Origin of the sequence: Carboxydothermus islandicus, assembly GCF_001950325.1 — a bacterium.
Lineage (GTDB): Bacteria > Bacillota > Z-2901 > Carboxydothermales > Carboxydothermaceae > Carboxydothermus > Carboxydothermus islandicus.
Map to the genome: position 1 here is coordinate 1 of NZ_BDJL01000038.1, position 57,671 is coordinate 57,671.

Below are 57,671 nucleotides of genomic sequence, written 5' to 3' on the forward strand. Positions count from 1 at the left end.
GACCAAAACCGATGCTAAACTCTTTAACTACAATACCCACTTTTTTGGCCGCTAAAAAGTGACCAAGTTCGTGAATCCAAATTAAAAGAAAAAAGATAACTATCGAGGCAACCGCCGTTATCACCGCTGTTCACCACCTATAAATTTTCTTGCCAGTTCCCTTGCCCGAAAATCCACCTCTAAAATCGTTTCCAAATCCATTTTTACCGGTGAAAAACAGTTTAATACTTTTTCTACAATTTGGGCAATTTCCAGAAACTTAATTTTTCCTGACAAAAATGCTTCAACGGCTATTTCATTGGCAGCATTTAAAACCGCCGGATAAATGTTTCCGGCTTTGCCGGCCTGAAGAGCAAGTTTTAGAGCCGGAAAACGTTCATAGTCCGGTTTTTCAAAAGAAAGAACGCCGATTTCCGTTAAGTTTAAGCCCGGCAGGTTGTTGGAAAATCTCTCGGGATAAGTCAGGGCATATTGAATAGGATGCCGCATATCCGGAAGTCCCAGCTGAGCTAAAACTGAGCCATCATAAAACTCCACCAGCGAATGGATTACCGACTGCGGGTGAATTACCGGTTCAATTTTTTCATAAGGAATTTGGAATAAAAAGTGAGCTTCGATTATCTCCAATCCCTTATTCATTAAAGTCGCCGAATCAATGGTAATCTTATTGCCCATTTTCCAGCGGGGGTGCTTCAAAGCATCTGCCACGGTAACATTTTTTAACTGTTCCATGGTGTATTCCCTAAAAGGCCCCCCGGAGGCGGTAATGAGGAGTTTCTTCACCCACGCTAATTTTTCTCCTCTAAGAGCCTGAAAAATGGCCGAATGCTCACTATCCACCGGCAAAAGATTTTCCCCTAACTTCATCAGGGGGGTAATTATTTCTCCAGCAGCAACCATTGTTTCTTTATTGGCTAAATAAATTATTTTTCCTGCTTTTAAAGCTTCAATGGTAGGAAGCAAACAGACAGTACCGGGAATCGCCGTTATGATGCCATCAACCCCGGGTAATAAAGCCAAATTCAGCAGTTCTTTGTTACCAGTAGTAAGATGTATTCCGTGGTTTTTAAACTCCCGGTAATAAGTTTTATAACTTTCTTCATCGGCTAAAAAAGCGTACTTTACCTTAAAGCGCAGGCACTGCTCTAACAAAAGCTTACCGTTTTTTGCCGCAGCCAGGGCTACCACAGAAAATTTATCGGGAAAAAACTCGATAACTTCTAAAGACTGCCTGCCAATGGAGCCGGTGCTTCCTAAAATAACGATCCTTTTCATATTTCCTCCAGCACTTTATTTTTTGTGTAAGTTAATTATTTCCGCATCAATTAAGGCTTTAATTATTAAAAGAATAATCGGACCTGCTGCAATACCCAGGACCCCCATAAGCTTTAAACCTACGTACATAGAAATTAAAGTTGCTAATGGATCCAAACCAAGGTTCTCTGCCACAACCTTAGCTTCAACCACTTTTCTAAAGGCAGAAATAGCCAAATAGAGAATGAGAATTTCGACCGCCATCAAATATTTTCCCTGAATCAGCAGTATTCCCGCCCAGGGAAAAATTATCAGGCTCGGACCCACAATCGGAACCAAATCCAAAAATCCAATTATTAAACCCAGGGTAAGGGGGTAATCTGCGCCGATTAAATAAAGACCAAAAATGGTAAGAATGGTTGATATTCCTACTAAAATTGCCTGAGCTTTTAAAAATCTTAAAGCTGCAGCTATCGCTTCCTGAAAAACATATTCACTTTTTTGCCGGTAGTTTTCCGGTAGCATATTAAAAATTAACCGCTGGTACTGTGGTAAATCTTTGCTGAAAAAATAAGCAGCTATTAAAGCAATGAGTAAAATAATAATAAATTCAGGTACCTGAGCCAGGCCAACAAAAATGCCGGTAAAAAAGTTCTTTCCTACTTCCACCATCTGGTCTAATAACTTTTCGGCATTTTGTTTAATCGAGTCCGCCAGAGAAGGGGGAAGTTTACCCAGAAAACGGTTTCCCCCGGCAATCATAAAAGTAACCTGGTCTTTGATATTGGTTAGCATATCCGGTACGTAATTGGCTAACCGGTACAACTCGGTAACAAGTTTTACCAAAAAAGAAGAGATAACCGTTAAAAAAAGTATTAATAATATTGTCAGAGAAAGGCCCGTACCAATAGCCCGCTTGAGATTAAATCTTCTCTCAAGATAACTTACCATTGGCTCCAAAATTATTGCAATAAATATGCCAATAATAAACGGCAACAAGTAGAGCACCGATATTTTATAGATAAGCCACAGGCCTAAAATCCCGGCCAGAAGCCCCAAAAAATAAATGCCGTACCTTTTCCAATTTTCCATAATCCACCCCTAATTAAATAATAAATAAAGATAGTAAAAAACCGGCGCGGAAAGCAGTACCCCATCAAATCTATCCAGTATCCCCCCATGTCCGGGTAAAATTTCTCCCGAGTCTTTCACTCCAGAAAAACGCTTGATAGCCGATTCAAAAAAATCCCCCGCCTGAGCTACCAGAGCAGTAACAAAGGCAAGCGGCAGCAGGGTAAAGCTTCCTAAAACAAAGTTACCGTAAAAGAGCGCGATTAATAAAGCTCCTATTAACCCTCCCAAAGCCCCCTCCACACTTTTTTTTGGACTTAAAGCCGGTGCAATTTTCCTCCTGCCAAATTTTTTTCCAATAAAGTAGGCAAAAGTATCGTTAGCCCAGATTAGCAGAAAGTAAAACAAAAACAGTCGAAACCCCGGAGGGGTGTTTCTAATTTCATAAAGAAAAATAAATAAAAAAACATACATTAAACCGGTATAGGTATAAAAAAATTCCATGATATTGTGCTTTTGGTGCTTGACCAAATAATAAATGCCCGTAGCAATGAAAAAGAAATAGGGAAGAATTTCTCTGGAAACCAAATCAAAAAAGCCAAGCAACAGCAAGAAATAGGCAAGGGGGGCATAAAGTTTAAGCTCTTTCGTTAAAAACATCCGGTATAGTTCATAAAAACCTATTAACGCCATTAAAGCGGTTAAAACCTTAAGGTAAACTCCGCCTAAGTAGCCAACCATTAAAAATCCGGGCAGAGCAACAAGGGCAGTAATAATCCGATAACTTAACATCTATCACTTCTCCTTACGGGTAACTTACGCCGCCAAAGCGCCGTTCGCGTTTTTGGTAGTCTTTAATTGCCTGCAGCAAATGTTCTTCGGAAAAATCCGGCCATAAAACATCTGTAAGCCAGATTTCACTGTAGGCAATTTGCCAGAGCAGAAAATTACTGATGCGAATTTCCCCCGACGGTCGAATTAAAAGATCGGGATCGGGGATTTCCCGGGTATAGAGGTAGTTGGCAAAAACTTCTTCATTGATCTGTTCCGGCAATAATTTTCCATCCTTTATCTCGTGAGCAATCTTCTTAGCCGCTTCCACAATTTCCCTTCGGCCTCCGTAATTTAAAGCCAAGATTAGATTTAAACGGTTGTTATTCCGAGTTTTTTCTATACCTTGGGTTAAGGCTATCCGGGCCTTTTCCGGAAGTTCGGAAATTTCTCCTATTACCGTGAGCCTCACCCCTTCCCGGTTTAGCTCATCGGTCTCCTTTTCAATATACTCCACTAAAAGGTTCATCAAAACATTAACTTCTTCCTGCGGACGCCTCCAGTTTTCCGTAGAAAAAGCATAGAGGGTGAGGTAGGGAACGTTTAGTTTGGCGCAGAGCTTTACCACCCGCCGAACCGTTTCTACCCCGGCCCGGTGGCCAAAGTAGCGCGGCATTCCTCGTTTTTTAGCCCACCGTCCGTTACCATCCATAATAATGGCAATATGCCGGGGCATTTTTCTGAAATCGAGGTCGCTTAAATCTATTTGATTGTTTTTCTTGCGAAATATGTTAAAATCCATCGTTCGCCTCCAGAAAAGCTTAAACTCCATGTCCAATATCTTTTGTACTTTTATATTATATCGTATAAACTTCTTTCATAAAAGACAATTTCCAATTACTTCCCTAAAAATGACTAAACCCCCTCTTTTAAGAGGGGGTCTTATGTTTAAATTACTCTTCCACAATGGCACCTACCGGACAAGCTTCAACGCAAGTCCCGCAGTTCTGGCAAGCATCGGTGATTTTGTAAATATCACCTTCCACGATGGCATTATGGGGGCAGCTATCCATGCAGGTCCCACAAGCCAGGCACTCCTCGGTAATTCTATAAGCCATCGATTGCACCTCCTTTCTCGTAATCGGTAAAACCGATTACGATTCTTCCCTCGGTTTCTCCCCTTTTTATTTGTAAAATTCGAGGGTCACCCTTTGGAAAATACTTACCGGGCGGAGAAGTGATAACTATCTCCCATTTTAAATTTTCCTTTAAAATTTTCCTTAGCCCGGTTTCGCAATCAACACCTAACAGTTCCCGTTCCATAGCTAAATACTCAATATTTCATCTTCTTTAGCTTTTAAGAGCTCATCTACCGACTTAATAAACTTATCGGTTAGTTTCTGAACTTCCTCCTGACCGCGTTTTCCTTCATCCTCGGAAATAACTTTCTCTTTTTCCAGGTCCTTAATCTGGTCGTTAGCATCCCGCCGAATATTGCGAATTGCCACCCGCGCTTCTTCAGCTTTTTTCCGGACCACCTTCACCAGTTCCTGGCGGCGCTCCTGCGTAAGGGGAGGAATAGCAAGCCGGATTACACTTCCATCATTGGTGGGGGTTATACCGAGATCCGATTTCAGAATAGCTTTTTCAATTGCCCCCAGAGCTCCTTTATCCCAGGGCTGGATTACCAGTAAGCGGGGTTCGGGAGCGGAAATGGTAGCCAATTGATTGACCGGCATCTGGGTCCCATAGTAATCCACAACTACTTTTTCTAATAATGCCGGAGTAGCCCTGCCTACCCGCATGGTAGCAAATTCTTTTTTTAAAACTTCAATTGCCTTTTGCATGTGATCCTGGGCTTCCTTTAAAATATCCTGAATCACTTGCGCTCACCCCCAACTATGGTGCCAATATTCTCCCCTAAAATCACCCGCTTGATATTCCCAGGGACTTCGAGATTAAAAACAATGAGCGGAATATTATTATCCATACAAAGGGAGGTAGCGGTGGAATCCATTACTCCCAGGCCGCGATTTAGAACTTCAATATATTCCAATTCATCAAATTTTTGTGCATTGGGATTTTTCAAGGGGTCAGAATCATACACGCCATCTACTCTTTTCGCCATTAAAATAACATCCGCCTCAATTTCGGCCGCACGCAAGGCTGCGGTGGTATCGGTGGAAAAATAAGGATTACCGGTACCAGCTGCAAAAATAACTACCCGGCCCTTCTCCAGATGACGTATGGCCCGCCGCCGAATATAAGGCTCGGCAATCTGCCGCATTTCAATTGCCGTTTGGACCCGGGTATCAATGCCGAGCTTTTCCAACGCGTCCTGCAGGGCTAAAGAATTTATTACCGTAGCTAACATTCCCATATAATCGGCGGTAGCCCTGTCCATGCCTTTAGCACTTCCGGAAAGACCCCGCCAGATATTCCCCCCACCAACAACCACAGCAACCTGTATCCCAAATTCCTTTATTATCTCCGCAATTTGGCCGGCTATCGAATTTACAACCTCCGGATCAATTCCGTATCCTTTTTCACCGGCCAATGCTTCACCGCTCAACTTTAAAACTACCCTTTTATATTTAGGTGAAGGCACGTTTTTACCTCCAGTTCCTGACAATGATAATTCTACAAATGTAGAAAAAATCCTGTAAAAGTTCACCCTTGTGAAAATAATTATTTATTAACCTTCATTGCCGCCGCTACTTCGGCAACGAAATCCTCTTCTTTCTTGGCTAAACCTTCGCCCAATTCAAAGCGAACAAAACGGCGAATGTTGATATTTTCACCAATCTTCGCAATTTTCTCGGTCAGAAGGTCTTTTACGGTAATATCGGGATTTTTAATGAAGGGCTGTTCCAAAAGACAGACTTCTTTAAAGAACTTTTCCAGACGACCTTCCACCATTTTTTCTACCACGTTTGCCGGTTTACCTTCATTTAAGGCCTGAGCCTTTAAGATTTCCCGTTCTTTTTCAATGACTTCCTGCGGCACATCTTCCCGTCGTACATACTCGGGTTTGGCTGCAGCAATTTGCATAGCAATATCCCGGGCAAAAGCTTTAAACTCATCGGTTTTCGCCACAAAGTCGGTTTCGCAGTTGATTTCTACTAAAACACCAATCCGCCCGCCACCGTGGATATATGCTTCAACAACCCCTTCGGTAGCAACCCGACCAGCTTTTTTCGCCGCCGCGGCTAATCCTTTTTGCCGTAAAATTTCAATTGCTTTTTCCATATCACCGTTGGCTTCCTCTAACGCTTTCTTGCAGTCCATCATGCCCGCACCGGTTCTTTCCCGGAGCTCCTTAACCATTTGTGAAGTTATCATTTATGTACCTCCTTTAAATTTTTAATAGTACCCATAAAAATTATGCCCGATAGGGCAAAATCTTACAACCTATTTTTTGTTCATAAAAAAGGTAGGGTTTAATCCCTACCTTTTATTCCGCATATTGCTCGCCTTGACGGCCTTCAATTACCGCATCAGCAATTTTGGAAGTAATTAACTTTACCGCCCGGATAGCATCGTCGTTCCCGGGAATTACGTAATCCACTTCGTCGGGATCACAGTTAGTATCCACAATAGCCACAATTGGAATATCAAGTTTCCGGGCTTCCGCAACGGCAATTTTTTCTTTCCGTGGATCAACCACAAACAATGCATCGGGTAATTTTTTCATTTCTTTTATACCCGATAAAAATCGGGTGAGCTTTTCCTTTTCTTTTAAAATTTTTGCTACCTCTTTTTTGGGAAGTACAGAAAAAGCTCCTTCTTCTTCCATTTTTTCAATTTCAATAAGCCTTTCTACCCGTTTTCTAATGGTTTTAAAGTTGGTAAGGGTACCTCCAAGCCACCGTTGATTTACGTAAAACATTCCGCAACGTTCAGCTTCTTCCTTGATGGCATCCTGCGCTTGCTTCTTTGTTCCTACGAATAAAATCGTACCACCCTGCGCCGACAATTCTTTAACAAAGCTATAAGCTTCCTCTAACTTCTTGGCGGTTTTCTGCAGGTCAATGATGTAAATCCCGTTCCGGTCGGTAAAGATATACTCCGCCATTTTGGGGTTCCAGCGCCGGGTCTGATGACCAAAATGAACCCCCGCTTCTAAAAGTTGCTTCATGGAAATTACAGCCATTTAAGAATCCTCCTTCTGGTTTTTTCCTCCGCCCGGTTCATCCAGGCTAAAGACCATCGCTGGCACCCTTTAGCCGGTCGCCGGGAGTGCGTTTTCGACACCGTTAAAGATTGTATCACAATTTATTTTTCCCTGCAAGGAGCAAGTTATAATTCTTAACTATTTAGTTTTTCTAATTCTTCAAAAAGGTGATCATTTAAAACCTTAATGTAAGTACCTTTCATCCCCAGGGATTTTGATTCAATTACCCCGGCACTTTCAAATTTACGCAGGGCATTGACAATTACCGAACGGGTTATTCCCACCCTGTCGGCAATCTTGCTGGCAACTAACAGGCCTTCGTCCCCATCCAACTCTTCAAAAATATGCTTAATGGCATCCAATTCGGAGTAAGAAAGGGTAGCCAGGGCAATTTGGACCGCTGCTTTTTTCCGGGCTTCTTCTTCCACTTTCTCCGCCTGGGCCCGCAGAATTTCCATACCGATAACCGTAGCCCCGTATTCAGCCAGGACCAAATCGCCATCGGTAAAGGATTCATCAAATTTGGCTAATACCAGGGTACCTAAACGTACCCCACCTCCAACAATGGGAACAACGGTCATTACCTTGTTTTGGGAAATGCATTGCACATCCTGAAAGAAAACGCAGGCATTAGCTTTCTGGCAGAAGTTAGCATGGGTTTCGGTAATTTTCAAAAGAAAATTTTCATTGTAATCTTCGGGAAACCGTTCGGTTTCTTCCACTACCTGCCGCATAATATCACAGGTGAAATTTTTAAAAAAGGCGTGTCCTAAAATTTTCCCTTTCCGGCTTACGATATATACGTTACAGTTGATATTTTCGGAAAGAACCTGAGCAATTTCCTCAAAATCCACCGGATTTCCTGCTGCTTTCTGCAATATACGGTTGATGCTCCGAGTTTTTTCCAAAAGTGTTCTCATCCCATTTCCTCCTTACTAAAATTAAAATATTTGCGTTTATAAAATATACCTTGATAAATCGGCATCGTGAACTATTTCACTTAACTTTTCCTGGACAAACTTCCGGTCAATTACCACCGTTTGCCCCCACATCTCCGGAGCGTTAAACGACAAATCTTCGAGAACTTTTTCTAAAATCGTAATAAGCCGCCTTGCACCAATATTTTCATTCCGTTCGTTTACAGTATAAGCCATTTTTGCAATTTCTTCAAGGGAATCTTCAGTAAATTTCAAGTTAACCCCTTCGGTAGCCAGTAACTCAATATACTGTTTGGTAAGGGCATTTTCCGGAACGGTAAGGATTTTTTTAAAATCTTCCACGGTCAAACTCTTTAATTCCACCCGAATGGGAAAGCGCCCCTGCAGTTCCGGTATTAAATCCGAAGGCTTACTCATATGAAAGGCACCGGCCGCTATAAATAAAATATGATCGGTTTTCACCGGCCCGTATTTGGTTAAAACCGTTGAGCCTTCCACAATGGGCAAGATATCCCTCTGCACTCCTCCCCGGGAAACATCGGGACCATGGGTATTGCCGGTGGAAGCGATTTTGTCGATTTCATCCAAAAAGACAATGCCGTCTTCCTCTGCCCTTTTGATGGCTTCCCGTTGCACTTCATCCATATCAATTAATTTTTGGGCTTCCTGTTGCGTTAAAATTTTCAGAGCTTCTTTTACCGTGACCCGCCGTTTTTTCCGTCGGGGAGGAATCAGGCCACCCAAAATATCCTGAAAGTTTAGCCCCATTTCTTCAATACCCCCGACGCCAAAAACCTCCACCATGGGAGTTTTTTGCTCTTCAACCTCAATCTCGACCATTTCATTATCCAAAAAACCCTTTTTTATTTTATCCTGAAGTTCCCGCCGGCGATAATTTAATTCATCATAAGCAGGGTCCGTTTTAGCTGTGTCCTCCCGGATACCGCCAAAAAACATTTCAAAAGGATTTTTTATATTGTCCTTTTTGGGATTGGGGATCATAATTTCGGAAAGCCTTTCTACCGCTAAATTATAAGCTTTATCCTCCACCATTTTAATCTTTTCTTCCCGCACCATCCTGAGGGAAGTCTCCACCAAATCCCGAATCATCCCTTCGACATCCCGGCCAACATAACCTACTTCGGTAAATTTCGTGGCCTCCACCTTCACAAAAGGAGCTTTAATTAATTTCGCCAGTCTCCGGGCTATTTCGGTTTTACCCACACCGGTGGGCCCGATCATTAAAATGTTTTTGGGTATAATTTCATCTTTTAAGTGGGGAGGCAAAAGTTTTCTTCGATACCTGTTTCTTAAGGCTACCGCCACCGCTTTTTTGGCCGCTTCCTGCCCTATTATATATTTATCCAAATACTCAACTATTTGCCGGGGAGTTAAATTTTCCAAATTATTCACCTCCAATGGTCTCCACCGTAATAAAATCATTGGTATAAACACAGATTTCCTGGGCAATTTTTAAACTTTCTATCACTATTTCCCGGGCTGATAAATTGGTATGATTAAGTAAAGCCCGGGCCGCCGCTAAAGCATAATTTCCACCCGAACCTATAGCTAAAACTCCATCATCCGGCTCAATTACCTCACCGGTACCGGATATTAGCAGTATCCTTTCCCTGTCCGCCACTAAGAGCATGGCTTCCAGTCGGCGTAAAAATTTATCGGTGCGCCAGGTTTTTACCAGTTCCACCGCTGCCCGGGTAAGATTACCCTGACTTTCCTCAAGTTTTTTTTCAAATAAATCAAATAAAGTAAAGGCATCGGCAACGGCACCAGCAAATCCGGCCAGAACTTTACCCCGATATAGTTTCCTTATTTTATTTGCCCGTCGTTTGATAACCGTCTGCTGCCCGAAAGTAACCTGACCGTCACCGCCAATGGCTACTTCTCCGCCTCGCTTTACCGCCACAATTGTGGTTCCTTCAAACATCATTTTTCTCCTCCCTGTTTCGCGGATGGGTTCTAAGGTAAACCTCCCTTAACCGCTCCTTACTGAGGTGGGTATACACTTCGGTGGTTGACAAGCGTCTATGGCCCAGCAATTCCTGCACAGCCCTGATATCCGCTCCCCCCTCTAAGAGATGAGTTGCGTAACTGTGGCGAAAGGTGTGGGGGGTGATTTTTCGATTGAGCCCCGCTTTTTTAACAATCTGCGAAATCAGAAAGCGAATTCCCCGTACAGTTAAGCCCATACCCCGCTGATTAAGGAACAACTTTTCCGATTGGGGTTTAAGAGCCGGTCTTCCTACTTCCAAATACAACCTTAAGCTGTCTAAGGCGTATTTTCCCAAGGGGACAATCCGCTGTCTTCGTCCCTTACCGGTAACCCGTACATAACCCTGGGTTAAATCAAGGTCGTTTAACGTTAAACCCGCAATTTCCCCAATTCTTAAACCTGCTCCGTAAAACAACTCCAGGAGCGCTCTATTGCGCATACCTGCTGGTGTGGAGTTTTCCTGGCCTTCAATCACTTTAAACACTTCGTCCACCGTTAAAACTTCCGGCAATGTTTTGGGAATCTTGGGGATTTCAAGGCTTAACGCTGGATTATCTTTGATAAAACCGTTTCTTTTTAAAAAACGGTAAAAAGATCTGAGAGCAACCATTTTTCGGGCTACCGTTCTCCGGCTACGATTTTTCCTCAGAATGTCTACCAAAAACCGCTTTAAATCCACTTCATTTACCGTTAAAAAACTTTTTCCCTGTAAAAATTCTTGAAAATCTAAAATATCCCTTTCGTAAGCGGCAATGGTATTCGGGGAATAATTTCTTTCAAGTAATAAATAATTTAAAAAAGCTTTAAGCTCCTCAGCCATTGACCGCAAGCCACCTTTTTAAATCTTTTAAACTTCTTTCAGCTAAAAGCTTATACCTTTCTTTTTTGTTTTTTATTTTTCGGTCCAGAGGTTTTACCAAGCCAAAATTTACTCCCATCGGCTGAAAGTTATCTACCGGGGCAGTGTTTAAATAACGTATGAGCCCGCCTAACATGGTGGTTTCCGGTAACGGCTCGGGCATTTTCCCAAATATCCCGGAAGCGGCAATTCCGGCCCAAGCCCCGGTAGCTATCGCTGCCACATACCCTTCCCCGCCGGTTATCTGACCGGCAAAAAACAATCGGGGATATTTTTTCAAGTTTAAATAAGGAGTTAATAAAGCGGGAGAGTTGATAAATGTATTTTTATGCATCACTCCAAAGCGAATAAATTCGGCATTTTCCAAACCGGGTATCAGGCGAAAAACCCGGTTTTGTTCCTTCCAGGTAAGATTTGTTTGAAAACCTACCAGATTATAATAATCCCCTGCTAAATTTTCCCGGCGTAATTGGACTACCGCATACGGTTCTTTTCCGGTTCTTGGATCAATAATCCCTTTAGGTTTTAGAGGGCCAAACCTCAAAGTATCTTTACCCCTTGAAGCGATAACTTCTATTGGCAGGCAACCTTCATAATAAATGTCTTTTTCAAAAGGTTTTAAAGGATGCCGTTCAGCAGTAATCAACGCTTCATAAAACCTCAGATACTCTTCTTCATTCATTGGAGCATTTAAGTAGTCCTTATCCTGCTGGTACCGCCCGGCAAAAAACAATTTTTCCATATCCAGGCTTTCACCGGCGACTATAGGAGCTACCGCATCAAAAAAGTAAAGATAATCGCTTTCCAGGTATTTTTTTAAATTCTCAGCTAAAGCTTTTGAGGTTAAGGGGCCCGAAGCAATTACCGTAACTCTTTCGGGGTTAATATCTACAACCTCTTCCCGTATAACTTCTATTAATGGGTGGTAGGAAAGCCTTAAGGTTACTTCTTCCGCAAATAAATTTCGGTCAACGGCCAGAGCATTGCCCGCGGGAACCCGGTTTCTATCAGCCACCTTTATAACAAGGCTATCCAAAAACCGTAACTCCTCTTTCAATAACCCCGCTGCATTGTCTAAATTTATACCCCCTAAAGAATTACTGCACACTAATTCGGCAAAAAAGGGAGTTTGGTGCGCCGGAGTAAATTTTTTCGGGCGCATTTCAAATAACCGTACTTTAATTCCCCTTTTGGCCAGCTGCCAGGCAGCTTCAGCACCGGCAAGCCCGGCCCCAACCACATCAACTTCTTTCATTGTACTTCCTCCAACGGCTCCGTATGCTTACAATCAGGGTTGGTACAGAGAAGGTACGGTGGCTTTTTCTTCGGTCGTTTTTCTACCATAACACTTTGACAATTGGGACATTTTTTGCTGCTGGGCAGATCCCAGCTAACAAAGTCACAGGACGGATAATTGGAACAACCGTAAAAAACCCGTCCTTTCTTTGATTTTTTAACTATGATTTCACCACCGCACTGGGGACAGGTAGCACCGGTTTTTTGCACAAAAGGTTTAATAAATTTACACTCGGGATAACCCGGACAAGCCAAAAACTTGCCAAAGCGACTGGTTCTGACTACTAAGTTTCTTCCACAATTAGGACATTTTTCCTCCGTCTCCTCTAATGGCAGGATGATTTTTTCAATTTTTTCGTAAGATTGCCGCAAAGTTTCATTAAATGGTTCGTAAAAACTTCTTAAAACCTCAATCCAATTTTTTTCTCCTTCTTCAATCTGGTCAAGTTTTTCTTCCATTTCAGCGGTAAATTCCACATCAATAATGTCCGGAAAATGTTCCTTTAGTAAATCTACAACTATCCGGCCAAGTTCGGTGGGTTTTAATTGCTTTTTATCTTTTTCCACGTAGCCCCGTTTTAAGATAGTTTCCAAGATAGGCGCGTAAGTACTCGGTCGCCCAATTCCCTTTTCTTCTAAAGCTTTAATTAAAGTAGCTTCGGTATACCGTGGCGGGGGCTCGGTAAAATGCTGCTTTGGCTCAAGCTTTAGCAAGGTCAAGATTTGCCCTTCCATTAAAGGAGGTAATTTCTCCTTTTCTTCCCCTTCCTCTTCCTCTACCTGATAGATCTTGGTAAAACCAGGAAATCTAAGGATTGACCCCGTCGCCCTGAATAAATAATCTCCCGCTTCAATCTCCACCGTAGTCACGTCATACTGAGCCTCGCTCATTTGACTGGCCACAAATCGTTCCCAGATTAATTTATAAAGTTTATACTGATCGGGAGTTAAGTATTGTTTAATTTTTTCCGGGTCTTTTTCTATATCGGTAGGCCGGATGGCTTCATGGGCATCCTGAATTTTCCCCTTCGGAGCTTTGGTCTTTTTCTCAGTTCCTACATATTCTTCGCCAAAAACATTTTTAATATATGCTGCTGCTTTTGCTTTCGCCTCTTCCGCTATCCGGGTAGAGTCAGTTCTGATATAGGTTACTAAACCGGTAACTCCGTATTCGCCAATTTCCAGTCCCTCGTAAAGGGCCTGGGCAATTTGCATGGTTTTTTTGGCCGAAAAGTTCAACCTTTTCGACGCTTCCTGCTGTAAGGTACTGGTAATAAAAGGCTCCGGAGCAGATTTTTTGGTAAGCTTTTTCGTGATTTTAACAACTTTAAAATCCCTTTGCGAAACCTCAGTAATAATCCGCTCCATTTCATCTTTATTTTTTATTTCTATTTTGCGATTTTGGTATTTAGAAAGCTTTGCTTTAAACTTTTTCTTTTCCGCTTCAAGATGAGCCGTTAAACTCCAGTATTCCTCCGGTACAAATTTTTCAATTTCTTCTTCCCGTTCACAAATAAGCCTAACCGCTACCGATTGCACCCGTCCGGCCGATAATCCTTTTTTGATTTTTCGCCAAAGCAGGGGACTTAATTTATAACCGACAATCCGGTCTAAGATCCTCCGGGCTTGCTGGGCGTAAACCCGGTTGTAATCTATTCCCCGGGGATTGGCAATTGCCTGTAAAACCGCATCTTTGGTAATTTCATTAAACTCTATTCTAAGGTCTCCATTATCTTCTAAATCCAGTACTTCCTTTACGTGCCAGGCAATGGCTTCCCCTTCCCGGTCCGGGTCAGAAGCTATGTAGACCTTTTCCGCCCTGGCCGCTTCTTCTTTTAATTCTTTTATAAGCTCTTTTTTACCCCGGATTATTTCGTAGGTAGGCGCAAAATCTTTTTCAATATTTACTCCAAAACGATAGGTGGGTAGATCCCGGATATGTCCCATGGAAGCTTTTACCACATATTCTTTGCCCAAAAATTTTCCGATAGTTTTAGCTTTTGCTGGAGACTCAACTATCACTAATTTTTTCAAATCAAAATCACCTCTTAAACTTTGGTAAACTTACCTCCAATTTGCTTTTTCACAAAACCTTTAATCTCCAGGAAGGAAATTTCTCTTAATACCTCTGAAACCTGGACATTTAAGCGATAAGCTACCTCTTCCGCGGTTAAATCCTCATTTACTAAAACCTCTAAAATTTTTCCGGCAAGACCGAACGCTTCTGGCTTTGATCTTTGAACTTCAAAACCATTACCAAATAACGTGCCAAATCCAAGTTCCTCAAGAACCTCCGTTCCTTTTAAAGCAATTCTGGCCCCATCTTTTAATAAAAGATTAGTGCCAGCACTTAAAGGTGAAGTTATCATCCCCGGAACAGCAAATACTTCTCTTCCCAACTCAAGGGCAATCCTGGCGGTTATCAGGCTTCCGCTCTTTAAGGCAGCTTCCACTACCACAATACCTTCGGCCAGAGCTGCAATTAAGCGGTTACGAACGGGAAAAAGGTAAGGTAAGGGCATCATTCCCGGTAAAAACTCCGAGATGATTAATCCTTTTTTGATTATCTCCCGGTAAAGTTTTTCATTTTCCCGGGGGTAAGGTACATCAATTCCCGAACCTAAAACCGCCACCGTTGCTCCCGCCCTTACCGCCCCCCGGTGGGCTTCACCATCGATTCCCCGGGCTAAACCGCTTATTACCGTGATCCCAGCTCCAGCTATTTCCTCGGCAAAAGTTTTGGCAACTTTTAAGCCGTAGGATGAAGCACGCCTCGCTCCAACAATCCCAACCATGGGCGTTTTTAAAAGCTCCAGGTTACCCCAGCAAAATAACACCACCGGTGGGTCGTACAGGTGTAGTAACCGCTCAGGATACTGCTCCTCCCCAAAGGTTACAATCTTTATCCCCAGGTTTGAGCAGTGCTCCTTTACCCTTTCGGGATTAAATTCAGAAATTTTCCGGGTAAGGTTATTGATTTCCGCGGGCGAAAAGCTAAATTCCTTTAATGTTTTTTCCGGATTAACTACAATTTCTTCTACCGGGATACCTTCCTTAATTAAATGGAAAAGTTTTTGATTATAGTATACAGAAGCTAAGGTTAAATAATAATCGCTGTTTTGCAAAAAATCAACCCCAAAAAATATTTTTTAAATTACCTTACTTTACTTTAAAATATTTTTCTAAATTTTTCTATAACCTTTTTAAAGAAGTTTTAATAAATCTTCTAAAGAATACTGCCTGGAAAATAAATCCCAGACCTCACCCTCTTTTTTAAGCCTCTGAGGAATCGTTTTAATGTTAAAATCCAGGGGATTAATTTTACCGCTGCTTATTTCTTCCCAGGTAAGAGGTGTGGAAACCCCCGCTCCGGCAAAAGCTCGAATACTGTAGGGCAGAATAATCGTTTTACCGTATCGATTGTGGCTGTAATCCAGGTAGACTTTTCCTTCCCTTTCAGCCCGGTAATCCTGCAGGGCAACCCTTTGCGGATGAGCTTTTTCCACCAGGCTTCCGATAAATTTAGCAATGTTAACCAGAGTTTCGTTTTTATAACGCGGAATCACCGGTACTAAAATATGCAGGCCCATTAATCCTGAAGTCTTCGGATAACCCTCTAACCCATACGAATTAAGGACTTCCCGAATTAACAGGGCAACTTCCACGCACTCCCGAAATCCGGAAGGAGGAAAAGGATCAAGGTCAAAAAGCAACAAATCGGGAAATCTTTCCTGCCCGGCTTTTGCTAAAAGGCCGTGCATTTCAATACAACCCTGCTCAATTAGCCACTTCAAAGTAGGAAAATCTTCAACCAGTAAACTGGTTTTTTCATTAATTCTTTTTTCATGATAAACCAGAGCACCGGGAGCATGGGCAATTTTCCCCCGCACGTAATAACTTTCCCTGCCAACCCCTTCGGGATAAAATTTGACAAAAAAGGGCCGTCCCTGCAAGTACGGCCGTAAATATTCCCAGGTTTTGCTGTAATAAGCAATAATTTCATCAAGATAAATTCCCTCGGGATAAACCAAGTCTTTTACCACGATCCCACCTTCTTTTTTTGTATAATTTACCCGGAAAATTAATGATAATACAAAAAATCGTGCAGCTCAAGCCACACGATTTTTTCTAAACATCCATTAAAAGCCGATAAATTGTATTTTTCCGGTTTTTCTTGGCGGCACAGGAGGAGTTTGGTCGGGATACCCCAGTACCACCGCACACACGAATTCCTTATCGGTAACCCCCAAAAAACGGTCGATCTCATCGGCTACATATCTGGGACCGGTCATCCAGCACGTCCCCAGCCCTCGTTCATAAGCCAAAAGCATTAAATTTTCCACCAGGGCCGAGACGCTCATGATGGCTTCGATCCTATTTTCTTCATTATAATGACGTTCATAGCCACTCATTAGATGGTTAACTGAAAATTCGTATTTGGGAATGTAAAACAAAATAATTACCGGCGCGTCACCAACATTTTCAAAAAACTGCAGGGTAATTTTTACGATTTTTTCCGGAAAAAGTTCTTCTAATTTTGGCTTAATATGCTTACCTGATTCAGCAATAAGCCTGGCAAGCTCATCCCGCTTTTCCCCACCAACCACGTAGATTTCCCAGGGCTGGCGGTTTTTCCCGGAAGGTGCCCAGATTGCCGCTTCTAAAAGCTCTTCCACCACCTCCCGCGGCACCGGGTCTTTTTTAAACTTTCTAATACTTCTTCTCCCCTTTAAAATTTCTTTTAACTCCATCTTCCCCCTCCTTAAAAATACCGGATTAAATCCGGCTTTATTTCCTTATACGGTCGCAGGGCACATCGCAAGGACAGTTTCTCTTGCTATCTTTCAGCGCCGGTTCTCCTTTAAGAGCTTTAATTAAATTTAATAATTCTCCTACCTCATCCTCATTTCCTTCTACAATAAACGTTTTTCCCCCTTCGGCTCCCCCTATACCACCGCTACCCGCTACCACAACTTCGATGTCAGGATATAAAGCTTTTATAGCCGAAATTTCCGTAAATATTTCGGCATCTCCAACCACTGTATAGCCAAATTTTTGCCCTAAAGCTTTATCCATAGTGTAAATACCGGTAAATTCGGCTGCTTTCCTCACCGAAGGCACCATTTTCTCCAAACCAGCAGGAATAATAAACCGTATGCCCCGGGCACGAATTAGCGGGTAAGCCCGGCCTATAGTCCCTCCCCGGGAGTCGGAAGTAATGATTCCGGCAAATCCTTCCGCATCTATAGCATTGGCTCCCTTCAAAAACACATCATCCCGTTCCATTTTTTCAAGAGCTTCCTGCCAGCTAAGTTCCGATAACTGACCCCGTTCCAGCACCACCGGTGGAATCCTCCGGCCTGGGTCGGTTACGCACTGTCCTTTGGGCGTTATTACCCCCGCCGTATACCATTCCCGTTCAATTTCCCTGCCGGTTAATTCTTCCACGATATAGCCGTTAGTTGTTCCTCCGGCAATAACCACAATCCCTTCCTTCAAAGCTTTGGCAATCGCCGGGTGTTTTTTAATACCTTTGGCAATCAACCTTTTTCCTTCAGCCACCGTTAAGGAAAAAGCTGCCCTCATTTATAACACCCCCATTTGCTTAAGAGCTTCTAAAATCCGGTTAAAATTACCGGGATCTTTTTGAATTTCGCCCTTTTCTTCCAAGTTTTTAAAGCCAACAATCTTAAACTCCTCAACTTCTAAAACATTACTTAAATACCTCAAGGTAATTTCCGCCCCGGTAAACACGTTGTTAAAATTAGTACCGGCGGTTAGTAAATACAAACCTTTTCGCCTTTTTTGCAGCATTTCCGCCTGCTTTAAAACGTACTTCTGCGCCCAGTAAGGTTGCAGCCGGTCGATTATAGCTTTGGCCTGAGCACAAAGCCCCATGGCATATATCGGAGATGCCATAACCAGGAAATTAATTTGCGGAAGTAACTCATAAATTTCTGTCAGGTCATCCTTTTGCACGCATCGCCCATCCCGGCTGCATAAATTACACCCAAAGCAAGGATTGATTTTTTTGTGGAAAGTGTTTATGAAAACCCCGTCTCCTTTAGCCTTTAAGAGAGTTTCCACATACCGGGCTGCGGTATCGCTATTGCCCCCTATCCGCGGACTGGTAGAAAGAATTAAATACTTAAGGGAGTTCTCCACGGCCATCTCCCTTCTTTTCGCTCACAACATAGTAATTTTCACAAATCTCCAGGGGACGTCTTTTTACCCGAAAAACCTTCTTTTTCCGCAATCTAATCCCTCCTTGCTAAAACCCTCTTATCTCCAAGCCGCCGGGTAATTTTTAGCTGATCCAGGGTTTCTAACAACGGTAAAGCATATTTACGGGAAATACCAAGAAGCTCACGAACATCGGCAATTACTATTTCCCCTTTTTCCTTTAAAAGCTTCGTAATCCTGACCATCGCTTCTTCAAAATGCTGGCGGTCTAAATATATTTCTTCGTCAATCTTTATTAATTCCCCTTGCTCCACCAGATAATTTATTAACTCTACCGCCAAATCTTCTTTAATACTAAAATTGGGCAAAATAACTTTTAGATTTTCCGGTGTTAGAGCAGCTTGTTTAAAGTAGTTTATAATTCTTTCCTTTGCTTTTTCCAGTTCCGCAGTAAATTCCGGGAAGTGGTCAGGTAAGGCTACTTTATTTCCACTTACTTTTAGTTCTTTTCTCTCTTCCGCAATTTCCAGAAAAGCTGAAAACTCTCGCGGAGTAAAATCATTAAAAAGTTTACTTTTTAACTCATCTTTAGGGATTCCTATTCGTAACGGGTATTGCCGGTGGTATGCCTGTAAAAACTCTTTTGTTTTGGTTAAGATCTTAGCATAATTTTCTGCCGCATAATAAAGTTTTTCTCTTGATTGGTAAATTTTGTTGCCTGCGAGTAATCTGTTTATACTTTCCTCTACCGTCGGTGCAGGCAAGGTGGTTTTCTGTTCAATAACTTTTTGTTCCATGGGTTTTGGATTATGCAAAAGAACGTTTAAAACTAACTCCGCAGGTTCTCCTTTTTCTTTAATTTTTAAATTTTCAATTACTTCCGCCCGAAAACGCTTGTATTTTCTTGCAGGATAAGGATCTAACACCTGTCCACCACCAATAGTCACCATAGGCGAATAGGAACGAATGATAAACCGATCAGAGCGGTCGGCTACTACCGAATCCTCTAACATTATTTGCGCATAAGCTTCCCCACCCGGCTCTAACTCTTCCCGGTCTAAAAGCAGCACCCTTCCCAGCCGCTCCGCCGTTCCCAGATAAAAACGTATCTGCTGCCGGTGGTGAACGGGCTTTTCTTGCGAAGCAAGAACCGTAAATTTAACGTCAAGCAACCGGGTGGGCTTTAAAACGCCAAGAGTTACAACCCAATCGCCCCGTTCAAGATCTTTAACCTCTACATCCGCTAAATTAATCGCTACCCTCTGGCCGGCAATAGCTCTCTCCACTTTTTGCCCGTGAACCTGCAGGTTTCTAATCTTTTTGGTTAGCCCCCGGGGAAGAATTTCTACCGTTTCTCCTACCGTAAGTTCCCCAGACCAGAGGGTACCGGTAACGACCGTCCCAAACCCGGCAATGGTAAAAACCCGGTCAATGGGCAGGCGGGCATAATGGGACCGGGATTTTTCCTCCACTTCTTCCGCAACCCGATCAATCTCCGCAAGTAAAGTTGTAATCCCTTCCCCGGTAATTGATGATACGGGGATAATAGGAGCATTTTCGAGAAAACTTCCTTTGACAAATTCTTTGATATCCTCAACTACAAGATTTAACCAGTCTTCATCCACTAAATCTTTCTTCGTTACCACAACGATTCCTTTTTTTATCCGTAAGAGCTTTAAAATATCCATATGCTCCCGGGTCTGGGGCATAATGCCCTCATCGGCTGCAATAACTAAAAGCACCAGGTCAAACCCCATAACCCCGGCCAGCATATTTTTAATAAACCGCTCATGCCCGGGAACATCAACGATCCCGGCTTTCTTCCCCGAAGGAAGGGTCAGGTGAGCAAAACCAAGTTCGATGGAAATTCCCCGTTTTTTCTCTTCCTTTAAGCGGTCGGTATCTATTCCCGTAAGCTTTTTTATTAATTCTGTTTTTCCGTGGTCTACATGCCCTGCGGTTCCAATGATAAAGTATTTCATTTCCGGTCACCCACCAGATGCTTTTCCAGTAATTTTTGGCAGTAATCTATTTCTTCCTCCTGAACCGTTCTTAAATCGATGATAAACTTATCATCCTCAATCCTTCCCAAAAGGGCAGGATTTTCTTCCCGGACAGCTTTTGCTAATTTTTCCACCGAAAGGTGATGGGGGTTAATTTTTATCACGTAAGAAGATAGATAGGTTCCGGGAAAAGCCCCCCCACCTACTTCCGATTTACCTTTATCCAGGGATATTTCCGCAGGTAATTTGGCCCTTATAAGTTTACGATAAAGCTTTTGCGCCCGCTTTTTTATTTTTTCGGGCGGTTCGGTTAACATCCGTAAAACCGGTATTTTGGTCAGAAAATCTCTTTCAAAGTAAAGCATTAAGGTTGCCTGCAAAGCTGCTACGGTCATTTTATCAATCCTAATAGCCCGGGTAAGAGGATGTTTTTTCATTCTGGAAATAAACTCTTTCTTGCCCGCAATAATCCCCGCTTGCGGACCACCTAAAAGTTTATCTCCGGAAAAGGTAACTACATCCACCCCCGCCGCCAGAACTTCCTGCACCGTTGGTTCGTTCGGTAATCCGTAAGGGGTTAGATCCACCAAACTGCCGCTTCCCAGGTCCCACATTACCGGAATTCCCTTATCTCTTCCGAGCTGCACCAAATCGGCAATTTCCACCGACTGAGTAAAGCCAATAATTCTGTAATTGCTGGTATGTACCCCGAGTAAAAGGCCGGTATTATCATTAATAGCCGCTCGATAATCGTCAAGCCGGGTTTTATTGGTGGTACCAACTTCTTTTAAAATGGCCCCGCTTCTTTCCATTATCTCGGGAATCCTGAAAGCTCCGCCTATTTCCACCAGTTGGCCCCGGGAAACTATCACTTCTTTCCCAGAAGCCATACTGCTTAAAGCTAATATTACCGCCGAAGCATTATTGTTCACCACCAGTGCATCTTCAGCACCGGTTAACTCGCAGAGATATTCCACCACGTGGTCGTAACGGGAACCTCTTTTCCCGGTTTTTAAATCCAGCTCCAAGTTGCCGTAACTGCCCGAGACCTTTCGTAAAGCTTCTACCGCCTCCGGGGCCAGAAGAGCCCGACCCAGGTTGGTATGTAAAACCACCCCGGTACCGTTAACTACCCTCCGGTAGGGAGGCAGAAAAAAGCTTTCAATCTTTCTTTGAGCTAAGTTAACAACCTCCTGAAATTCCAGCGGCTTTTGCCGCTGGCCAGAGACAATCTCGCTTCGGAGTTCATCCAAGACCTCCCGCACTTTCCGGGTAATAATCTCCCGCTGATAACGGTTTAAATGGTCCTGAAGTTCCGGTGCTTTTAAAATCTCATCCACCTTGGGAATGGAGCGCAGTAATTTTTCCAAGGCCATCGGCTCACTCCTCATAAACTTCCAAAATTTCGTAATGGGTGTTGCGCTTGGCCGGAATAAATCCGGCTTCCCGGATTGTCTTGATTATTTCGTTCATCGGTATGCGATAAGTAACTCCTGCCGCCCGGACCACATTTTCCTCAAGCATAGTTGAGCCAAAATCATTAGTCCCAAAATATAACGCTAATTGAGCTATTTTAGCCCCTTGAGTGACCCAGGAAGCTTGAATGTTGGGAAAATTATCAAGATAAATCCGGGAAATTGCCACCGTCTTTAAGTAATCCATCCCACCAGCGGGTAAGAGATGGGCCAAAGCTGTATTGGCCGGCTGAAACGACCAGGGTATAAAAGCTGTAAAGCCGCGGGTTTTATCCTGTAATTGGCGCAAATTTTCCAGGTGAATAATCCGGTCTTCGTAATTTTCCACATGCCCGAACATCATCGTTGCCGTAGTCTTCATCCCCAGGCTATGAGCCGTTTCCATTACTTCCAGCCACTCCGCCGCGGAAATTTTATTGGGACTAATTTCCTTCCGCACCCGGTCGGATAATATTTCCGCTCCACCTCCGGGTAACGATTGAAGTCCACTTTCTTTTAATTCCTTTAAAACCTCTACTACGCTTAAGCCCTCTTTTTTAGCCAGGTACACAATTTCCGGCGGGGAGAGGGAATGGATTTGTATCGATGGAAATCTTTTCTTTATCCGGGAAAACAAGTTTTTAAAGTACTCCAGCCCTAAATCGGGATGGGTACCTCCCTGCATTAAGAGTTGGGTACCCCCTAAGTTAACCAGCTCTTCAATTTTGGCAAAGATTTCTTCTAAACTTAGAACGTAACCCTCCGGATGACCGGGAGGACGATAAAAAGCACAAAACTTGCAGGCCGTCGAGCAGATATTGGTATAATTTACATTACGGTCAACCACAAATGTAACGATATTTTCGGGATGCAGACGACGGCGGACAAGGTTGGCAAGTCGCCCTAAGTTGTATAAATCTCCCTGTTCAAACAATAAAACTCCTTCACTAAAACTTATCCTTTCCCCCGCTTCTATTTTGGCGTAAACTTTTTTTACATCCAATCGTCTTCCCTCCATACCTTTACCGAAACCCCTGCCGGCGCTTCGCCTATCTTAGAAGCCAGGCGGTAAAACTCCAAAAGACCCGCAAACTCCCTCTCGGAGAGTTCATGGGAAATAATTTTTAAATACCCGTCAATTTCCTCAGGAGTAAATGGATATTTTCTACTGCCAAATTCAACCATTTCCTGCCAGTGAGCATATGAGTAATTTTTAGCCTGAAAAAACAGTTCGCTTAACTTTTTAATTTTTAAAGGCTCTTTCTGGCAGGTCTCCCGGTGGACCGCCCATACCGCATAAACCATAGGTAACCCGGTAAGTTTTTTAAAAGCTTCGCCCAGGTCCAAAACCTCCAAATTTTGGGGTAAATGATAATACCCCGTTAAAGCTTTATCACCAATTAAAAGGACTCCGTCCAAATCGGTCTTGCGGAAAAATTCAATGTCCAAATCCATGGGTATATATTGGGGTTGGGCCCCGAAAAGTTCTTTTAAGATTATTTTTAATAATACCACCGATGTTGCCGACTCCCTGGTTACACCAACTTTTTTTATGTCCTGAATTCTTCCGGAAAATTCTTTTCGGTAAAAAAACATCACGCTCAGTACCGGACCATCGGCGGCAATGGAAAGATCAGGTAAGATTAAAAGTTCTTGATAGTTTCTGGCGTATTCAATGGAGGAAAGGGGAGTTACGTCTAACCGGTGTTTTAAAAAAAGTTGATTTAACTCGGCCGGGGGACCTGAAAAAAGTTCAACCTCCGCAAAACCATTTTTCTCAAAAGGATAATATAAGGGTAAGCAGTTTAAGTAGCTTACCCGTCCAAGCCGTAATTTCATTAAAAATCCTCCCGTACCACATTGTAAAGGGTATCTCTTTCTACCGGTTGTCTTCCTGCTTCCCGTATAAGGTGCAGAATTTCCTTTTTGGTCATAGCTTGAGAGGTGGTAGCTCCGGCAGCATGGGTAATCCGTTCTTCTACCACCGTGCCATCAATATCATCCACCCCAAAGGAAAGGGAAATTTGAGCAAGCTTTGGTCCCACCATGATCCAGAAAGCTTTAATGTGGTCAAAATTATCGAGCATTAAGCGGCTGATAGCCAGCATTTTTAAATCTTCAACTCCGGTAGTTAAGGTTTTAACTTCACCCTCTAACCCGGTGTTTTTAGGATGAAACGCTAAAGGAATAAACGACATAAAACCGCCGGTTTCATCCTGAAGTTCCCGCAACATAATTAAATGATTTAATCTTTCTTCAATGGTTTCAACATGTCCGTAAAGCATGGTGGCATTACTTCTAAGCCCAAGCTTATGGGCGGTTCTCATGACTTCCAGCCAGCGTTCGCCGGAAATTTTTTTCTCGCAAATTCTCTTTCTAACCCTCTCGGAAAAAACTTCCGCACCTCCGCCGGGCAACGAGCCCAGGCCGGCATCTTTTAAAATTGTCAGCACTTCCTCCAAAGACTTTCCGGAAATACGAGAAAAGTAGTCAATTTCCACCGCCGTAAAAGCCTGAATATGCACTCCGGGTAAAGCTCTCGAAACTCTCTTTACCATCTCCACGTAAAAATCAAAAGGCAAATCGGGATGAAGACCACCTACAATGTGAATTTCACTTATCCCATCATCTTTAGACTCTAAAGCCCGCGCTTCAATTTCGTCAAGGCTCATCTGGTATGCTTCCGGAGAGTCCTTGTCCACCCCAAAGGCACAAAGTTTACAACGATTCACACAGATATTGGTGGGATTAATATGGCGGTTTACAATAAAATAAGCTTTATTGCCATTTTTTCTTTCCCGGACAATATTGGCAAGATAACCAATCCCTATAAGGTCGGAGGAGTTAAAAAGGGTTAGCCCGTCTGCAAAGGAAAGACGTTCACCCTTCTCCACTTTATCGTAAATTTTTTCTAAATTTTTATCGGTAAAAGCAAACATCCTTCCACTCCCTTATTAAATTAGTAAATCAATAACGGTAACACCGAACATTAAGACGCTGATAATCATATTTACATTGTTAAAAGCCGTATTAACCCTTGACAAATCGGTAGGCTTGACCAGCCAGTGCTCGTATAACAAAAGAGCTGCAGTGGCAATAACACCAAAATAATAAAAAAACCCAAGGCCAAAACCAATGCCGGCCAGTAAAAAGAAGATGATAGTTAGAAAGTGAAATCCACGGGCAATCTTTAGAGCCTTTTCTATCCCAAAACGGCTGGGTATGGAGTATAACCCCTGCTGCCGGTCAAACTCCGCATCCTGAAGAGCGTAGATAATATCAAAACCTGCCACCCAAAATAACACCCCGGCAGCCAAAAAGTAAGCCGGGCGCGGAATAGCCCCTTCAATCCCGACAAAGCTTCCGAGAGGAGCAAAGGATAAGGCCAGGCCTAAAACAAGGTGGCATGCCCAGGTAAATCTTTTAGTATAAGAATAAATTACCAGGACAAATAAGGCAAGGGGAAGAAGCTTTAAAGCTAACGGCTTTAAATTGGCCGCCGCCCAAAAAAAGAGCAATAACGAAAGTACCGTGTAAATATATACTTCCGACACTTTTATAAGCCCCCGGGGCAAGGCCCTGTTCCGGGTTCGGGGGTTTAAAGCATCTATATGCCGGTCAATCAACCGGTTTAAACTCATGGCGGCAGTCCGGGCGCCCACCATAGCTAAAGTAATGAAAATAAAATCCCTAAAACTCGGTACACCACCGGAAGCCAAAAATGCCCCTAAATAAGCATAAGGTAAAGCAAACAGCGTATGTTCAAATCTGATCATTTCAAGAAAGATCTTAATTTTAGTCAAGGCCGAGGTCACTCCACTTCCGGTCCACTAAAGCCTTAATCTCCGGATCCATTTCGATATCATCAGGCCAGGGTCGGGGGTGACCTTCGGAAGGCCACTTTTTGGTAGCATCAATGCCAAGCTTTGAACCGTAATTGGGCAGAGGAGATGCGTGGTCTAAAATATCAAGGGGTCCTTCAACAATCATTAAGTCCCGTTTCGCATCAATATTGTTAAACACTTTCCACATTACTTCCGAAAGGTTTTGGACGTTGACATGTTCATCCACCACGATGATCATTTTGGTAAACATCATCTGCCCCAGCCCCCACAAAGCATGCATCACTTTGCGGGCATGACCGGGATAACGTTTTCTAATCGAGACAATTGCGCAATTATGGAAGACCCCTTCCAGGGGAAGGTTAATATCAACAATTTCCGGCAGCAGCAGCTTTAAAAAGGGCAAAAAGATTCGTTCGGTGGCTTTCGCCATATAGCAATCTTCCATCGGCGGTTTACCCACAATTGTTGCCGGGTAAATGGGATTTTTTCTATGAGTAATGGCTGTAACATGAAATACCGGATAATAATCGGTTAAGCTGTAATAACCGGTATGGTCCCCGAAAGGTCCTTCTAAGCGCAGTTCATCGGGATCAACGTAACCTTCAATAACAATTTCGGCATGGGCCGGAACTTCCAAATCTACCGTCTCCGCTTTAACCAATTCCACCGGTTCTTTTCTGATAAAACCGGCAAAAAGAAATTCATCAATTGACGGTGGCAGCGGAGCGGTCGCCGCATAAATGGTTGCCGGATCTCCGCCCAAAGCTACCGCAACTTCTAAAGGCTTACCCAGGCGCTTGGCCTTCTGGTAAAAGTGCGCCGCATCTTTATGCATATGCCAGTGCATCCCGGTTGTCCTGCCGTCATAAATTTGCATCCGGTACATGCCCACATTTCTTCTTCCGGTTTCCGGGTCTTTGGTAATGACTAACGGTAATGTTATAAACCTTCCCCCATCCTGCGGCCAGCATTTTAATATTGGAAATTTATTTAAATCGGGGTTATCCTTGATAATTACTTCCTTTACCGGACCATTTTTAACAATTTTAGGCGCAAAATTTGACAACCTGGCAAGCTTCGGTAACATTTTCAGCTTTTCAAACATGGTAACCGGAATATCGTCGGGATTTAAAAGGCTTAAAAACTCTTCCCCGATATCATCAAAACGTTCAACTCCAAGAGCTAATTTCATTCTTTCATAGGAGCCAAACGCATTCATCAATACCGGGATGTCATAACCCGAAACGTTTTCAAATAAAAGAGCCGGCCCATAGGCTTTTGACACCCGGTCGGTAATTTCGGTTATCTCCAATTCCGGTGACACCGGAACTTTGATTCTTTTAAGCTCACCCCGCTTTTCAAGTTCTGCTATGAATTCTCGCAAGTCCCGAAACGCCATCAATTTCTACCTCCAATCTTTAATTTTCTAATACGGCTTAGTGCCAACATGTACCGCCACTATTCCGCCGGTAAGCTCGTAGCATTTTACATCCACCAAACCTAAATCCTCAAACATTTTTTTGATAACCTGCTGGTGGGGAAAATTTTTTACCGAGTTGGGCAGGTAAGAATAAGGACCTTCCACCCCTACCCCCAATTTCCCCAATAGCGGCACCAATTTTTCAAAGTAAAACCAGTACAGTTGTTTAAACACGGGAAAAGTCGGATGGGCAAGTTCTAAATTCACTACCCTGCCTCCGGGTTTTACTACCCTTTTCATTTCCAATATTGTTTTTTCAATATCCGGTACATTTCTTAAAGCAAAACCAATAGTCGCCACATCAAAGCTGTTGTCCGGAAAAGGTAAAGCTAAGGCATTACCGTGAACTAACTTAATTATTTTTTCCATGGAATACCTGGCAATATTTTTCCTGGCAACTTCAAGCATATTTTCGTTAAAATCAAGTCCTACGACTTCTCCTGTCGGGCCTACCACCCGGGCCTGTTCAATAGCAAACATTCCCGTGCCGCAGGCCACATCTAAACCCCTTCCCCCTGCGGATAAGCCCGATACCTTAACCGCAAACCGTCGCCAGGCTTTGTCCCGGTTAAAACTTAAAACCGTATTTAATAAATCATAACGATGAGCAATTGCCGAAAAAATATTATAAACAAGCTCTTCTTTTGAAGTTTGGCGGGAATTGTTCAAAATTTATTACCCCTTCCTTTTATGATAAAACGTTGCTTTTATCGATAATTTCTTGAAGTTTTATTAAACCGTCAAAGCCTTCATCCTCAATGTTACAAAGAAATTCGCCAATTTTTTCTCCAAAGGTAATAAGTTCCTGCAGGGTATCTTTTGGTACATTAGCTAAATCACCCAGGATCGCCAGACTCTGACCCATAAAAATTCGCTCCTCTTTATATTTATCTTCCACCGAATAAATTAAAGCCGCTTCATTTAAATCAAGAATTAACCTGGCCAGAGAACTTAAGTACTGTAAAAGTCCCGCATTGGCCAGCTCCAAAAAAAAGTTACCGTACATAAAATCGCCCACTAACACCTGATACTGGGTTTTTTGTCTTTCCCCGTGATACTCTTCTTCACCAATCTGCCGGTGAATTTCATGGGCAAGATAAATATAAGAAAATATTTCGGCTAATTTTAGTAGCTTCGTCCATTCAATCCCCAGCTTTTGCCCCACTATTAACCAAACTAAAATTCTTTTTTTAACAGCAGACATTTCCTTAATCTCGGGCAAAATTTCACCGTATTGTTCCACGTTACTTCGAAGTTTTTTAGCAATTACCTCCGTAATTTCCGCTGCCACTTTATGAAGTTCCCTTTCAGCAACACTCATTTACAGTCCTCCTCAAAATAATACACACTTATACTATTATTCTTTATTTTATCCCATTTTCCTGTTAGCTTTCGTAAAATTATTAGCAATCACCATTATTTAAATAAATAAGCCCTACATACCTTCTCCGGCATGTAAGGCTTGCTAACCGTGTTTAAAACACGTACTAATAAAAATCCCTCCTATAAATTGACGGCTTGACTCTCGGCAAACTCTTCAACCATGACGCCCCGCTTCGTTTCCTTAGCCGTCATGTACTTTGCCCCAAACTCCTTTGCCAGGTAATTTGTTGCATCCCAGGGATCTACTGTATCCCCGCAGGTAAATACATCAACAGCAGCGTAACCTAACTCAGGCCAAGTATGAATTGCAAGATGGGACTCAGAAATGACCACCACTCCGCTAACCCCTTGCGGACTGAACTTATGAAATGCTACCTCTCTAATTTCAGCACCTGCTTCCAAAGCACTTCTAACCATGATTTCTTCAACTCTTTTGACGTCATTTAAAACGTCAAACCCGCAGCCGTAAAGCTCGGCAATCACATGACGGCCTAAAGCATTCATCGGCACTTCCTCCTTTAAATAATTTTTGGGAAACTATAACCCCCTTTGTATACATGGGCTTAATTCAATCAAATTAAATTTTAGCACATAAATCCCTGTTGTCAATAAAAAAATAGAGATTTTCTGAATTAATTTCGTTTAATTTTGGTTAATTCTTTATTATCCTTAAAAATTTTTAAGATTTCATGGCTTTTTCTATGCTTTCACAAAATTTCTTAGGCTTCCAATGCCCGAAATCTTTACCTCAACCATGTCTCCATGAGTAAGTTTACCAACACCGCTGGGGGTTCCCGTTAAAATTACATCTCCGGGCTTTAAAGTCATGATTTTAGAAATAAAACTTACCAAAAAATAGGGATGAAACAGCATTTTAGAAGTATTACTCTTTTGCCGAAGTTCCCCATTTAAATAAGTTTCTATCCCAAGGTTGTCGGGCTCAATTTCGGTAACAATCCACGGTCCAAGGGGACAAAAAGTATCGAACGATTTTCCCCGCGTCCACTGTCCATCCTTCCGCTGTAAGTCCCGGGCGGTAACATCATTGGCACAGGTATAACCCAAGATAAAATTCCTTGCCTCTTCCTCCTTAACATTCCGCCCTTCCTTTTTAATCACCACAGCCAGTTCCCCTTCATAGTCCACCCGCCGACTCTCTTGAGGTAATATTATTACGTCCAAAGGACCAATTACCGCGGTAGGCGGCTTCAGAAAAATTACCGGTTCGTCCGGCAACTGGTGTTTAAATTCGTCAATGTGGTCCCGGTAGTTTAAACCTACGCAGATAATTTTCGACGGTAATACCGGAGGTAGTAATTTGACCTCAGTAAGCGAAAGTATCTTTCCACTGGAATTAATCTCGCCGAAAATGTCCCCATTTAAAATTTCTACCTTATCATCATTAATTTTCACGTACTTACCCTGCCCCGCTATTAAGGCTCTACCTAAAATCATTTTTCTCCCTCCCGTACAAATAATAATACTTGATATAAAAGCGGCAAAACGCTGTAATTCATAGTAGTAGCTGCCGCCACAATACCCGAATCATTAAAAATAAGAGCAGCAACACTTGCCACTAAAATTGCCACCAACCCTTTGTAAAACACCGGCATTTCCGTTTTTATTCTGTTCATATAACCGGGAGGTCGGTAAAACGAAAACGCTAAAGCCAGTAAGCTCGTTAAAAATACCCTGCTCCAGATAGTGTATTTAATAAGTTTAATATTCATCCCTACCTTGCGAATTATAATCCCCGCTAAAACCGAAAGACCACCTGCCCTTACTTCCTGTATAGCCCTTGCCACGTGGGACTGAGCTTTAGCGCTTAAAAATGCATCATAGGTATAAACCGCAATTAAACCTGCCATTACCGCTCCTAATAATATCAACACGTTTCGTACGTTAAAACGGATGTTTAAAAATAACGCCAGAAAAACGGTAAAACCAAACAACGCCGTTAAAGCTCCCCCAAAGTTTGCTCCAAAAGAGGGAGAGGAAATAAGTAAATAAACGGCAATAAAAGCAAGCGGATATAAAACGTAAGCTTTCTTCTTAAAACGCGTACCAAAATAGCTTGCTAAGTATAAAGTAACCCCTACCAAAACCCCCATATACTCGTTGCCAATCCCGTAATACCTGGCGCCGGCCATCGGGTCGTAACCGAGAACCGAGCGGCGGATTAACTCCTGGTGATTTAAAAGGTCAAAAATCAACGAAACAAAGGTAATTATTCCGATAACCGCAAAGCTATCTATTCCCAGAAGTTTATTTAGAATTTTTGCCAGTACCACCAAAGTTAAATTTAAAAGCACCGCAATTAAAAAGTTTAAAATAAGGTTACTGGTGTAAAAAAAGGAAAGCCATAAAAACGTTAAAGGTACCGTAAATAAAAACAAAAAGGCAAGCTCCAGTCCTTTAACTTTTTTGTAATACAGGCCAAAAAGTCCGTATATTAGCGTAAGAATTAAAACGGTAATATAACTTTTAACTAAAGGCGGCCGTAAATTGTAAGTAATTAAGATCTGGTTATGATAATCTTTCAGGTAATTTAACGCATTTGCCCTGCTAATTCCCTGCACCGAACGGCCAAAAACCTCTACCGGTGGCTCAATACCATAAAAAGTCAAGATAGTAGCGGTAAGATCCATATTGGTAATTAAACCGGGTCTTTTTGTGGTGCCGGAGGTAAGTAACCCGGGACCAAACCCCCGGCCCCAGGCCACCGCAAAGCCCAGGTAATCTTTCTTTACCAGCATATCCCTGCTGGGATAGGGAGTAAAAATAATAAGGGTATCTTTTTTAGGATTTAACTTTAAAAGCATTTTTCCTAAAAAAGCATCGACTTCCTGAAAAACCTTCGTTTTCTGGCGTTTTATTTCCCGGTCAAAAAGTAAGTTTTTAAAATAATCAATTCGGGCAAGATCCCCTGTTTCTATGACCACCAAATCCGAACTCTGCCAATTGTCCCTTACAAAAGCATAAATCTTTTCATAATCACTTCTAAAACCTCCGGGAAAATCCGGGTCCTTTTTTAATACTTCCCGGTTTACCAATCCCAAAGGAGTAACACCGGTTTTATCCATGGTCAAAAGGGTAATTTCCCGGAAATACTCTTTCCCGGCATCGGCATTCCCCACTACCAGCGTTTTTATTCCCCGTTTTTTTAACTCTTCACCTATTAAGCCAATCTTAAACGAGTATTTTAACGAGCGGCTTTCCCGTTCCGCTTCCACCGCACCTAAGTTAACAACCGCTTCCCCGGAGGGTTCCTTCCTAAAGAAGGTACGATATAAAAAAAACCCTTCCTGGCCTTCGTACTCTTCTCCGTAATTAAACGCAAGTCTACCTGTTTCTCCACCGCGAAGGTGGGCACCGCTACCGATGGTAAGATAAGCATTTACGCTATTCAGACCACCACCGGTATTATTATTCATTAAGGCTAAACTACCTTCCTTAAAAACCCGCTCAAAATTTGGATTCCGGCCAAGCTCCGTTAATTCCTCAAAGGATAATCCATCCAGGGAAATTAACACCAATTTTCCGGGAGATCCGGCAAAGGTAGAAGAAGAACAAAGTACTGCTGCCGTTATAACCATTAAAACTACGTAAAATAGCTTTTTTCTCATTTAAGTAACCCCCTGTAAATCTCCTCGTTTCTCCGGACCATATAAGCTACGTTGTATTTCTCCCTTACGGTGATATAAGCCCTTTCTCCAAGACTTAAACGCAAACTTTCATTGAAAATTAACGTATAAAGGGCTTCAGTTAAGGCTGTAGCATCCCTGGAAGGAACCAGTAAACCATTTTCCCCGGAATTAATGATTTCCGGAATTCCCCCTACGTTTGTGGCAATTACGGCTAATTTCCAGCTCATTGCTTCGAGAAGGGATAAGGGTAGTCCTTCGGAAAGGGACGGTAAAACAAAAATATCAATTTCCCGGTAAAATTCGGCGGGATTTGGAATGTATCCGGGAAAGGTAACCAGGCTTTCAATCCCCAGCTCTTTTGCTAACTCTTTCAATTCATCTTTTAAAGGGCCATCACCGCCAATAATCGCTCGAAATTTCACTCCCCTGTTACTGAGAAGGGCTAAGGCTTCTAAAAGATAATTTAAACCCTTTTGCGGGGCAAAACGGGCTAACGTACCTATTACCACCGGCTGGTGGGGAATTGTTTTTACCTCCTCCGGAATCTCTACCCCGTTAGGAATCACAGTAATTTTTTCAGCAAAAACCCCATGTCTTAAGATTAATTCTTTCTTTAAATTTTCACTGACCGCAATTACTTTATGGGTATAAAATTTAGTTAAAAACCGCTCAATGAGCGAGGCAATAATTCTTTTAAAAGTCGCTACATTTTCATGCCAGATGGAGTTATGAACGGTATAAACCACCGGCACCCCTGCCAAAAAAGCAGCCATTCTTCCCGGCAGTGCCGCCTTAAAACCATGGCAGTGAACTATCCGGTACCCTTCTTTTTTAATAATGCGGTAAAGGGAATAGCAGGCTTTTAAATCCCCTTTTAAGGAAATTCCTGCAGGAATTGCTACGGAATAGTAGGTTACTCCCAGATCTTTTAAGGTTTTTTGCTCAGCTTCGGTTAACTCGCCGGCAAAGCCAAAAATAAAATCACCACTTTTCTTTTGCAGCAGGGAAAAAATATGCTTTTTAATTCCCCCCGCCGATGGCCGCATTACCTGTAAAACTTTAACCTTCCCGCTCAACCAGATCACCCTTTTTAAAAACTCCTCCGAGTCTTTCCGGCAAAGAAGAATACCTGGTTTCTTCCTTAATATTTTCCACCGCCTGCCGTAAAGCCCAGGTAGTACCGATGACAATAAGCATTTTCTTGGCCCTGGTTACCGCAGTATAAAGAAGATTTCTCTTAAGTAGAGGATAATGGTAATTATGTAAAACAAGAACAACCACCGGATATTCCATTCCCTGAGCTTTATGAACGGTGGTAGCATAAGACAACGTCAGCTCTTCTAAATCCGTTTTCCGGTATTTTATGTTTTTGCCGTCAAAAGAAACAATGATTTCTTCTTCATCCCCGGATTTAATAATTTTTTTGATAAACCCGGTTTCGCCGTTAAATACCCCATCTTCTCCCCGTTCGTAATTGTTTTTTATCTGCATGACCTTATCGTTCACTTTAAAAGAAGTACCGAAAAATTTTACTTCCTGTGTTTCAAAGCCGTTAAACAGTTTTTGCAGTAAAACATTTAAATTTTCTACCCCCAAAGCGCCCTTCCGCATCGGGGATAAAACCGCAATATCTTCCGGAGAATACCCGTAATTTTCCCAGAGCTTTTTAACCACTTTTAAAAGAAGATTGGTAATATTTTCCGTATCTTTAGCCGGAAGAAAAAACACATCCTCCAACATTCTTTCCCCAAGTAGCCGCTCAAGCTCAAACCAATCCCCGGTTAAAACCCGGTGGGCAACCTCGATAATCCCTGCATCTTCTCCCTGACGAAAAACCGTTTTCAGGCTGATGCGCGGAATTTCTTCCACCGCTAACAAATCTTTCAACAATTGCCCGGGACCCACCGGAGGCAGCTGATTGGGATCTCCCACCAGTACCAGCCGGCATTCCGGAGTTATGGCCTCAAATAAAGCAGCAGCCAAAGGTAAATCAAGCATGGAAACTTCATCAATTATTATTAAATCGTAGGGTAAAGGCTCGTATTTGTTATAACGAAAAAGCAGTTCTCCCGAACGGGTTTCCCCCTCCGGTTCTAAGAGACGGTGAATTGTCGCCGCCGGCATGCCGGTGCTCTCGGAAAGCCTTTTCGCCGCGCGACCGGTAGGTGCCGCCAGAGCAATTTTGTTTTTAGGAAAAAACCTCTGGTACAGCTCAATAAATCCTTTGATTACCGTGGTTTTTCCGGTACCCGGCCCCCCGGTTAAAACAAAAAGTTTTTTCTCGGCAAACATTAACGATAAAGCTTCCTTTTGTAATGGGTCGTAAGAAATTCCCAGTTTTTTTTCTACCTCGTTCAGAGGCTTCTTTATATTAATTTTTTTATCGGTAATAGTTAAAAGAAAGGCTACTTTCCGCGCCACCGTTTTTTCCGCATCATAAAGCTTTTTTAAATAAAGCCGGTCCCTTTCCAGGCACACTTCTCCGGTTCTTAAAAGTACGGAAAGTCCCTCGTCGAGGGTCTCAGGCCCAAACCCTTCCCCCAGAAGAGCCAGACCTTTGTTATACACTTCTACCAGAGGTAAATAAACATGTCCCTGCTCCAGAGCTTCCTTTAACACATAAACGATAGAAGCTTTCATCCGGTAGAGGTGGTTTGGGGGAAAATGCCAATCCCTTGCCAGCTTATCAAAGGGTGCAAAAGCAAAACCGTAAAGTTCATGAATGGGGTTGTAAGGGTTCTCTTTTAAGTGCTCTATTAATCCTTCCCGGTAAAATTTGAGCAGGGTTTTAATTTGATGCGGTTCCAAGTTCAGCGGGGCTAATAAATTAAAAGCTTCCTCAAAAAGATACTCTTCTTTTAGTTTCTGGTACAGGCTTTCCGCTTTTTCAAAGGAAATGCCTTTTATTTTTGTCAACTGGGAAAAATCTTTTAGGATAACGGTCAGGGAGTCCATGCCAAATCTTTCAACAATTTTCGCTGCCGTTTTTTCCCCAATTCCCTTAACCCCCAAGTTAGACAGGTATGAGATTAACTGTTCCGGGGAATTTGGTCTTTCCTTTTCGTAGTATTTAACCTGAAACTGCAAGCCGTAATTGGGGTTATTGACAAACTTTCCCGAAACCCGGTACCGTTCGCCTACCCGGCAGTTAATTATTTCCCCTAAAATATCAATAATTTCCCCCTGCCGTTCGCCTTCTAAAATCTTGGCTCCGGCAATAATAAAATTTTCCCGGGAAAATTTTATATATTTTACTTCAATATTAATAGTCTCTTCCAAAAGAAAATTCCTGGTCATATTTTTCCCTTCATTTTATAAGGATTTAGCATAATTTTACTACAATTTTAAAAAAGAAAAAACCCCGGCACAAGCCGCCGGAGTTTTTTCTCTTAACCAAGGATAGCTTTTAAGTCTTCGTCGGGAGTTGTGATAAGCTGTAATCCAAACTTTTCGTTTAAGATGGCCAGTAAATTAGGTGTCAGGAACGCGGGAGCGGTCGGGCCAATCCGAATATTCTTGACTCCAAGGTAGAGGAGGGATAAGAGGATGGCCACCGCTTTTTGTTCAAACCAGGACAGAATCAGACTAAGCGGCAGATCGTTTACTCCAACCTTGAAGGCTTCGGCTAAGGCCAGGGCAATTTTTACTGCCGAGTAGGAGTTATTGCACTGCCCGATATCGAGAAGCCGCGGAATACCGGTACCTTCGATTTCACCAAAGTCTTTGTGGATGAAACGGTACTTACCGCAAGCCAAGGTCAGGATAATGGAGTCTTTGGGTACTTTATCGGCAATTTCGTTGTAGTAGTTCCGGGTGGTCTTTGCACCATCGCAACCGCCAATTAAGAAGAAGTGCTTGATCTTGCCGGACTTAACCCCTTCAATTATCGTATCGGCCAAGCTTAATACTGCGGTGTGGTGGAAGCCGGTAGTAATGTAGCCTCCTTCTTTCTCTTCCGCCGGAGGAAGTTCTAAAGCTTTCTTGATAACTTCGGAGAAGTCGCGATTGGCGATATGTTTTACTCCGGGCAGATGAGCTACCCCGCAGGTAAACATCCGGTCCTTATAAGAATCCTTGGGAATTAAAACGCAGTTGGTAGTACCGAGAATTACTCCCGGGAATTCTTCAAACTCTTTCTTCTGGTTCTGCCAGGCGGTACCGTAATTACCCACCAAGTGGGGGAATTTCTTTAACTCGGGATAAGCATGGGCCGGGAGCATCTCCCCATGGGTGTAAACATTAATTCCGGTACCTTCGGTTTGCTTTAAAAGCTCATACAAGTCTAAAAGGTCGTGGCCGGTAACCAGGATAGCCGGACCTTTTTTGATACCCGTGTAAACTTTTGTCGGCACAGGGTTGCCAAACTTTTCAGTATGAGCTTTATCCAGAAGCTCCATAATTTTGAGGTTCATTTCTCCGGCTTTTAACACCATTTGCAGATGGTGGTCAAGATCAAAATCTACGTTGGTCAGGGTAGTAAAGAGAGCTTCATGCATAAAGGCATCTACTTCCGGATCATGAGCACCAAGTTCCCGGGCATGGTAAGCATAAGCAGCAATACCTTTTAAGCCAAAGATAAGTAAGTCCTGAAGAGCGGCAAGATCTTCGTTTTTTCCGCAAACTCCAACCGGTCCAACACAGCCTTTCCCCTGGGCAGTTTGCTCGCACTGGTAACAGAACATCAATAAACCCCTCCTGTCAATAATTTTTCGCCTTCTGGCTACTTTAAATTTTAAAAATAAAGGAGGGGCAATTCTGTTAAATTCGTCACAGTTTTATCATGAAATTTATTAAATTAAGTGGATTACTCGGATATTTTACTTCAAGTTTTCAGGATTCAGTCCTTCCAGTTCCGGTAAAACAAATACTCCATCTTTTCTAATCAACACACCATCAAAATAAATCTCACCGCCCCCGTATTCCGGAGTTTGAATTAAAACAAGGTCCCAGTGCACCGCCGATTTATTGCCGTTAAAGGCTTCATCGTAACTGGAACCGGGAGTAAAGTGGATGCTTCCCATAATTTTTTCATCAAATAACGTATCTTTCATCGGCTTGGTTATGTAAGGATTTACCCCTATCGCAAATTCCCCGAAATATCTTGCTCCCGCATCGGTATCTAAGATTTTGTTAAGCTTTTCGGTGTTGTTGGCCGTTGCTTCAACTATCCTGCCATCTTTTATCACCAAACGCACATTTTCAAAGGTATAGCCCTGATAGACCGAAGGGGTATTATATGTAATAACTCCATTTACCGACTCTTTTACCGGTGCAGTGTAAACTTCCCCATCGGGAATGTTGCGATGGCCATCGCATTTCACCGCCGGAATGCCTTTTATCGAAAAAGTTATGTCGGTGCCCGGACCGGTTATCCGCACCTTATCCGTCCGGTTCATTAAGTCAATTAAAGCATCCATCGCTTTGGACATTTTGCTGTAATCAAGGTTGCAGACATCAAAATAAAAGTCGGTAAACGCCTCACTGCTCATTCCGGCAAGCTGGGCCATAGAAGCATTGGGATAACGCAGTACCACCCATTTAGTTTTGGGTACCCTAACTTCACCGTGGACCGGCTGCCACCAGTCCCGTTGATAAGCCTGCATTTTTTCCTCGGGAACATCGGAAAGCTCGGCGATATTATCCCCAGCCCGAATTCCAATATAGGCATCCATTTGTTCCATTAAAGCTTTTTCCATTTCCCGATTAATCTTGATAACTTCTTCATCCGCTTCTAAAAGAATTTCCCGTAAAATTTCCTGGTTTTTTAAAAGGACGAAAGGTTTGGCCCCAACCTTATAAGCCTCGCGAACTAAAGCTTTAGTCAGGGGAAGCTCCGGACCTATGTTTTCAATTAAAATCTTCTCCCCGGGTTTAAGGGCGGTAGAATAGTGAATTAAATTCTGGGCAAGTTTTAGAAAACGTGGATCCAAGAAAAGGCCTCCTTTCTTTTTCTTCTTCTTTTTATCTTATCCCTTTTTCTTTTTATCATCAATAAAAGCACAGGGACCGGTGGCACATTTTCCGCAAATTTCTACCGGATTGGCATCGGAAAAAGCTTCCCCGCATTTAACGCACCAGGCGTAGCATTTCTGCCGGTCAAAAGCATTATTATCATCTTTTAACGCCTTTACCGGGCAAACATCCCGGCAATAGGTACAGCCCTCAGAACGCCAGCACTGAAGGTAAGGTTCAATAGCAGGAGTTGGTGTAATTACGGCATCGGTGACAAAAGACCCGAAGCGGCCGCCACTACCCAGGGGAGTAATTAAAAGGTTGTTCATCCCAAAAGTACCAAGACCTGCAATGTAGGCTACATGTTTATGCGACCAGACGGCTTTTAAAACTTTTTTATCAAACTGGTAGGTTGGCATGAGTCCTTCAGCTTTAAAGCCGTAATTTTTTAATTCTTCCTTTATTTTCTGGATTATTTTCCAAAGGAGACGATTGGTTTTAATATAAGCTTTGGCCCAAAGCTCCGATGGATAAAGGCCATTTTTGTTACTTTCAATAATCTCCCGGGTATACGGCAAAAAAATGGCCACCACCGTTTTTGCCCCGGGCAATAGTTCTTCGGGCAGTAAATGAGCCGGATTGGCCACCTCTTTTAATTGCAAAAAAAGGGGATTTTGAGCTTCGGCATAACCAATTAGCGGTTTACGGTAATAAAAAGAACTTTCCTCTTCTAACTCCACCTGTTCAAAGATAATCTTCTCTATTAATTGTTGCAAATTATCTCCTTCTTTCTCCTTTAGCATAATAACATCTTTTTTATTTAAACAAAATAAATTAAAATAAGAACATAAAATTCCTTATTAAAGGAGATAATATGGAAGCAATCTGGGATTTAATTTTACACCTTGATAAACATTTAGACCTTCTGCTTCAGCGGTTTGGTACCGAAACCTATTTTATTTTATTTCTTATCGTTTTTCTGGAAACCGGGCTTGTGGTCACTCCTTTTCTTCCCGGCGACTCGCTTCTTTTTGCAGCAGGAGCTTTAGCTGCCCGGGGAAGTTTAAACCTCTACCTGGTAATGGTAATTTTCATTTTAGCCGCAGTGCTTGGTAACACTTCAAACTATTTTATCGCCCGGCTCTTCAGTAATGCCGTTCTTGATAAAAAAAATCTTAAGTTTATAAAACAAGAGCACTTGCTAAAAACCCAGAGGTTTTACGAAAAATATGGAGCAATAACCATTGTCCTGGCCCGCTTCGTCCCCATCGTTCGTACCTTCGCGCCCTTTGTTGCTGGAATAGGCCGGATGAATTTTATGAAGTTCTGGATATACAATTTAATCGGGGCTTTTCTCTGGGTGTTCCTCTTCACTTTAGCAGGGTATTATTTCGGTAATATTCCCGTAATTAAAGATAATTTTTCACTTGTAGTAATAGCGATAATTTTAATTTCAATCCTTCCAGGATTAATAACATTTATAAAAAAAGAAAAGTAGCGTGGTTATCATAATTTAGCATAAAAAAACGGCTTGCGTTCCAAACAAACTTTTTTTATTTTTTTACCCACTCATATTTAAGAGCTCCGGAAGGGCATAGGTCTATCGCCCGGGCTATTTCCTCCGCTGAAGCAGCATCAATTTTAACCCAGGGACGTTCCCGGGGTTTAAAAACCTCCGGTAAAGCTCTTACACAGTTACCCGAATGAATACACAATTCCGAATCCCAGTAAACGATAATTTCCTCATTTTTGTAAACCCTTTTCAATATTCTATCCCTTCTTTCACTATTAAATTTTTTAAAACATTAATAAATTCTTTTTGCTTTCCTAAAAAATACTTTTTTATCTCATCCCAGTTATAATTCCATAACATTTCAGGCATCAGTTCTTCTTCGGCATCATCAAAATAACAAAGGCTTTTAACTATATGGTAATAATTTAACTTCTCCCCGGGATATTTTAAGTGCAAACTTTTTAAAAGTTCACCAACTTCTATTCCATTCTGGGTTAAGGCAAACAAATCAATAAAATCCTTTTTTGCCCCTCGCTGGCTGACAGCGATAATTTTCATTAATCCTATATCTTCAAGAGAGGCCAGAGGTAAATTATTTACGTCTTTATCAATTACCAACTCTTTCAGCAAAGGATTGGGAAAATAAAGCCAGGTTATTCTAACTCCATCAACTATCCCATGCAAAGTCCCTTTACTTAAATCTAATACTTGAAAATTACCTATTTTCTTTAATTTAGAGCTTAATTCATCAACAGAAAATTCAACCGGTGAAAACCAGTCCAAATCCTCTGACTTTCTATGTCCTAATTGCAAAGCAAGAGCAGTACCACCCGCAAGGTAACTACCTTGAACGGGCATTTGGAAAACTATCTTTTCTAAGACCTTTAATTGCTTTTCATTTAAAACTTCGTAAAACACCGCATTTCCTCCTCAGACAGGTTAAAATATGCTTGCCAGAAACGAGCAGTTTTGCGGGTAAGATTGCGACTTTTTTTAACTGCTTCTTTTATCATAATTTCATCATAGATTTCCTTTAACCAAAAAAGCGCCTGATGATCTCCGTAATTTAAAATCCGCTCGATGACAAATCGCTTATGTTTTTCCAAGTCAATGTCATCTATATTTACATCCCAGAAATATATTTTAAAGCTCTCAGGTATTGTTTTTTTCATCTTATCACCCAATTACATTTTACCATAATTTTACTAAATAAGAAAATAAAAAACCTGCCGCCTTCAGGCAGGTTTTAACTTTCTTGAAATAAACGGCCAGAGGCATTTGATTAAACTGCGGCCAACAGATATTGCTTACAAAACTACTGCGTGTTTTAAGGATTGCATCACCATAGAATATTTTGCCTCTGGATGAAGCCAACGAATTCACCTGGTAGGTGGGTAAGTACAATTTGTGCATCAACCGGAGTAAAAATACTCATTTTTTCAAGGGATCCAGGATTTAAACTGATAAAGGGGGTTCGGAAAGCAGGATCAGGGATAAGATCACCATTTAGCCCTAATCCTGCCCTTTTTGCAAGATTTAAATACCCAACCCCTTGCGTCTTTCCTTAATAGCCGCAACCAGTTTAGCAGCAGCCTGTTCCGGATTGGTTTCTACGATAAAATAACCACCCAGCAAATCTTTGGCTTTTTCAGTTAAAAACTCAACAACTACAGAGGAACCCATAATTTGCGGTACAATTCCAATATGGGTTGGTATTCCCAGAGCAACTGCCCAGGTTCCAATGGCTACTGCCTTCTCCGACATAAATTCAGGAGCAGAAGCAACAAGAGGTAGTTTGTCTAAATCCACTCCGAGCTTGTTAGCAATGGCTACGGCTACACTAACTGCCCTGCTATTATCGACACATGAACCCATATGCAATACTAAAGGTAGAGGCCCATTAAGCCCGGCAGCCTTTCCTATGGCAGTTAATACTGCCTTTAAGGATTCACCGGCATAAGCCTCGGTTGCCTCCTGGGTCATTAGACCGGTCTTTGCAAAAGTACCGGCTCCACAACCGGTTGCCAGCATCAAGACGTTATTTTTAGCAAGCTCTTTAGCAATGGTTATAAAGTTATTGTCTTGAATTGCCCTTGGATTGTTACAACCGGCAAACAAGGCAATGCCCTGAATGTTGCCATTAACAATATTATCTATCAATGGCTTTAACGGGTCTTTAGCATCTATCTTGCTTAAAACCGCCATGATTGCCTCGGCACTGAACCCGGCAATGGCTGTTTGCTTATAGTCAGGAATGTTAACTTTTCGCTTATCCCGTTTTTTAAAGGCCTCAATTGCCAGTTCTACGATTTTCTGAGCGCTTTCCACGGCCGAGTCTTCCCGAAACTCTATATGAGTTGCGCCGGTGATTTTATTTTCAGCCATTGTAGTAATTATTTCAGTATGGAAACACTCAGCTACACTGGTAAGAGCAGGCATAATGCACTGCACGTCTACAACCATCGCATCTAACGCACCGGTAATGATGGCCAACTCCTGAGACAGATAGTTCGTAGCTAAAGGAATCCCGCGCCGCATCATCACCTCATTACCGGTACAGCAAATACCCACTACGTTAATACCTTCTTTAGCCCCGGCCTTCCTTGCTTCTTCATTCATCTTCAGCGCTACATCACAAATAATTTCACTCAGTAAAGGGTTATGACCGTGAACCGCAATGTTGACAGCATCTTCCTTCAGCACGCCAAGGTTGGCCTGAGTAACTACCGGTTCAGGGGTACCAAACAGGGCATCAGACAGCTCGGTGGACAAACACATACCGGTATAATCAGCAAGTGCTCCCTTTATTCCGCCGAGCAAAAGGTTAACCGCATCGGCATCACAACCTACATGAGTTCGGTGCATAATCTCGGCAATAACAGCATCAATATTATGGGGCATAACCCCCAGTTCTATCAGTTTGTCCACCCTCTCAGCGGTCAAGGTCGCTTTGGCCCAGTTACAGGGTATGCTACGCTTTTGCCGCGAATAATCTTCCAGAGAAGCTAAAGCCACTTCTTTTGCTACTTGTCTTAGATCTTTGCCTGCCGGTGCCAGGTTTAATTTCTCCGCTATATTTCTTAACTTTTGCTCATCTTTAATCCGGTACGCAGGGGCATGTCCTTCGCCAACTTCTAATAAAGTCAAAGCTATGTGCCGGCCGTGGTCAGAATGGGCAGCAGCACCTGCAGCCATCATTCTGATTAAATTTCGCGCCACAATGGTATGGGCATCAGCCCCACAAACCCCTCTCTGGGGTCCATTGCCAAAAGGATCGATACGACAAGGACCCTTCCAGCAAATGCGGCAGCAGACGCCCAGTTCTCCGAAACCACATTGGGGCTGCATTGCTTCATAACGGTCCCAAGTAGTTTCAATTCCCGCTTTTTTGGCTAAAGGTAACAAATAATCGACCGCAGGATCTACGGAATTTTTCCAATTACTCATCAAATCACTCCCCGCATTTTTCCGATTTAAGCTTTAATTCCGGAATAAGCCCTAACAAGTTCTTTGCCTCTTTCCTCAATAAGTTTCTTACGATAGCTTTCGTAATCCACCAGCATTATCGCCTTGGTGGGACAAGCTTCAACACAGGCACAGGAAATTTCATCGTTGCCCTGCTTTCTGCTGTAGCAAAGATCACATTTTTTGGCCTTACCATTTTTGGTTCTGCGATTACCGCCATCGTTTTCCTCGTTTGCTATAATAATTGCTCCAAAGGGACAAACCATGGTACAAACTTTACAGCCAATACAATTACTCTCATTGATCCTAACAAACTTATCTTCCTGGTAAATTGCTCCGGTCGGACAGACATGAGCACAAGGAGCATCCTCACATTGTCTACATTGAATAGGCATTACCATGCCACCGACCTGGACCACCGAATTCCTTGGCCTTATTTTCAATCCCCTGGTTACAGCCGTAGTCAAGTCACAATTGGCATGAGCCAAAGCACAGGCTATCTCACAATTTTTACATCCCAAACACTTTCGAGGGTCGGCGTAAATAAAGTAATTCTCTTTAGCTGTTGCCATATGGTTCACCTCCTTCCATTAATGTATATTAAATTTTGAAATAGACAAAACTTTTTACGCGATAAAGCTAACAAGGAATCCCGCAAAATATAAGGTCCGCGGACTTTTTGAAAGATACTACTTTTCTATTTCTAAATTTTCAATATAAAGTTCCCTTCCGGCCACAATGTCCACAGCCCTGCTTTCACACTGCGGGCATTGAAAATTGAAATTGTAAACCCTAAACACATGGGCACACTCCCGGCACTTTCCCTGAAGTGGAACCCGCTCAATTATCAACTCTGCACCCTCAGCAACAGTATTTTGCGCATAAACTTTAAAACATGCAGTTAAAGTCATAGGTTCCACTACTGTCATCTCGCCGACTTTAAGCTTTACTTTTAAAACTTTTTTTATTTGATGTTCTTTTACTTTGGCATTGATAATCTGGAAAAGACTATCCACTATCGCCATCTCATGCATGGTCTCGCATCCTTTTTTGCGCTATCTTTCGGTACAGGAAATACAGGGATCAATACTATTAATAATGAGGGGAATGTCAGCCACTTTATTACCCGGCATCATAACCTTAAGCGCTTCCCAGTTCATATAAGTTGGTACCCGCCACTTAATGCGCTCCGGAATATCTGAACCATTGGTGCGTAGATAATAAATCAATTCTCCCCGCGGTGCCTCGGATTTGGCTACCGCTTCCCCAGCAGGTATTTCCGGCAAATAATCTATACAAGTTGGACCATCCGGCAGATCCTTAAGACATTGTTGAATAATATTGATAGCTTCCTGAATTTCCCGTAACCTAACAATGGCTCTCGCCCGTACATCACACCCGGTTTCTAACGGAACGTTAACTTTCAGCCTGTCATAAGCAGCATACGGACTCTTGACCCGTACATCATTATTTACCCCTGACCCACGGGCAACAGGACCAACCACGCCATAACGGAGAGCTTCATCTTTCGGTAAAATTCCTACACCCTCGGTGCGAGCCCGCACAAATTTATTGTTCATATAAATGTCAATAATTTCTTCCAAGGGCTTTTTCAGCTTATCCAATTGCTTTATCAGGTACTTAATCTTTTCATCGGACAGGTCGTATTTTACGCCCCCAATGCAATTTGCAGCCAAATCCATCCGATTACCATAAATAGTTTCTTTGGTATCCTGGACTATCTCCCGTACCTCCATGACATGCATAAACAACGAATCAAAACCAATAATATGAGCCAGCATAGCAATATTAAACAAGTTTGATGCTATTCTCTTTATTTCGTCCGCGATAACCCTTAGATATTCAGCTCTTTCCGGGATCTTGATTCCGGCAATCTTCTCAAGGGCCATACAATAGGTAAAGGGATGGTTATTGGAACACAAAGAACAAAGTCTCTCAAGCAAAGTTAAATTTTGGTATATATTGCGCTTCATCGCCAAATACTCCAAACCGCGGTGCACATGCCCAGCAGTTATTTCTAAGCCAACAATAGTCTCCCCTTCAACCTGTACCTGGAAATACATCGGCTCTTCAAGGGCCACATGTAGCGGACCTACGGGGATTGTATAAGTACTCATTCAGCATCCCCCTCGTTTGAAATTGCTGCAAAGACTTTTTCCCACAAAGTTTTTGTCGTTGCTCCCTGCATAGCAACTGATAATGGGATTAATTTATTCATGATCCCTTCATCAATACTATCATCAAGAAACAATCTCTTCGGATTTGGATGGCCGACTAATTGTATACCATATAATTCTTGCAATTCGCGTTCCGTCCAATCAGCACTCTTTAGGATCGGAGTAATTGAATTAACTTTACCGCAATCCCAGGGTATCTCAATGGTAACCGTACAGGTACAGCCGTCCAGGTCAAAATGGTAAGCGATTTCATGGTTATCTCTTTGTTGTTCATCTTTTGTTTTATAAGCTGTGATAGTGATTACCCGACCTCCCAGCTCTGCCACAATCAAAGCCACATTAGTTATGTGGCGTGCATCATGAAGTCTACACCAACCAGTAATGACTCCTTTAGAATCGGTCTCCCACCGTAAGGAAAATTCCTTGCCCAGTGCCCGGGTTAGCCTTTTGGAAAATTCCTCCCGAATATTCCGCTCCATCTTCTTTCCTCCCTTTCTTCATCGGAGAGCTCGTTTTTGGCGGCATTTAGGACATAAATGTCTTAACCTTTCAATTTCCCTGTTAACCTGCCGATAAGCTCGCTGCAATAACTCAGGAGATATTGGTACCATAGGTGTCCCACATTCGGCACAATTTACATATTTTATGAATCCTTTTTCCACATATCTGTATTTATCCTCTTGCCGGTGAGCGGTATGATAATCTTCCGTTAAGCGAATAGCTTTTGTTGGGCAGTAATATTCGCAAAGGCCGCAAAAGGTACATGTATTATGCCACAGGATGAACTCAAGTCCACTTTTATCAGCCACTTCCCTGATTTGGATAGCTCCTCCGGCACAAACGTATTCACACATCCGGCAGGCAATACAAGCCGCGGCATTATATTTGGCTTTTCCCCGCAGTCCCTTGGGGACAAAGGTTTCACCAAAGGGATATGGGTCGGTTGTTGGACCCTTGAACAAATTACGCAGTGCGATTTTTAAAAACGAAGCCATGGGTAACTCTCCTTTACAACCTGGTTTCCCAAATTTTGATAGCTTCAATAATCCCATCAATAATCGCTTGTGGCCTGGGAGGACAGCCCGGTACATTGACATCTACCGGAATATAGTTATCAATCGGGCCGGTAATGGCATAACTATCTCTAAATACCCCTCCAGATATGGGACATACTCCTATGGCTACCGTCACCTTGGGATCAGGAATTTCCTCGTAAAGGCGCAAAACCTTTTCCCTAACCCGGGCAGTTAGAGGACCAGTAATTAAAACAATATCCGCATGTTTTGGGCTTCCACAATATTTACATCCCAAGCGTTCCACGTCATAACGAGGGATACAGGCTGTGGTTGCTAATTCCACATCACAGCCATTACAGGAGCCCGCATTTATTCGATACAGCCACGGTGATCTTTTGGCGATTTTGGACAATAGCTTTGTCATCCGGACACCTCCCTACCCTTTAACTAACGTTAAAACCAGGCTGATTAACGCCAGTGCTGTCGGATACTTTAGATAAAATTTAAAGGCCTGGTCAATTCGAATCCTTCCCGTACTGGTGCGAACAATGGTTATCGAAATAACCAGTAAGATTAAATATTTTAGAAAATACCACAAGAGATTGAGCATGGTATTTTCGCCCAAAGGCGTGGGAAAAAATAATGCTACGGCTAAACCCAGTACCACAACCATTTTTAAGGCATTTGTCAACTTAAATAAAGCCAACCAGCTACCGGAATATTCCAGGATTGGGCCTTCAACTATTTCCGTTTCTGCTTCAGGAATATCAAAAGGAACCACCCCCATTGTACCGGGGATAAAAATCAGAAATGCCACTAGAGCCGGTAACATGGTGTAGTCAAAAAGTAAGGCTCCGTTTTCCAGTTGAAACCCGACAATTTTACTTAAAGAAAAGGTAGCAATACCCCCGGTTTTTAACCCAACCTTTAAAGCAACGGTTAACAGTACTAACAGTAAAGGCAACTCATAGGACATCATCATGACCATTTCTCTGGAAAAACCTACAGCTCCAAAGGGTGAACTGGAAGCAGAACCACCGATCATCAAGGCAATGGCAGGTAATGACAGCAAATAAAGCAAAACCAGCAAATCTCCCGAAAATTCAAGACCCTGGTATACGCCAGCGATAGGTATCAAGATCACTGCTACAATCATCCCGGCAAACCCCAGCAAGGGCGCTAACCTGAAAGCCTGCAGATGCGCAGTTTCCGGCACGATTATCTCCTTCCTGGTTAATTTGACCAGGTCAATAAAGGGCTGGTATAGAGGGGGGCCAACCCGCCTCTGGAAGCGGGCAACAATTTTTCGGTCAATTCCCATCAGAAGCAATCCCAGGACTATAGCAAACAAGCCTCCAGGAAAGATGAGAAGATTAAAAATTAAATGGCCAATATCCGTCACAATTATACCCCCTTACCCAGGCCGGTAATCCGGTATAAAACTTTAATGCACTGTTTAATCAAGCCTTTTGGCGATTCATAAAGATTGTGTGAATTAACATGCACTTCTTCGGCCGTTAAATCAGTTACCCCGCATGTATAGATTTTGGTATATCTGATTTTCCCTTTACCAATCGAGTAAATACTAACACCAGCAATAAGGGCTATTGTCAACAGGACAGCAATAACTCCGGCGTTCCACGCCCCCAGCCCAGAATTAATCCCAAAGAGCGAAACCGAAACCGGTGTTAGGCCCAACCAGCTCTCGATAGCTGCAATGGTAGTAAGTGGTATTCCCGGGAAAACCCCAAAAACTATACACAAAACAGCCAAAATCACCATAGGTATTTGCATCGTCCAGGGTACTTCAGTTACTTTCTCTAACTCCTTTGGTAATTGACCAAAAAAGGCTGAATGTAAAAACTTAAGAAAAGAAGCTAAGGTCAAAACACTTGCTAACAAAGATAATAACGCTAAAAATACAAATCCTTTTTCCATGGCCGCTTCATAGATTAGCCATTTGGAGGTAAATCCATTAAACGGCGGAATGCCGGCAATAGAAAATGCCCCAATCGCAAATGCCCCGAGAGTCACCGGCATTTTTCGGCCTATTCCTCCTAACCTATCCAGATCCCCAATACCGGTTTTTACCATAATGGCACCGGCAACCAAGAAAAGCAGGTTCTTAAACAGCATATGGTTAACTAAATGCAATAATCCTCCAGCCAGACCTAAAGAAGATCCCAGGCTTATTCCTAAGATGATATAACCCATTTGACTTACCGTATGATAAATAAGCAGACGTTTCATACCACTTTGCAGCAGAGCCAATGCAGCAGCCATTAAAATTGTCAATCCGCTCACCCAGGCAAGGATATACATGAGGCTCGGCATCTCTCCTACCTGGCTTAACTTGCTTATAAGAGCAATGCCGCCAAATACATAAAATAATTTAACCATCCCAAAAGGCGCACTTTTTAAAAGCACCGAAGAAATATAGCCGCTAACCGGTGTTGGGGCCGTTGGTGGATGCATTTGATAATCGATGCGGAAAGGTAACATGGCAGCTTTCATGGCAAATCCAATCAACATCAAGATTAAACCAAAAGCCACCAGACCTGTGGGCAGGGCACCTAAACGCCCGGCCAGCTCACTCATCTCAAAGGTGCCGGCGTTAACTATTAATACCAGAAGTCCCATAAGCAGCAAATTGGCTCCCACATAATTAAAGATGAAGTACTTGAACCCTTCCCGCAGGGCCTCGCTGGTTTCTTCATGGATAATTACAAAGTACAAAGTCCAGCTGCTCATAATTTCCCAGAAAACAAAGAAGTTAAAGAGGTCTTTACTTACCGCTACACCTAAAAGACCACCAATCATTAATATAAAGAACAGGTAAAAACGATTCTGGGCATGTTCATGTGCCATGTAACCCAGGGAATAGAGTAAATTTAAAACACCAATAAAGGCGATAAGAAATGCAAAACTCCTGGAAAACATGTCCAGGCCAGAAGATGCCGCTAATGCTGTGGTAAGCGTTGCCACCATAGTCACAACTGCTAACCAACCGCTAACTTTAGCGGAACGTTTTCCGAAAAAGTAAGCAAAGAGAGCACCCACCATCGGAATTAGCGTAACTACTGGCCAGGAGATGGTAATTTCAGGAATAGCCGTTACGGCCATATGTCCTTTAGCTGCAATCAAATCAGCCACCGGCTTAATTAATGCCAGACCTGCCTGCGGATATACGCCATTAAAAATGGACAAACCCGTTAAAATCCCAATTGGTATCAACATTGTAATCGGTACTTCCGACAGGGCAGGACCTTCATACTTTTCAAAGAAAATAATCCTTATAAGCTTCAGATAATAAAAACCACCAATGATACTGCCTAAAAGGATTAAACCTGCCAGTACCAGATGGCCAGATTGGACAAGCGCGTAAAGCATTAAAAATTTACTGATAAAGCCGTTAAACGGTGGCAAACCCATTATGGCTAAAATCCCGATACTAAAACATAAAGACGTTACCGGCATTACCCGGCCAATACCTTTGAGCTTAGCAATTTCCTGACTTTTTAAGCGTAAGATTAAAGCTCCTACAGCCAGGAATAACAGGTTTTTCATAATAGCATGATTTAAAATATGGTAAAGGGCACCGATGATACTCAAATAAGTCCCTATTCCCAGAGTAATTACTATCTCCCCTACCTGAGCCATCGTTGAATAGGCCAGCATTTTCTTAACGTCGGTCTGCAAAAGGGCCATAATTTCGCCGTACAAAAGGGTAAGCACCCCAAGCAGGGAGATTATAAACCCAATGGTGGAAAATTGACCGGTAGTGCCCAACTTAGTTAATAAGCTTACACCAAAAACAACCAAGAGAATCCGTATAAGTCCGTAAATACCGGTTTTGGTCAAAATCCCTGACATGGGCGCCGAAATCGAAGAAGGCGCTACCGGGTGAGCATCCGGCAACCAGCTATGCAGCGGCACCAACCCTGCTTTAACCCCAAAGCCAATAATAAACATTCCTAAAACTGCCAACATAAAACCTGGAGATAAGACCCGTAAATTTGCCGAAATTGTCGTCAGATCTAAGGACCCAAGTTTTACATGCAAGGTTAAAATTGCCAAAAGCATAATATACGCTCCGGAGGTACACATAATAAAATATTTAAAACCGGCGCGCAGAGCTTTTTGAGTTTGCTCTTGAATAACCAAAAAATAAGAAGTCCAGGTCATTAATTCCCAGAAGACATAAAAATTCCCCAGCTCCTTGCTGGTGGTTAAACCAAGCAAGGTACCCAACATTAATAGTAAAAAGAAGAAATAACGGTTTGCGTACGGTTTAGCTTTAAAATAATCTACCGAGTACAGGGTAACCAGAAAACCGATAAAGGCCATAATCAAAGCAAAAAATTTAGATAAACTATCATAGTCACCGGCAAGCCAGGTTAAATAAACCGTTATGCCGGTAATGCCAACCGCCAGGATATTACGTAAGGCCCGGGAAAAACAGCCTACAAGATAGACGATAAATCCACCCACATAGGGAACGAGAACAAAGGAAGACCAGGGGGATTCAAAGACAGGCAATTGGTCCGGGCCTACACCCCCTAACAATGCGGTGGCAGCACGTTCAGCACTGTGAATGAAAGGTTCCGGAAATAAGCCCATTAAAGCGGTAAGAACACCCAAAACCAGCAAAACTGCCATTAAACCCGGAGAAGTTTCCCTGACTTTTTCGGCACCGGGCTCTTCCTGGACCGGAGCTTCAAAGCACAGCTTTTGAAAAACCAGTAGGAAATACACTGCCTCAATGATACTACCAAAGGTAGCTATTGCCGCCGACAACCAATGCCCACTTTCAATCGTAGCGTAAATAATTAAAAATTTACTAATAGAACCTTTAAAGGGCGATAAACCCATCACCGAAAACAGCCCAAAACCAAACAAGGTTGCCGTAATCGGCATTGTCCTACCTATACCTTGAAGCTTTTCCACGCTGGCAGAATGACCTCGAAAAATAAATGCCGCCGCAGCTAAAAAGACTAATCCTCTCATTACAATTTGATATTCCAAATGCAAGAGAGCTCCCGAAGTTCCCGCATAAGTACCCGTGCCCAATCCTAAAAGTACGTAGCCTATTTCCGCAATACTGGAAAGAATCAATAATTGAATTAAGTTTTTCCACCGCAGTAGGGCAACCAGTTCCCCAACCAAAAGAAGCATTACCCCAAACACAGCCGGTAACGAAAGACCATTATTTAAAAAACCTAAATCCACATTTCTTTCCTCCTCCCTGTTTGTGATTGTGTATTTTTTCGCGTGAAGGGAACCTTTTCTTTCCTTAATCTTCAATCGCCCTATTTACCAAAAGATAAAAAACTTTCTCCTAAAGATTTTTACTGCTAGCTTACGCTAAATAGACGAACATTCAGCTCTCTTTTTTCACTTCTTCCAATAAGCGTTTTTTAATTCTATAACCTATGGCAACGATTTCGGGAGCTTGTTCAAATACGCTTACCCCGGATAAATCTGCTAAAATTAGTGTCGGATTGTAAGGAATGAAACCTAAAATCGGTAAAAAGTTCAGTTCTTTTCGAATTATTTCCTCATCTCCCGGACGCACTTTGTTAGCCACTGCAAAAACCTTAGTAACTCCTAAATCTCTGGCTAAAGTTACTACCGCTCTTGCTGTTTGAAAACTCCGCTTACCCGGCTCAACTACAACTATGAAAGCATCTACCCCTCCTGCCGTACCGCGCCCTAAATGCTCCAGACCTGCTTCCATATCAACAACCACAGTTTCCTCGGCTTTTAAAACCAGGTGACGGAGAAGATGTTTAAGTAAAACACTTTCCGGACAGGCACACCCCGAACCACCTCTGATTACTTTACCCATTTGCATCAACAGGATGCCATCGTGCTCTACCACATATTTTTCAGGAATATCATCAACCCGCGGATTCAGGATAAAGTACTGACCGGAGGTTCCCGGTTCAGCACCGGTCCGCTCCTTGATAAGCTCTTTATCCTCGGAAATGGCCGTCAGTTTTTCTAAAACCTCCACCGGAAACCCTAAAGCTGTGCCCAAATTGGCATCTGGGTCGGCATCCACAGCCAGTACTTTCTTTCCCTCACGGGCAAAAATATAACAGAGCAATGCAGCCAGGGTTGTTTTTCCTACCCCGCCCTTGCCGGAAACAGCAATTTTCAGTCCTTTTTCAAACACCTTCATCAACTCCTAACATTTAAGTAATATCTTTAATGAACAACTTTTGAAAACGATCTACGAATTTACGCTATTCTTAGCATAGCGAAAAGATAAAAAAAAAACTGTCGTTTATCCGACAGTTTTCCAAGAAAATCGACAAATCATTTTGGAAATTCCAAACTATACGCCTGAGGAAATTTCCTTTAATTTTTGTAAGTCTTTTAGCAAGAGTGTTCGCTGGTTCACCCTTTCTAAGATCCCCATTTTTTTGAAATCATTGAGCAGAACCGAAACCGTTTGACGGGTAGTCCCCAACATCAAAGCAATTTCTTCCGTATTTAAACCAAGCTCTAATTTTATTCCCTGCGGTACCTTTATCCCCGTATCCGTCGCCGCTTGAACTAAAAATTCTGCAAGTCTCAATCGAGCATCTTTAAAAACCAAGCCATTAATTATGGTAAGGGAGTTTTTAAGTAAATCCCCCAATACTTTAACCATATTTAAACTAAAAGCCGGGAACTCAACAACAATATTTTGGAAGTTATGGATATCGGTATACAATATAGTTGTTTCTTCCATTGCCTGGATAAAAGCCCTGGTATGGGTGCAGAAAATATCACCTGCTTCCAAAATAGCTAAGGTAAATTCCTTATCCTCATAGGTAAGATAAACCCTTACCCTCCCGGACTTAACTAAAAATACCAGGTTTTTCTCAGTATACGGAGTATATATAATTGCCTTTTTCGAAAACCGCTGTTCCCGAAACTCTTTTAAGAGCCAAGAGTATTCCTCCGAATTCAGGAGATCCAACAAGTTAGTGTCGGTTAACCTCATTTGGGTGGACATAGTCCTGCCCCCTTAGCTTTTGTTGCTAATATTTTTGGGCAATCTCTAGGACATTATACCAGATTCCGTTTGCCTTACAAAGCATAGCAATTATGTGTAATGCTACGTAAACTTAAAATTTCGAATTTCCTGCTTCAACCTTAAATTCTACACAGCCCTGCCGCGTTCAGGCAGGTTTAGCTTTCTTTTGTAATTTTTTCAGCTAAAAGCTCTAACGGATGATACACCGGCAGGCCACTTACATTGTTAAGCTGCACTCCGCACATCCCGCACTCGGTAACAAGAGCTTCGGGTGCATGGCGGTCTATAGCCTTTTTTAGATTTTGGCCGATAGCTTCGGTTATCGGCTCTTTTTCTGCCTTTAAGCCGTAACTTCCCGAAAGGCCGCAACATCCGGCATCCAACGGCACTATTTTATTAACCGCCACTTCGTTTAAAAGCTCCAACCCCGGAGTTCCTACTCCCGATGCTTTTAAATGGCACGGTTCATGATACGCATACTTGCCCTCTATTGGCTCACACTCCAACAGTTTATCAATTTCTTGCAGTCCCCTTAAAAACTCACCAGCCTCGTAGAAATACGGCACAAACTCCCTTGCTTCTTCGATTCCAAGTAACCCCCCGTACTCTTCTTTAAAAGTTAAAAGGCAGCTTGGACAGGAAAACAGTACGGGAGTCCCATCCTTTACATATTTTTTGAGCTGGCTTAAATTAAAATGAGCAAATTCTTGAGCAGTATCAAGTCTACCATTGCCTATTGCCGGCTGACCGCAACACTTAAACTCCGGAACGATAACCTCGTAATTTAAGCGGTTTAAAATTTTCACCAGAGCTTCTCCAACTTCCGGCTTATTATACTCGGTAAAACAGCCCGGAAAATATACAACCTTGTTTTTCGGTTTATTTACTTTTTGCCGGTAACTACCAAACCAGCGGGAAAAACTCTTGTGAGCGTATGCCGGAAAAGAAATATTTTCTGATATTCCAAAAAGGGTTTTGCCTATCAGTCGAAAGATTTTTATCTTCGTAAAGAAGTTTACCAAACCAGCAAAATTTACCGCAATCCTTCCAAGCAAGCGGGGATTGGCAAAAAGCTTTTCCCTTAATCTAAATCCTTTTTTCTTTAATTTTTCCGCCCGGGTAAGCTGGTTTAACGACGCCACCGGAACTCCCGAGGGACAGGCAATTTCACAGTTTTTGCAGTTAGAGCAGTACTCTATTCCTTCGGGGTAATCTACTTTCGTTTCAGCGTTTAAAGAAAGTCTGAGCCAATCGGGGCCAACCGCTTTGGGGCCGGGAAAATCAGGATTTACCTTGGCTACAGGACAGTTAGCGGTACAGGTGGAACATTTGGCACAATGATTTAGAGTTTCCAGAGAAATATCTTTAAGCATTTCTCCTCACCTCCCCATCTCCCAAAGCTAAAAGCCCCGCTTTATAGCCGGTAGCTAAAGCTAACCCCAGCCCGGAATTATTTTTTAAATAATTCGAGTTCGCTAAAATACTTCCCGCCCCATAAAGATTTTCTAATTCCTTAATTGGCCGCAAATACTCATCGGTATATATCCCAGAAGCTAAAAAGTTAAAGTCTTCGGCAAAGTTCCGGGGGAGATAAACTTTAGACTGAAAGATTGGCTCACAAATTTCCTCTGTATTAGCCCGCAAACCTTTACCCCAGAAAGATCCCGTAGCTAACACAAAAGCTTTACCAGAAATCTCCCGTACCCGTCCGCCAGATTCTTTAATTTTAATCGAAGTTACTTGCCTTAAATTTTTTTTATATCCTATTACCTCAGCATTAAAGAGAAAATTTACTCCCATTTCTTTTAAGCTGCTAACCAATGCTTTATGGAGCCTTTGACCGGGAACAGACGGAAAACCCCCGGGAAGTTCCACTACCTTTACTCCTAATACTTCCTCCACTTCTTTAAAAAGCCTATCTTCCGGTAAATCTCCCAAAACTGCCGGAAAGACCATTAAAGTTTTCGGCCTGGCATAAGGTTTTAAAAAAGCTATAAGCTTTTCCTTTAGCTCCCCTCTGGTTAAAGCCTGGGCAAGCCAGGTAGTATTAACGGTTCTGACGCCGGGTTCAAAGTAAACTTCCTCGGTTTCTTTTAAACCGGGAAATATCCCGCTTTTTTTAGCGTAATAAAGAAACATTTTAGGAGAAAAATCGAAATAACCCTTGAAGCCAACCGCTATAATTCGCTCATAACTATCAGGATTTTCCAGAAACATGCTTTCCGGAACAAGGCAGGAGTTCTTTACCGTCCCAAGGGTCGTAAAAATTCTGGTCTGCTCAGAAGGTGAACCTACATAATTTAATCCACACCTTTTGACTAAGTACTTAAAAAAGTTAAAGCTCTCCTCCACTACCTCTCGTACTTTAAAATAAGGACTGCCTTCTTCTCTTTCTAAAAGCCCGGGATTAAAATCGATACAGCCGGAAGACAAGCTTAAAGCCCCCTGGCCTTTAGCCACAACCAAAACCTTTTTTTGCCTTCTGGCTCCCGCTCCTGCAGCCATTAAACCGCTCATTCCTGCCCCGATTACAACTAAATCATACATCGTCCGTACCTCCAAAGAGACTAAAATTACACCCGTATAGACCGGTTAAAAGCTCTGCTTCCCGCAGCTGTTCACCCCAGAGAAGATGTTTTTGCCCAGCATAGCGGTTTTTAAGAAACTCTTTAAGCTGTTCTAACGGCTCTTGAGATTTTTCCAGTAACTCCGTAAAAGCAACCCCTAACCCCCGGTGGGCACAGTTTAAGCCCTGACAGGTGCCCATCCCCAGGCGGGTTTTCCGCCGTAAGTCTTCTAAATTATGGGTATCTTCCCACCGGGCCACTTCTTTAATTTCAGCCACCGTTACTCCTTCACATTCGCAAAGCACCTGTTTTTCTTCAGTAACACCCTTTAACCTTTCTTCAATTTTCGGTGCGCGTACGATATAACGCCGGGCAATTCTATTCTTCTCTTCCACCGCAAGTGCTGGAGTCAACGGAATTTCTGAAGTCTTACTCTTCCTATCAATCCCTAAAAGCTTTCCTATATAGTCACCGGTTTTTTCGGCCATTAGCCGATAGGTGGTAAGTTTGCCCCCTACGAGACTAATAAGCCCTTTTAAACCATCATTCTTTTCATGATCAATGATGACAAAATCCCGGGAAATGCTCCGGCTATCCTGGCTATTGCTTTCTTCTCCCAAGTATAACGGCCGAATTCCCGCAAAAGCTCGCAACATCCTTAGTTCTAAAACTTCAGGAATTAGCTCTTTTCCAATTTCTAAAAGCTTTGTTATCTCTTCGGGAGTTGGTCTTAATATTTCCGGGTTATCAACATTAACAGAAGTCGTGCCCAGAATAGTTATTGTATGGTGTGGAACCCAGATATCTCCGTCACTGGGAGGCCGCAAGCGGTTAAATACTTTTTGAAAAATCCGCTGGTTAAAAGCAATTAGGGTACCTTTATTTTGTAAAAGATTCACTTTTACCCCGGCAAGCTGGGCTACCTCCGCCGCCCAGGCACCGGCAGCATTTACCGCTACTTCGAATTCTACAAAAACTTCCTCGCCGGTAAGGGACGAACGAAGTTTAGCTGCAGTTAACCGTCCGTGTTGCTTTTCAAAACCCTCCAACTGGTGATAGGTTAAATACCTTCCGCCATACTCTTCAGCCTGCCAGACATTGGCCCAGCACAAACGAAAGCCGTCAACAGTGCCATCGGGAACTTCAAAAACTCTCTTTACTTCTTTTGTTAACAAGGGATATTCCCTTTTTAGATGATTTGGGTCCACTTCTCGAACTTCAATCCCCGCCTTTTGACACCCATCAAGCCATTTTGCGGTGTATGCAGGGTCATCGGAATTTAGTTCAATAAAATATCCTCCAGTTTCTTCGACACAAGTAGGAGCAATTTTCTTTAAAATTAAGTTTTCTTCAATACACTCCCGGGCCGCATTCGGGTCTTTGACAGCATACCGGGCTCCGCTGTGTAAAAGTCCATGAAAACGCGAACTTGCCCCGTGAGCAATATCTTTTTGTTCCACCAATAGGGCATCTATGCCCCTTAAAGCTAAATCCCTTAAAAGTCCTGTGCCGGTAGCGCCTCCACCGATAATTAAAACCGTTGTTTTCAGTTTCTTCATCCATA

Annotated in this window: 57 protein-coding genes; 1 reads left to right on the forward strand and 56 read right to left on the reverse strand. The window is 42.6% G+C overall.

Features of this window, described 5'->3' with window-relative positions:
- The 39 genes from ciss_RS06495 to ciss_RS06685 form a co-directional block, all read right to left on the reverse strand.
- On the reverse strand, nt 1-124 hold a 124-nt coding region (locus ciss_RS06495; RefSeq protein ID WP_174574967.1), incomplete at its 3' end, for a site-2 protease family protein.
- Entirely contained in the window at nt 121-1,275 is a 1,155-nt protein-coding gene (locus ciss_RS06500; RefSeq protein ID WP_075865478.1) for a 1-deoxy-D-xylulose-5-phosphate reductoisomerase, read from the reverse strand. The genes ciss_RS06495 and ciss_RS06500, both read right to left, overlap by 4 nt.
- Nucleotides 1,276-1,290: 15 nt before the next feature.
- Complete coding sequence (ytvI, locus tag ciss_RS06505) at nt 1,291-2,346, reverse strand: sporulation integral membrane protein YtvI (protein WP_075865479.1); 1,056 nt, start codon at nt 2,344-2,346, stop codon at nt 1,291-1,293.
- Between the two features lie 9 nt (nt 2,347-2,355).
- The gene (locus tag ciss_RS06510) at nt 2,356-3,117 is read right to left on the reverse strand and encodes a phosphatidate cytidylyltransferase (RefSeq protein WP_075865480.1); all 762 of its coding nucleotides are present in this window, start codon (nt 3,115-3,117) and stop codon (nt 2,356-2,358) included.
- A gap of 13 nt (nt 3,118-3,130) precedes the next feature.
- Nucleotides 3,131-3,898 (reverse strand): undecaprenyl pyrophosphate synthase, encoded by a 768-nt coding sequence (gene uppS, locus ciss_RS06515; protein WP_075865481.1) that lies wholly within the window; start codon nt 3,896-3,898, stop codon nt 3,131-3,133.
- A gap of 151 nt (nt 3,899-4,049) precedes the next feature.
- Nucleotides 4,050-4,214 (reverse strand): DUF362 domain-containing protein, encoded by a 165-nt coding sequence (locus ciss_RS06520; protein WP_075865482.1) that lies wholly within the window; start codon nt 4,212-4,214, stop codon nt 4,050-4,052.
- Nucleotides 4,204-4,419, reverse strand: coding sequence for a hypothetical protein (locus ciss_RS06525; protein ID WP_075865483.1), 216 nt, complete (start codon nt 4,417-4,419; stop codon nt 4,204-4,206). The genes ciss_RS06520 and ciss_RS06525 overlap by 11 nt, the downstream gene beginning before the upstream one ends.
- A 2-nt stretch (nt 4,420-4,421) precedes the next feature.
- On the reverse strand, nt 4,422-4,976 hold the full coding sequence (gene frr / locus ciss_RS06530) for a ribosome recycling factor (RefSeq protein WP_201787778.1): 555 nt from the start codon (nt 4,974-4,976) through the stop codon (nt 4,422-4,424).
- A complete protein-coding gene (pyrH, locus tag ciss_RS06535) occupies nt 4,976-5,704 on the reverse strand; it encodes a UMP kinase (RefSeq protein WP_075865485.1) in 729 nt (242 codons plus the stop codon). Before pyrH ends, frr begins: the two co-directional genes overlap by 1 nt.
- An 80-nt stretch (nt 5,705-5,784) precedes the next feature.
- Nucleotides 5,785-6,438 carry a translation elongation factor Ts gene (gene tsf, locus ciss_RS06540; protein ID WP_075865486.1) on the reverse strand — a complete coding sequence of 218 codons (654 nt, stop codon included), beginning with the start codon at nt 6,436-6,438 and terminating at the stop codon, nt 5,785-5,787.
- Between the two features lie 112 nt (nt 6,439-6,550).
- Complete coding sequence (rpsB, locus tag ciss_RS06545; RefSeq protein ID WP_075865487.1) at nt 6,551-7,249, reverse strand: 30S ribosomal protein S2; 699 nt, start codon at nt 7,247-7,249, stop codon at nt 6,551-6,553.
- Nucleotides 7,250-7,404: 155 nt separating this feature from the next.
- Entirely contained in the window at nt 7,405-8,190 is a 786-nt protein-coding gene (gene codY / locus ciss_RS06550; protein WP_075865488.1) for a GTP-sensing pleiotropic transcriptional regulator CodY, read from the reverse strand.
- Between the two features lie 36 nt (nt 8,191-8,226).
- Nucleotides 8,227-9,612: an ATP-dependent protease ATPase subunit HslU gene (gene hslU / locus ciss_RS06555; protein WP_075865489.1), complete on the reverse strand. Its 1,386-nt coding sequence runs from the start codon at nt 9,610-9,612 to the stop codon at nt 8,227-8,229.
- A gap of 1 nt (nt 9,613) precedes the next feature.
- Nucleotides 9,614-10,153: an ATP-dependent protease subunit HslV gene (hslV, locus tag ciss_RS06560; RefSeq protein ID WP_075865490.1), complete on the reverse strand. Its 540-nt coding sequence runs from the start codon at nt 10,151-10,153 to the stop codon at nt 9,614-9,616.
- A complete protein-coding gene (gene xerD / locus ciss_RS06565) occupies nt 10,146-11,039 on the reverse strand; it encodes a site-specific tyrosine recombinase XerD (protein ID WP_075865491.1) in 894 nt (297 codons plus the stop codon). Before xerD ends, hslV begins: the two co-directional genes overlap by 8 nt.
- Nucleotides 11,032-12,333, reverse strand: a complete 1,302-nt coding sequence (gene trmFO / locus ciss_RS06570; protein WP_075865492.1) for a methylenetetrahydrofolate--tRNA-(uracil(54)-C(5))-methyltransferase (FADH(2)-oxidizing) TrmFO — start codon at nt 12,331-12,333, stop codon at nt 11,032-11,034. Before trmFO ends, xerD begins: the two co-directional genes overlap by 8 nt.
- Nucleotides 12,330-14,408: a type I DNA topoisomerase gene (gene topA / locus ciss_RS06575; RefSeq protein WP_075865493.1), complete on the reverse strand. Its 2,079-nt coding sequence runs from the start codon at nt 14,406-14,408 to the stop codon at nt 12,330-12,332. The genes trmFO and topA overlap by 4 nt, the downstream gene beginning before the upstream one ends.
- Before the next feature lie 14 nt (nt 14,409-14,422).
- Entirely contained in the window at nt 14,423-15,499 is a 1,077-nt protein-coding gene (dprA, locus tag ciss_RS06580; protein ID WP_075865494.1) for a DNA-processing protein DprA, read from the reverse strand.
- Nucleotides 15,500-15,577: 78 nt separating this feature from the next.
- Nucleotides 15,578-16,417: a non-homologous end-joining DNA ligase LigD gene (ligD, locus tag ciss_RS06585; RefSeq protein ID WP_077177487.1), complete on the reverse strand. Its 840-nt coding sequence runs from the start codon at nt 16,415-16,417 to the stop codon at nt 15,578-15,580.
- 96 nt (nt 16,418-16,513) lie between these two features.
- A complete protein-coding gene (locus ciss_RS06590; protein ID WP_075865496.1) occupies nt 16,514-17,125 on the reverse strand; it encodes a nitroreductase family protein in 612 nt (203 codons plus the stop codon).
- A 37-nt stretch (nt 17,126-17,162) separates the two neighbouring features.
- A complete protein-coding gene (locus tag ciss_RS06595; protein WP_075865497.1) occupies nt 17,163-17,960 on the reverse strand; it encodes a hypothetical protein in 798 nt (265 codons plus the stop codon).
- A complete protein-coding gene (locus tag ciss_RS06600) occupies nt 17,961-18,539 on the reverse strand; it encodes a flavodoxin family protein (RefSeq protein ID WP_166503997.1) in 579 nt (192 codons plus the stop codon).
- Between the two features lie 92 nt (nt 18,540-18,631).
- On the reverse strand, nt 18,632-20,539 hold the full coding sequence (gene selB, locus ciss_RS06605; protein WP_075865499.1) for a selenocysteine-specific translation elongation factor: 1,908 nt from the start codon (nt 20,537-20,539) through the stop codon (nt 18,632-18,634).
- Nucleotides 20,536-21,936, reverse strand: coding sequence for an L-seryl-tRNA(Sec) selenium transferase (gene selA / locus ciss_RS06610; RefSeq protein ID WP_075865500.1), 1,401 nt, complete (start codon nt 21,934-21,936; stop codon nt 20,536-20,538). The genes selB and selA overlap by 4 nt, the downstream gene beginning before the upstream one ends.
- 4 nt (nt 21,937-21,940) lie before the next feature.
- On the reverse strand, nt 21,941-23,017 hold the full coding sequence (gene mqnC / locus ciss_RS06615) for a cyclic dehypoxanthinyl futalosine synthase (protein ID WP_201787774.1): 1,077 nt from the start codon (nt 23,015-23,017) through the stop codon (nt 21,941-21,943).
- Nucleotides 23,008-23,853 (reverse strand): menaquinone biosynthesis protein, encoded by an 846-nt coding sequence (locus ciss_RS06620; protein ID WP_075865502.1) that lies wholly within the window; start codon nt 23,851-23,853, stop codon nt 23,008-23,010. Before ciss_RS06620 ends, mqnC begins: the two co-directional genes overlap by 10 nt.
- Nucleotides 23,853-24,953, reverse strand: a complete 1,101-nt coding sequence (mqnE, locus tag ciss_RS06625) for an aminofutalosine synthase MqnE (protein ID WP_075865503.1) — start codon at nt 24,951-24,953, stop codon at nt 23,853-23,855. The genes ciss_RS06620 and mqnE overlap by 1 nt, the downstream gene beginning before the upstream one ends.
- A gap of 15 nt (nt 24,954-24,968) precedes the next feature.
- Complete coding sequence (locus ciss_RS06630; protein ID WP_075865504.1) at nt 24,969-25,817, reverse strand: UbiA-like polyprenyltransferase; 849 nt, start codon at nt 25,815-25,817, stop codon at nt 24,969-24,971.
- On the reverse strand, nt 25,810-27,258 hold the full coding sequence (locus tag ciss_RS06635) for a menaquinone biosynthesis decarboxylase (protein ID WP_075865505.1): 1,449 nt from the start codon (nt 27,256-27,258) through the stop codon (nt 25,810-25,812). The genes ciss_RS06630 and ciss_RS06635 overlap by 8 nt, the downstream gene beginning before the upstream one ends.
- Nucleotides 27,259-27,285: 27 nt before the next feature.
- On the reverse strand, nt 27,286-28,008 hold the full coding sequence (locus ciss_RS06640) for a demethylmenaquinone methyltransferase (RefSeq protein WP_075865506.1): 723 nt from the start codon (nt 28,006-28,008) through the stop codon (nt 27,286-27,288).
- Between the two features lie 19 nt (nt 28,009-28,027).
- Nucleotides 28,028-28,660 (reverse strand): hypothetical protein, encoded by a 633-nt coding sequence (locus ciss_RS06645; protein WP_075865507.1) that lies wholly within the window; start codon nt 28,658-28,660, stop codon nt 28,028-28,030.
- Between the two features lie 182 nt (nt 28,661-28,842).
- Complete coding sequence (speD, locus tag ciss_RS06650) at nt 28,843-29,226, reverse strand: adenosylmethionine decarboxylase (protein WP_011344705.1); 384 nt, start codon at nt 29,224-29,226, stop codon at nt 28,843-28,845.
- A gap of 195 nt (nt 29,227-29,421) precedes the next feature.
- On the reverse strand, nt 29,422-30,177 hold the full coding sequence (locus ciss_RS06655; protein ID WP_075865508.1) for a fumarylacetoacetate hydrolase family protein: 756 nt from the start codon (nt 30,175-30,177) through the stop codon (nt 29,422-29,424).
- Nucleotides 30,174-32,348, reverse strand: a complete 2,175-nt coding sequence (locus ciss_RS06660; RefSeq protein WP_075865509.1) for an alkaline phosphatase family protein — start codon at nt 32,346-32,348, stop codon at nt 30,174-30,176. The genes ciss_RS06655 and ciss_RS06660 overlap by 4 nt, the downstream gene beginning before the upstream one ends.
- Nucleotides 32,345-33,445, reverse strand: a complete 1,101-nt coding sequence (locus ciss_RS06665) for a glycosyltransferase family 4 protein (RefSeq protein ID WP_077177488.1) — start codon at nt 33,443-33,445, stop codon at nt 32,345-32,347. The genes ciss_RS06660 and ciss_RS06665 overlap by 4 nt, the downstream gene beginning before the upstream one ends.
- The gene (gene recD2, locus ciss_RS06670) at nt 33,429-35,666 is read right to left on the reverse strand and encodes an SF1B family DNA helicase RecD2 (protein ID WP_075865510.1); all 2,238 of its coding nucleotides are present in this window, start codon (nt 35,664-35,666) and stop codon (nt 33,429-33,431) included. Before recD2 ends, ciss_RS06665 begins: the two co-directional genes overlap by 17 nt.
- A gap of 92 nt (nt 35,667-35,758) precedes the next feature.
- On the reverse strand, nt 35,759-37,051 hold the full coding sequence (gene hcp, locus ciss_RS06675) for a hydroxylamine reductase (RefSeq protein ID WP_075865511.1): 1,293 nt from the start codon (nt 37,049-37,051) through the stop codon (nt 35,759-35,761).
- 135 nt (nt 37,052-37,186) lie between these two features.
- Complete coding sequence (locus ciss_RS06680) at nt 37,187-38,299, reverse strand: aminopeptidase (RefSeq protein WP_075865512.1); 1,113 nt, start codon at nt 38,297-38,299, stop codon at nt 37,187-37,189.
- A gap of 36 nt (nt 38,300-38,335) precedes the next feature.
- Entirely contained in the window at nt 38,336-39,124 is a 789-nt protein-coding gene (locus tag ciss_RS06685) for an epoxyqueuosine reductase (protein ID WP_077177489.1), read from the reverse strand.
- 71 nt (nt 39,125-39,195) lie between these two features.
- Here ciss_RS06685 and ciss_RS06690 point away from each other — a divergent pair, with 71 nt between their 5' ends.
- Nucleotides 39,196-39,819, forward strand: a complete 624-nt coding sequence (locus ciss_RS06690; RefSeq protein WP_075865513.1) for a DedA family protein — start codon at nt 39,196-39,198, stop codon at nt 39,817-39,819.
- Between the two features lie 55 nt (nt 39,820-39,874).
- Here the strand turns inward: ciss_RS06690 and ciss_RS06695 are convergent, their stop codons facing one another.
- The 17 genes from ciss_RS06695 to glpA all read right to left on the reverse strand — a co-directional run bounded on the left by ciss_RS06695 (nt 39,875) and on the right by glpA (nt 57,666).
- A complete protein-coding gene (locus ciss_RS06695) occupies nt 39,875-40,087 on the reverse strand; it encodes a (4Fe-4S)-binding protein (protein WP_201787775.1) in 213 nt (70 codons plus the stop codon).
- A complete protein-coding gene (locus tag ciss_RS06700; RefSeq protein ID WP_075865515.1) occupies nt 40,084-40,752 on the reverse strand; it encodes a nucleotidyl transferase AbiEii/AbiGii toxin family protein in 669 nt (222 codons plus the stop codon). The genes ciss_RS06695 and ciss_RS06700 overlap by 4 nt, the downstream gene beginning before the upstream one ends.
- A complete protein-coding gene (locus tag ciss_RS06705; RefSeq protein ID WP_075865516.1) occupies nt 40,734-41,006 on the reverse strand; it encodes a DUF6922 domain-containing protein in 273 nt (90 codons plus the stop codon). Before ciss_RS06705 ends, ciss_RS06700 begins: the two co-directional genes overlap by 19 nt.
- Before the next feature lie 364 nt (nt 41,007-41,370).
- A complete protein-coding gene (gene cooS, locus ciss_RS06710; protein WP_075865517.1) occupies nt 41,371-43,281 on the reverse strand; it encodes an anaerobic carbon-monoxide dehydrogenase catalytic subunit in 1,911 nt (636 codons plus the stop codon).
- Between the two features lie 26 nt (nt 43,282-43,307).
- Nucleotides 43,308-43,871 carry a 4Fe-4S dicluster domain-containing protein gene (locus ciss_RS06715; protein WP_075865518.1) on the reverse strand — a complete coding sequence of 188 codons (564 nt, stop codon included), beginning with the start codon at nt 43,869-43,871 and terminating at the stop codon, nt 43,308-43,310.
- 117 nt (nt 43,872-43,988) lie between these two features.
- Complete coding sequence (hypA, locus tag ciss_RS06720) at nt 43,989-44,333, reverse strand: hydrogenase maturation nickel metallochaperone HypA (protein ID WP_075865519.1); 345 nt, start codon at nt 44,331-44,333, stop codon at nt 43,989-43,991.
- Between the two features lie 21 nt (nt 44,334-44,354).
- Entirely contained in the window at nt 44,355-45,437 is a 1,083-nt protein-coding gene (locus ciss_RS06725) for a hydrogenase large subunit (RefSeq protein ID WP_075865520.1), read from the reverse strand.
- On the reverse strand, nt 45,434-45,976 hold the full coding sequence (locus ciss_RS06730; RefSeq protein ID WP_075865521.1) for an NADH-quinone oxidoreductase subunit C: 543 nt from the start codon (nt 45,974-45,976) through the stop codon (nt 45,434-45,436). Before ciss_RS06730 ends, ciss_RS06725 begins: the two co-directional genes overlap by 4 nt.
- 18 nt (nt 45,977-45,994) lie before the next feature.
- Nucleotides 45,995-46,492: a 4Fe-4S dicluster domain-containing protein gene (locus ciss_RS06735; protein WP_075865522.1), complete on the reverse strand. Its 498-nt coding sequence runs from the start codon at nt 46,490-46,492 to the stop codon at nt 45,995-45,997.
- A 13-nt stretch (nt 46,493-46,505) separates the two neighbouring features.
- On the reverse strand, nt 46,506-46,937 hold the full coding sequence (locus ciss_RS06740; RefSeq protein WP_075865523.1) for an NADH-quinone oxidoreductase subunit B family protein: 432 nt from the start codon (nt 46,935-46,937) through the stop codon (nt 46,506-46,508).
- 12 nt (nt 46,938-46,949) lie between these two features.
- The gene (locus ciss_RS06745) at nt 46,950-47,915 is read right to left on the reverse strand and encodes a respiratory chain complex I subunit 1 family protein (protein WP_075865524.1); all 966 of its coding nucleotides are present in this window, start codon (nt 47,913-47,915) and stop codon (nt 46,950-46,952) included.
- A gap of 2 nt (nt 47,916-47,917) precedes the next feature.
- Nucleotides 47,918-51,742, reverse strand: coding sequence for a proton-conducting transporter transmembrane domain-containing protein (locus tag ciss_RS06750; RefSeq protein ID WP_077177490.1), 3,825 nt, complete (start codon nt 51,740-51,742; stop codon nt 47,918-47,920).
- A gap of 151 nt (nt 51,743-51,893) precedes the next feature.
- Nucleotides 51,894-52,697, reverse strand: coding sequence for an ATP-binding protein (locus ciss_RS06755; protein WP_077177491.1), 804 nt, complete (start codon nt 52,695-52,697; stop codon nt 51,894-51,896).
- A gap of 156 nt (nt 52,698-52,853) precedes the next feature.
- Entirely contained in the window at nt 52,854-53,519 is a 666-nt protein-coding gene (locus tag ciss_RS06760; RefSeq protein WP_075865526.1) for a Crp/Fnr family transcriptional regulator, read from the reverse strand.
- Between the two features lie 176 nt (nt 53,520-53,695).
- Nucleotides 53,696-54,913: an anaerobic glycerol-3-phosphate dehydrogenase subunit C gene (locus tag ciss_RS06765; RefSeq protein ID WP_075865527.1), complete on the reverse strand. Its 1,218-nt coding sequence runs from the start codon at nt 54,911-54,913 to the stop codon at nt 53,696-53,698.
- Nucleotides 54,906-56,087, reverse strand: a complete 1,182-nt coding sequence (locus ciss_RS06770; RefSeq protein ID WP_075865528.1) for an anaerobic glycerol-3-phosphate dehydrogenase subunit B — start codon at nt 56,085-56,087, stop codon at nt 54,906-54,908. Before ciss_RS06770 ends, ciss_RS06765 begins: the two co-directional genes overlap by 8 nt.
- Complete coding sequence (glpA, locus tag ciss_RS06775; protein ID WP_075865529.1) at nt 56,080-57,666, reverse strand: anaerobic glycerol-3-phosphate dehydrogenase subunit GlpA; 1,587 nt, start codon at nt 57,664-57,666, stop codon at nt 56,080-56,082. The genes ciss_RS06770 and glpA overlap by 8 nt, the downstream gene beginning before the upstream one ends.
- Nucleotides 57,667-57,671 lie beyond the last annotated feature (5 nt).

What these genes read in the sequence shown, in the direction of transcription:
- ciss_RS06500 (WP_075865478.1), bottom strand. Translation starts at nt 1,275, where the DNA reads ATGAAAAGGATCGTTATTTTAGGAAGCACCGGCTCCATTGGCAGGCAG.
- ytvI (WP_075865479.1), bottom strand. Translation starts at nt 2,346, where the DNA reads ATGGAAAATTGGAAAAGGTACGGCATTTATTTTTTGGGGCTTCTGGCC.
- ciss_RS06510 (WP_075865480.1), bottom strand. Translation starts at nt 3,117, where the DNA reads ATGTTAAGTTATCGGATTATTACTGCCCTTGTTGCTCTGCCCGGATTT.
- uppS (WP_075865481.1), bottom strand. Translation starts at nt 3,898, where the DNA reads ATGGATTTTAACATATTTCGCAAGAAAAACAATCAAATAGATTTAAGC.
- ciss_RS06520 (WP_075865482.1), bottom strand. Translation starts at nt 4,214, where the DNA reads ATGGCTTATAGAATTACCGAGGAGTGCCTGGCTTGTGGGACCTGCATG.
- ciss_RS06525 (WP_075865483.1), bottom strand. Translation starts at nt 4,419, where the DNA reads ATGGAACGGGAACTGTTAGGTGTTGATTGCGAAACCGGGCTAAGGAAA.
- tsf (WP_075865486.1), bottom strand. Translation starts at nt 6,438, where the DNA reads ATGATAACTTCACAAATGGTTAAGGAGCTCCGGGAAAGAACCGGTGCG.
- rpsB (WP_075865487.1), bottom strand. Translation starts at nt 7,249, where the DNA reads ATGGCTGTAATTTCCATGAAGCAACTTTTAGAAGCGGGGGTTCATTTT.
- codY (WP_075865488.1), bottom strand. Translation starts at nt 8,190, where the DNA reads ATGAGAACACTTTTGGAAAAAACTCGGAGCATCAACCGTATATTGCAG.
- hslV (WP_075865490.1), bottom strand. Translation starts at nt 10,153, where the DNA reads ATGTTTGAAGGAACCACAATTGTGGCGGTAAAGCGAGGCGGAGAAGTA.
- xerD (WP_075865491.1), bottom strand. Translation starts at nt 11,039, where the DNA reads ATGGCTGAGGAGCTTAAAGCTTTTTTAAATTATTTATTACTTGAAAGA.
- trmFO (WP_075865492.1), bottom strand. Translation starts at nt 12,333, where the DNA reads ATGAAAGAAGTTGATGTGGTTGGGGCCGGGCTTGCCGGTGCTGAAGCT.
- ciss_RS06590 (WP_075865496.1), bottom strand. Translation starts at nt 17,125, where the DNA reads ATGGAGTTAAAAGAAATTTTAAAGGGGAGAAGAAGTATTAGAAAGTTT.
- ciss_RS06595 (WP_075865497.1), bottom strand. Translation starts at nt 17,960, where the DNA reads ATGAGGGCAGCTTTTTCCTTAACGGTGGCTGAAGGAAAAAGGTTGATT.
- selB (WP_075865499.1), bottom strand. Translation starts at nt 20,539, where the DNA reads ATGAAATACTTTATCATTGGAACCGCAGGGCATGTAGACCACGGAAAA.
- selA (WP_075865500.1), bottom strand. Translation starts at nt 21,936, where the DNA reads ATGGCCTTGGAAAAATTACTGCGCTCCATTCCCAAGGTGGATGAGATT.
- ciss_RS06620 (WP_075865502.1), bottom strand. Translation starts at nt 23,853, where the DNA reads ATGAAATTACGGCTTGGACGGGTAAGCTACTTAAACTGCTTACCCTTA.
- mqnE (WP_075865503.1), bottom strand. Translation starts at nt 24,953, where the DNA reads ATGTTTGCTTTTACCGATAAAAATTTAGAAAAAATTTACGATAAAGTG.
- ciss_RS06635 (WP_075865505.1), bottom strand. Translation starts at nt 27,258, where the DNA reads ATGGCGTTTCGGGACTTGCGAGAATTCATAGCAGAACTTGAAAAGCGG.
- ciss_RS06645 (WP_075865507.1), bottom strand. Translation starts at nt 28,660, where the DNA reads ATGAGTGTTGCTGAAAGGGAACTTCATAAAGTGGCAGCGGAAATTACG.
- speD (WP_011344705.1), bottom strand. Translation starts at nt 29,226, where the DNA reads ATGAATGCTTTAGGCCGTCATGTGATTGCCGAGCTTTACGGCTGCGGG.
- ciss_RS06655 (WP_075865508.1), bottom strand. Translation starts at nt 30,177, where the DNA reads ATGATTTTAGGTAGAGCCTTAATAGCGGGGCAGGGTAAGTACGTGAAA.
- ciss_RS06660 (WP_075865509.1), bottom strand. Translation starts at nt 32,348, where the DNA reads ATGAGAAAAAAGCTATTTTACGTAGTTTTAATGGTTATAACGGCAGCA.
- recD2 (WP_075865510.1), bottom strand. Translation starts at nt 35,666, where the DNA reads ATGACCAGGAATTTTCTTTTGGAAGAGACTATTAATATTGAAGTAAAA.
- hcp (WP_075865511.1), bottom strand. Translation starts at nt 37,051, where the DNA reads ATGTTCTGTTACCAGTGCGAGCAAACTGCCCAGGGGAAAGGCTGTGTT.
- ciss_RS06685 (WP_077177489.1), bottom strand. Translation starts at nt 39,124, where the DNA reads ATGCTAAAGGAGAAAGAAGGAGATAATTTGCAACAATTAATAGAGAAG.
- ciss_RS06690 (WP_075865513.1), top strand. Translation starts at nt 39,196, where the DNA reads ATGGAAGCAATCTGGGATTTAATTTTACACCTTGATAAACATTTAGAC.
- ciss_RS06705 (WP_075865516.1), bottom strand. Translation starts at nt 41,006, where the DNA reads ATGAAAAAAACAATACCTGAGAGCTTTAAAATATATTTCTGGGATGTA.
- cooS (WP_075865517.1), bottom strand. Translation starts at nt 43,281, where the DNA reads ATGAGTAATTGGAAAAATTCCGTAGATCCTGCGGTCGATTATTTGTTA.
- ciss_RS06715 (WP_075865518.1), bottom strand. Translation starts at nt 43,871, where the DNA reads ATGGCAACAGCTAAAGAGAATTACTTTATTTACGCCGACCCTCGAAAG.
- hypA (WP_075865519.1), bottom strand. Translation starts at nt 44,333, where the DNA reads ATGCATGAGATGGCGATAGTGGATAGTCTTTTCCAGATTATCAATGCC.
- ciss_RS06725 (WP_075865520.1), bottom strand. Translation starts at nt 45,437, where the DNA reads ATGAGTACTTATACAATCCCCGTAGGTCCGCTACATGTGGCCCTTGAA.
- ciss_RS06730 (WP_075865521.1), bottom strand. Translation starts at nt 45,976, where the DNA reads ATGGAGCGGAATATTCGGGAGGAATTTTCCAAAAGGCTAACCCGGGCA.
- ciss_RS06735 (WP_075865522.1), bottom strand. Translation starts at nt 46,492, where the DNA reads ATGGCTTCGTTTTTAAAAATCGCACTGCGTAATTTGTTCAAGGGTCCA.
- ciss_RS06740 (WP_075865523.1), bottom strand. Translation starts at nt 46,937, where the DNA reads ATGACAAAGCTATTGTCCAAAATCGCCAAAAGATCACCGTGGCTGTAT.
- ciss_RS06755 (WP_077177491.1), bottom strand. Translation starts at nt 52,697, where the DNA reads ATGAAGGTGTTTGAAAAAGGACTGAAAATTGCTGTTTCCGGCAAGGGC.
- ciss_RS06760 (WP_075865526.1), bottom strand. Translation starts at nt 53,519, where the DNA reads ATGTCCACCCAAATGAGGTTAACCGACACTAACTTGTTGGATCTCCTG.
- ciss_RS06765 (WP_075865527.1), bottom strand. Translation starts at nt 54,913, where the DNA reads ATGCTTAAAGATATTTCTCTGGAAACTCTAAATCATTGTGCCAAATGT.
- ciss_RS06770 (WP_075865528.1), bottom strand. Translation starts at nt 56,087, where the DNA reads ATGTATGATTTAGTTGTAATCGGGGCAGGAATGAGCGGTTTAATGGCT.
- glpA (WP_075865529.1), bottom strand. Translation starts at nt 57,666, where the DNA reads ATGAAGAAACTGAAAACAACGGTTTTAATTATCGGTGGAGGCGCTACC.